Here is a 40,503-nt window from a genome sequence, read left to right as displayed (position 1 = left end):
CAATTTCTGCAAATGCTGGCAGTCAAGGCTGAAAGAGCTGGGCTGAGGGCGATTGCAGTGAATCCCAACGGCAGCAGTCAAAACTGCTCTCGGTGTGGTCAAAGAGTACCGAAAGCGATTCAAGACAGGTGGCATTCTTGTTCCCATTGTGGGCTAGAACTAGAGCGCGACCACCATGCGGCCATCCACATCAAGCACAGGGCGGTGGGGCATCCCGTTCTTTTCGCGTCAGCGGGACGTAGTCCTTAAAGCGCAGGAAACGTCCTTTTCGCGCTAGCGGCGCGGAGCGCTAACCGGAGTCACTGTTCGCGTCAGCGGGACGGAGTCCTTGAAGCCTGCACTCTCTCGCTTTGGCGGCGCGGAGCGCTTTGCGTCAGCATGAGTGCGGGAGTATGTCACAACAGCTCAAGTTGGAATAGAACTGTTTCGTCGCGGTATCCATAGCACCCCTCTCCTTTTGGAAGAAGGGCTGGGAGTGAGGGAGAAAGGCTCAAGTCAAAGGCTGCCAATGGCCCGTTTCAGTTGTACCAGGGCGCGATTGTAGGCGATTACAGCATTGGAAAGGTTGCCACGGGCAGTGGTGAGGGCAGCTTCAGCATTGATCACCTCCGTTTGGGTGCCCACCCCCGCTTGCAGGCGCAGCCGGGCCAAGCGCAGGCTCTCTTCTGCTGAGGCAATTGCCACTTTGGCCGAGTCGATCTGTTCGCGGCTGGAGCTGAGGGTCAGGAAGGCTTCTTCCACCCCCCGCTGGATTTCATTGCGGGTGCCGACGAAGTTGCTCACGGCCACCTGTCCATCGATCTGGGCTTGGCGGGCTTGGGCAGCCGCTTCTCCTCCATCGAACCAAGTCAAGCTGAAATTGGCTCCCACCGAATAGCCAACATCAAAACTGTTGCGGCTGGCGTTGAAATCGTTAACGGCATCGAGGCTGGCGAACAAGCCAATTCGGGGGCCATTGCGGGCTTGTGCCAGGCGCAGGCGGCTTTGGGCCTGCTCCAATTCTCGGCGCCGGCGCTCCAATTCCTGTCGTTGGGCAAAGGCAGCAATGATGGTCTCTTCCAGGCTGAGATCCCACTCCCCCATCGGCTCAATGCGGTCGCTGGCCAACACGTCGGTGGGGCTGGGGAAATTCAGCAGTTCGGCCAGGCGGCGGCGATTCAGTTGTTGGGTGTTTTGAGCCGCCAGCAAGGTTTGTCGATTGTTGGCCAATTCCGTCTCTGCCTGGAGAATCTCAAAGCGGGTACCCAGCCCGGCCCGTTCTCGGGCTTGAGCATCCCGCAGGGTGGCTTCGGAACTTTCGACGGCAGCTTGGCTGATGGCAACCCTGGCATCTGCGCTTTGCAGATCGTAGTAGGCATTGGCCACAGCTTGTTTGACCGTCTGCAGCGTTTGCTCCAGCTGCAGTTGGGCGATGCGCAGCGCTTCTTGGGCCAGCTTCAGGTTTTGCTCCCTAAGGCCACTGTCAAAGGCGGTATACTCCACCCGCACCACACTGGCCGAGAGGGTGTGGGATTCGCGCCTTGGCCCACCACCAGGAGAGGGAGCCTCACTGTACTGGTAGTTGGCACGGCTGGAGAGGGTGGGAGCAAAGGCAGCTTGAGCTAGAGCTACCCCGGCCTCGGCCCGCTCGACAGTCAGTCTGGCCTGCTGCACAGCCGGGTTCTGGGCAACGGCGATCTCCAGAGCTTCTTCCAAAGACAAGCCCTCCCTTCGCTCGATGCGCACCTGCAAGGGGGATTGGGGCACCACCAATTCTTCAGCCGTCAAAGCCCCCTTTAGAGTCAGGTCAGCCGCAGGGGTGGAGTCAGCAGGGTTGGAGGGAATCGATAGGGTGGGGGGGGGTGGGGGGGTGAGGATTTCGCGGCTGTTGGGCAGAGCAAAGGCAGCAGAGCTGGGAGCTTCTGGCTGAGCAAGAGCAGGGACAGCCCAGAGCAGGCTCAACAGTAGGCCACAGGGGGCAGAACAGGCAAGGTTCAACTGGGATCCCGCCGAGCCCGTCTGCTGTTGAGGAAGTTGAAGCGGATCCCTGGCTCCATTTTGCATCGCCATCGTGCGGTCATTCTCAACATCACCCCTAGCAGTATCGCAAAATGAAGGACAAAGATAAGACGGTTTTCCGCAGGCTCGCTGGCTGCCCTGTTCGGGCCAGTGGAAGCGAGTCCTCGCATTTGCCCCTGCAACGATGAGGCCGACCTGCGTCTGCCAGGAGCTCCGAGCACGGGCGGGACTCCTCTACACTCAGCAGAGACGCTTGGATTGAGACCGAGTCGGTTTAGATTTAGACTCAGTTTAGAATGGTGGGGCCATCTGTCTGTGATGGCGGGGGTGGGTGTTGTGGGCGATGAAAGGGGGCAAGGTGGCAGACTCTCAGAGCACGCCCAAGCAAGGGGAGACCTCTTCCGGTCGGGATCGGGCCTCGCGGCCGAAAGAAAGTAAGCCAAGCCCTTCTGCCCAGTCCGGGGATTTGGGAACCTCAGAAGCAAGAGCGCGGCCAAAACAGGCCGATAGCACTCCGCGCCGTGCGGAGCAGCAGGAGATTTTACAAGATCACCCTTCTGGCTTGAACCCGCCCAAAAATCTCTCTATACTGCAGGGAACTTTATCATTTGCTCCCGCTTCTTCATCTCTCCTTCAATCTATGCGTGCTCCCTCTTCAGATGACTCGGATCCCATCCTTTCAGAGACTCATGCGGGCTGTTCAGCATCCGAACCGGATCCCAGCACGGAGCGCCATTTGGCCCTGAGGCAGCAACAGCCCTTGGAGAGCCGTCTGCTCAAAGCCGAAGCCGAGCTCCAAGAGCGGCGAGTTCTTCAGGAACAACTGCAGGCTTTGCACCAGAAGGTGGCCGAACAAGAGAAGGCGCTGCAGGAGCGGGAGCATCTCTTGCAACAGTTGCAGCAGACTTTGGCGGCTCAGAAAGTCCAGATCTCGGATCAGGAAGCTCAGCTTGCTGCTCGGCAACGCTTAAATGAACGGCAGCGGCAGGATATCGAGGCCCTGCAGGAGCAGATTGAGCAGCTACGCTTGGCCCACGCTCAGGAGCGCCGTCAATGGGAACAGCGCCAGCAGGAGCTGCAGGCCTCTCTGCTGGAAGCCCAGGATGTGGCGGAAAAGCGGGTGGAAATGCTGCAACGCTTTAAGGCAGAGCTTTCTCTGGCCCGCACTCAAATTGCCGAAACTCAGGCGGAGCTGAGCAGCCTGCGGGCTTTGTACAGCGACCAACAGGCAGCCTGGCAGGAGCAACGGGAACACCTCGAGGCCCGTTTGGCGGGCTATGCCGAGACGGAAGCCGAGGCCGAGCAGCGCTGGCGGGAACAACGGCAAGAGCTAGAAGCAGCCCTGGCCGAAGCCCAAGCTCAATTGGCGGCTTTGCAAGCTCAGCAGGAGCATCTGCGCCAGGGATCCCTGGCGCAGCAACAGCTTCAACAGCAGTGGCAGGCCCAGGCCGAAGCGCTGCAAGTGGCCCTCTCTCAAGCCCAGGCGGAAGTTACCCGTTGGCAGCAAGAGCACCGCCATCTCCAGGAACAGTACGCCCAAGCCCAGCAGCATCTCTCCGCCATGGAGCGGCAGTTGCAGGCTGCCTTGGAGCAGTTGGCCGCCCAACCCGACTGGCAGCCACAGTTGCGCTCTGCGCAGGCAACCATTCTCCATCTGCAAGAAGAAATTGCAACCTTGTCCACGCAACTGGAGAAGCAAGCAGAGCAGATCAAAGCCCTGCAAGGGGAGCGTGCTGCCCTGTGGGAAGAAAACCGCTCTCTCCGAGAAAAATACGAGCAGCAGCAGATGCATGTGCTGAGCTTGAAGGCGGCTTTGGAACGCAAAGGCTTGGATGTCCCACCTCGGGCCGATACCTCCAGCGCCCTCACGCGAACAGAGTCCCTTGGCCAGGCTCTGTCTCCAACCCCTGCTGCCAAGCCTACAATTCAGCCCCTGGCCCAACCTCTACCGTCTCGGGCAAGCAAGCGGGCGGTCGATCTGCCGAGGTTTCTGCCCCGTCCGTGAGGGATCCCGTGTTGCAGCCTGTTCCTCCCCGCTGGCTGGAAGTGTGGGTGGATCATCCCCATTTGGGGGGTTGCTTTACCTATCGTGTGCCAGAGGGATCCGCGCCAGAAGCGGGCGACCTGCTCAGCGTACCCTTTGGTCAGCAAATGGCGGGGGCAGTGGCCTTGGGTTGGCGCTCCGAGCTGCCGGCAGGGGTGGATCCGCAGTCGGTGCGGGAGATCGAGGCGGTGGTGGCCAAAGGGATCCTGCCCAAAGAATTCTGGCCCCTGCTGCAGCGGGTGGCCGACTATTACCTCACCCCTCTGGCCCAGGTGGTGCGCACGGTATTGCCCCCCGGCTTGCTCAGCCGTTCTCAGCGGCGTGTCCGCTTGCTCAGGCTCCCTGCCGAAGGGGAGGAATGTTCGCCGGCTGCCCAAACCCTGCTGCAGCTGCTTCAGGCCAAAGGGGGAGAGCTGTCTTGGCGCTATGTGCAACAGCAGGTGCCCACTGCCGCCCTCGCCCTGCGGGAACTGCAGCGACGGGGTTGGGTGGAGAGCTTTTGGCAGGAGCAACAGGGGGGCAGGGTGAAAACCCAGCTGGCCGCCAGTCTGGCCGACGACTCCCCAGAGGGGCTGAGCCTCCCTCAGCAGAAGGCGCTGCAGATCCTCAAGCAGAAGGGGGGAGAGCTGCTGCTCGCCGAGTGGGAGCGCCTGGCAGGAGTGAGCCGAGCGGTTCTGCAGGGGTTGGCCCGCAAAGGCCGTGTCCACCTCTACGAGCGCCCACTGCTGCGGCTGGGAGATGCCAGCCTGCCGGGGTGGCGGGATCCGCCCAGGCCCTTGACGGCCGCCCAGGCCCAGGCGGTAGAGGCGATCCGGCAAGCTTTGGGCCGGTTCCAGCGGTTTTTACTGCACGGGGTCACCGGTTCTGGGAAAACGGAAGTGTACCTGCAGGTGATCGCCCAGGTGCTGCAGCAAGGACGGTCGGCGCTGGTGCTGGTGCCCGAGATCGGCCTTACCCCGCAACTGATGGATCGGTTTCGGGCGCGGCTGGGATCCCAGGTGTGGGCCTACCACAGCGGCCTCTCGGAAGGCGAGCGCTACGACACCTGGCGGCAGATGCTGTCCTCCACCCCCCAAGTGGTGATCGGCACCCGCTCGGCGGTGTTTGCCCCCTTGTCCAAGCTGGGCCTGATCGTCTTGGACGAAGAGCACGACGACAGCTTCAAGCAGGATCAGCCCCAGCCCTGCTACCACGCCCGTCAGGTGGCCGAGTGGCGGGCCGAGCTGGCCGGTTGTCCCCTGGTCCTGGGCAGTGCAACCCCAGCGGTGGAAACCTATGCCGCCCATCTGCAGGATCCGCAGCGGTGGATCCGGCTGGCCCTGCCGCAGCGCATCCCCCAAGCTGGGATCCCGGCCACCCTGCCCCAACTGGAGCTGGTGGACATGCGCCAGGAACTCCAAGCCGGCAACCGCAGCATCCTCAGCCGCCGTCTGCACCAGGCCCTGCAGCGGACGCTGGACAGAGGGGAACAGGCCATTCTCTTTGTCCCCCGCCGCGGCCACAGCACCTTCGTCTTGTGCCGGAGCTGCGGGTTTGTCCTCACCTGCGAGCATTGTGATGTTTCTCTCACCTTTCACCTGGCCCATCTTGGCGGACAAGAACTGCGCTGCCACTACTGCGGCGCCCGCCAACCCCATCCGCAGCGCTGCCCCGCCTGTGGATCCCCCTACCTGAAGCACTTCGGCACCGGCACCCAAAAAGTGGTGGAAGTGTTGCACCAGCATTGGCCCCAGCTCTCAATTTTGCGCTACGACAGCGACGCCACCCGCCGCAAGGGATCCCATCGCGATTTGCTGGAGCAGTTTCGCAGCGGCAAGGCCCAGGTGCTGGTGGGCACGCAAATGCTCACCAAAGGGCTGGACATACCCCAGGTAACCTTGGTGGGCGTGATGGCCGCCGATGGGCTGTTGCACCAAGCCGACTATCGCGCCGGCGAGCGCAGCTTTCAACTGCTCACCCAGGTGGCAGGGCGCTCGGGCCGGGGATCCCTGCCAGGACAGGCGATTATCCAGACCTATCTGCCGGAGCACCCAATTTTGAGGGCGGTGCTGGCCCAAGATTACGAGGGCTTCTTGCGGGCAGAACTGCAACAACGGCAAGAGGGGGGCTATCCTCCCCATCGAGCCTTGATTTTGATCCGCTTGAGCAGCACCCGCCTGGAAGCCCTGGAGCGCTACTGCCATCGGGTGGCCGAACGCCTACAGGGGATCCCAGCAGAGGTGTTGGGGCCGGGGCCAGCTCAGGTGGAGCGGGTTGCCGGACGCTACCGCTGGCAGATCCTGCTGAAGCAACTGCCCGACCAAGATTGGGATCGCCCGAAGCTGGCTGCCCAGATTCAGGCCGCCATTGGCCATCTCCCCCAAGGGATCCGCGTCAGCATAGATGTGGATCCCCTGCGGATTCTCTAGGGGCGGTCGGCGAAAGCAGAGAGCCCAGAGATCTAGAGAGATCTTGAGGTAGTCTAGTTTCGGGGCCACCCGTATCCAACTCAACTCTGGCAAAGCATGGCTGAAAACCGGACTGGTGCGTTTATCGGTGGGCTGTTGCTGGGAACTGCTGTGGGCACCGCCATCGGCCTGCTCTTGGCTCCCCGCAGCGGACGGGAAACGCGGCGACTACTGAAGAAATCGGCAGAGGCCCTGCCAGAGGTAGCAGAAGATGTGACCAGCAGTCTGCAATATCAATCGGAAAAGTTGTTCGACGCTGCCCAACGCAGTTTGGATGAGGCTCTGCTGCGGCTGCAGCAGGCAGTGGCGGTGGGCAAAGAAGCCATGTTGCAGAAGCGAAGGGAGCTGCTCCAAGCCCAGAACTCGCGTCCCTTTGGCGGGGAAGAAGCTGACCTAGAAGCTCGGGATGGGGAGGAGGCGGCGGGATGAACGACCCGGTCTTTTGGCTCGGCCTCTCGGTAGGCCTGGTAGCAGTGGGCATTTTGGCAGTGATCCTGACCCTGCTGCCTGCCGTCATTCAACTGGGTCGAGCTGCCCAGAGCGTGGAGCGCTTTTTCGATACCCTGCTGCGGGAATTGCCGCCCACGCTGGAGGCCCTGCGCCTGACCAGCCTGGAAGTGAGCGAGATTGCCGACAGCCTCGACGAAGGGGTGAAAGGGGCTGGGCAAGTGGTGAAGCAGGTCAACCGCTCCATCGAAGGAGCACGCACCCAAGCCCGTGGCGCCCAGGTCAATATCCGCAGCCTTTGGGCAGGGGTACGGGCAGCTTGGCAGACGCTGTCCGGCGAAGTGCCCCCCCCTGCTGGCGCGATTCATAACCCGCGGCTGCGCCCATCCGACCCGTCCAACCGTTCTTTCTCCGCTGCTTCATCAACACTTCCCCTGGGAGGTGACCGCCCTTTTGCCGGCGGAGCCTCACCAGAGGGATCCCAAGCCGCTGCCCAATCTTCCCGACCGGACATCGCCAATCCCTAGGCGTTCCTCAGGATCTTCTGAAAGACAGGCGTAGGAGGCTGGGGCTCTTGCCCGGGGGGAAGCCGGCCCCAAGTCGCATCGGGATCCCAGCGCAGTTGCAGGGTGTCGGCGAGGGAGAACCCCAGTTGCTGCAGGATCTTGAGGCTGAGAGCGGGAATGAGGGGCGAGAGCAGCACTGCCACCCAGCGCACGCTTTCCAGAACGGCATAGAGGATCTGGGCCACCCGTTCCCCCTGCCCTTGCTTGTGCAGCGTCCAAGGAGCCTGCTCATCAAGGTATTTGTTGCTGGCCTGGGCTAAGCTGAGGGCTTTGCGGGCAGCAGAGCTGGGATCCATCCCCTCGTAGGCCGCGGCCACCAGAGGGGCAAGGGTCTCGGCCAAGGTTTTGAGGGGGTGATCTGCAGGGATCCCGACGGCGGGAATGCGGTAGTCCGGTTGATATTTCTTGAGCATGGTGAGGGTGCGGTTGAGCAAGTTGCCCAGGTCGTTGGCCAGATCGGCGTTGAGCACGTCAATAAAGCGGCCCTCGCTAAAATCGCCATCCTTGCCCAGCTCGATTTCCGTCAGGAAGTAGTAGCGCACGGCATCGGCGCCGTACTGGCGCACCAGCTCAAAGGGATCCACCGTGTTCCCCAAGCTTTTGCTCATCTTGAGGCCATCTTTGGTGAGAAAGCCGTGGCCAAAGATTTGTTTGGGCAGAGGCAGACCGGCCGACATGAGCATAGCCGGCCAGTAGATGGCATGAAAGCGGACGATGTCCTTGCCCACCAGGTGGACATCCGCAGGCCAGTAGCGGCGTAGGGCATTTGCCAAGGTGGGCTCGTCGTCAGGATCCAGAGCGGCACTGATGTAGTTGATGAGGGCGTCAAACCAGACGTAGAGGGTTTGGCCGGGATCCGCCGGAAAAGGGATCCCCCAGGAGACACTGGGGCGAGAGATGGAAAAATCCCGCAGGCCCTGCTTGACAAAGTTGATCACCTCATTGCGGCGGCTTTCCGGCTGGATAAACTCCGGGTGCTCCGCATACAGGGCCTCCAGCTTTTCTTGGTAGCGGGAGAGGCGAAAGAAGTAGTTTTCCTCGTCTTTCCACTCCACCTTCTTGGTGGGGTGCAGGGGGCAAAATCCTCCCTCCAGCAGCTCCGCCTCGTCTTTGAACTCTTCGCAGGCCACACAGTACCAACCCTGCTGCCGGCCAATGAAAATATCTCCCTGATCCCAAACCCGCTGAAAAAACTCCCGCACAATGGCTTTGTGGCGAGGGTTGGTGGTGCGGATAAAGCGGTCGTAGCGGATGTCTAGCAACTGCCAAAGCTGGGCAAACTGAGCCGCAATCTCGTCACAGTGCTGCTGAGGGGGAATGCCCCGTTCTTCGGCGGTGCGCTGGATCTTCTGGCCGTGCTCGTCAGTTCCCGTCACCATCAGCACATCCTTGCCCCGCAGGCGGTGGTAACGGGCGATGGCATCCGCCACCAGGGTGGTGTAGGCGCTGCCGATGTGGGGAGCGGCGTTGACGTAGTAGATGGGGGTGGTGATGACAAAGGTGGAATCCGGCATGAGCATCCCCAAGGCTTTCTCCCATGATAGAGGTTGCCGGAAAGTCCAAAAGGCCAAGCTGTAGCGTGGGTGTGGAGAGGTCATTCGATGAAACTTCAGGTCAACCTTCTGGGGTGGAGCGGTGTGGCGTTGGGAGTAGGGATCCTCGGGGCGGGAGCGGGCCTGGCCCAGCCCTTGCCGGAAACCCGCATCCCCTGTGAGATCTTCATTGCCGGGGGTGGGCTGGGGGGGGTGGCGGCGGCCTATGACGCGCTGCAACTGGGCCGGCAGGTGTGCATGACGGAGATCACCGATTGGATCGGGGGGCAGGTGAGCGCCCAGGGAGTCTCCGCTTTGGACGAGCGACCCCTGCAACGAGAAAATGACATCTTCCCCAAAGGCTACAGCGAGTTTCGCCGGCGGGTACGGGAAAAATACGGCGGGGATCCCAATCCGGGCAAATGCTGGGTGAGCGTGCTCTGCTTTTCCCCTCAGGTGGGCCACCAGGTGATTCGGGAGATGTTGGATCCCTATCTGCAGTCGGGGCAGTTGCGGCTGTTCACCGAGACGGTAGTGAAGGATTTGGAGATCAAAGACTCTCAGATCCGCAGTGTGCAGGCCATTCGCAACATCCCCAAACACGCCGGCGTCCAGCCAGAGAATCGAGGGGATCTCTCCAGCTACTTTCTGGATTTTTATCGTCTAGAACCCACCGAGGACTGGGACAAGGAGATCCTGCGCTTTGAGCCGCCGCCAGAACGCCAGGGGAAAACCCTGCCCTGGGTGGTGATCGACGCTACTGAAACCGGCGAGCTGCTGCCCCTGGCGCGGGTGCCCTACCGCCTGGGAACCGATGGCCAAAGCCGCTGGGAACCCAGCTCCAAGCCCTACGTGGATCCCTACTGTACCCAGGGCTTCACCTACACCTTTGTCATGGAGCGCTTCCCCGTGCCGCAGGTGCCGGTCAAGCCGGAGTTCTACAACGATCCCCTGCACGGCCCCTACTACAGTTACGAACACCCTCGCTTCAACTTTGCGCTGATCTTCACCTACCGCCGCATCCGGGGGCAGGTGTTCGGCTTTGGGGAAGAGGCCATCCGGGTGGGGGATCAATCCATGCAGAACTGGACTTGGGGCAACGACTGGCGCATCACAGGGCCGGATAAGAATTTCATCCTCACCCACGAGCAGTTGCAGGCTTCAGGCCAACTGCAGCCGGGCGGCTGGATGGGGGGCCTGCGGGTGGAAGCCCTGCGGCGAGCTGAGCAGCATGCTAAGGGCTTTTTCTACTGGCTGGTGGCGGGAAGGACGGATTTTCTCCTGCAACAGGAGGATCCCAACTTTCAAAAAGACTTCTACTTGCGCTATGCCTACCTACGGGGGCCCAATACCCCCATGGGAACTGCCAGCGGCCTCTCCAAGTACCCTTATATCCGCGAGTCGCGGCGCATCATTGGTCGGCCCAGCCTCTCCTACCCAGAAGGATTTACCATCTACGAGTCGGACATCACCACACGGGAATCGGAGCTAAACCGCGGGCGGCCCTTCATCTTCTACGACTCGGTGGGGGTGGGCCAGTACCCCATCGACTTTCACGACTGCCTGCTGCCGGGTTTTTCCCTGCCCCCCAGCAACAACAAAGACGCGCAGGCCCCCAGCTACCCTTACCAGATCCCCCTGCGGGCTCTGATCCCCCAGCGCATTGACAATCTGCTAGCCGGCAACAAAAATATCGCCACCAGTCGCATTGCCAGTGCCTCCTACCGGGTGCATCCGGTGGAATGGGCCATTGGCACCGCCGCCGGCCACACGGCCCACTTTGCCCTAGAACGGGATCTGATCCCGGCGGCGATCGTGGAGGAGCCGCTTTTGGATTTGCGGCTGTTGCCAGCTCTCCAGGCCCAAATCCAGAGCTTGGGCAACCCCATTCAATTTCCTGGCACCACCATTACCGCCACCGATTGGGCCCAATCCCGCTAGCCTAGAAAGGCAGGGTTGGGAGTTGACCGGTGGATCCCGTTGGGGTTGGACTTGTGGGCTGGGAGATGCTTCGCCCCTCTTTATGGGCCGCCACGGCTCTGTGGGGCTTAGGGCTAATGTGGGGGTTTTCGCCGCTGCATCAAAAGCTGCAGGAGAGCTGGGAAAAGCAATTGCTATGGGATCCCAGTGGAGCTTTGGCTTCCTTGCTGAGCACCCTTCCCTTTTTGCTGGCAGCAGGCTTGGTGGTAGCCCTGACGGAGATCTCCTTGGGCAAAAGCTGGGCCGTCTCCTGCGGCCTGATCGCCTGCGTCGGCGGAGGCCTCTATGAACTGGGCCGGCGGGACAATGCCAGGTAACTCAAGCGCTCCGTGTTGTTAACGCAACTACCCCCAGTCTCCTCCCCTAGGGAGCGGATAAGCAACGCCAAGTTAGAGCGGCTTCAAGCGATGACCCCCCTCCAAGAAGCAGCAGAAGCAGCGGCCAAGCTGCTGGTATTCCGGGACATCTGCACCCACCCCCTAGCCCTAGCCTGGCAGGAGCTAATCCAGCAGTTGATGAGTGGGGATCCCCTGCCGTGCTGGAGGGCCTACGGGCGCTGGTTTGAGCTTTTGGCCCGGCAGGGCCTGAGCTGGCGGCAATGGCTGATCCGGGAGATCCGCTGGGCCGATAACCCCTTTGCCCGTGCAGCGCTGCAGCCCCAAGGGATCCCAGGGCCTCTGATGCAGGCTGCCCGCCACGACCTGCGCTGTCTGCAAACCCTAGCGGACAGTCAGGAGACCATTGCCGAGCAGATGCAGGCGTTGGGGTTGGGGATCCCCTGGCCCGATGGGGAAACCGATAGCGCTGGCTGGGATCCCCGCTCTTTTGCCGATTGGGGCCAGAGCTTGGAGACCTTAATTGCCCACTACCGCCAAAGGGGGGTAGGGCTCTGTGGTCGCTACTGGGCCTTTCGCTGGGGGCCAGCAGGGCTAGAAGGGATCCCTGCTCCCGATCTGTCTGACTGGGAGGAGATCTACGGCTACGAACGGCAGAAACAGCAGTTGGCGGCCAACACCGAAGCCCTGCTGCGGGGGGATCCGGCTTTGCATGTGTTGCTCTACGGGGCGCGGGGTACGGGCAAGTCTTCCCTGGTGAAGGCCTTGTTGCGCCGCTACGGCCTGCAGGGGCTGCGCCTATTGGAGCTGAGGCGAACAGACTTGATTCAGTTGCCGGAGATTTTGGCAGAGCTGCGGGCGCAGGTGTTGCCTTTCATCTTGTTTGTGGACGATCTCTCCTTTGAGGCAGAGGAAACCGAGTTCAAGCAGCTCAAGGTGCTCCTGGAGGGGGATCTCGTTGCGCCGCCCCCCAACGTGCGTCTTTATGCCACCAGCAACCGCCGCCATCTCATCCGCGAGTTTTTCGGCGACCGACCCAATCCCCAAGATCAAGAAGTTCACGCCTGGGATACGGTCCAGGAAAAGCTGTCGCTGCGGGATCGCTTCGGCCTCACCCTCACCTTCACTCCCTTCACCCAAGGCGATTACCTGGCAACCGTAGAACACCTGGCGCAGCGGCTAGGTTTCACCCAATCTTTGGATGTCCTGCGCCGCCAGGCCCTGATCTGGGCACAACAGCAAAACGGCTTTTCCGGTCGCACTGCCCGCCAGTTCTTGGATGCCGTTCGGGCAGGGCTGGTGAAAGGCAACGATGGACTTCCGAGCTAGAGGTGGTGACTATTCCAAACTCCAAAAAAGACAGAAGTTGCTGAGCTACACTCGCTACACGAAGGGGCGCCGGTCAGCCTGTCTCTGCCGTTACAAAAGCCAGGCGTCATAGCCATAGTCCGACCAAGGGCTGGCCCCAGAAGAAGGCAAAAGAAATGCACGATGGAAGCCATGGTCGCATCAGCGTTGGGTAGCAACCTCGATCCGGCCAATCTGGATCAGACGGAAGCAAGCCGCAGCTTGGCCCGCCTGGGGATCGATGTGGGGGGCACCTTTACTGATCTGGTGCTCTTGCAGGATGGCCAGATGCAGACGGCGAAGGTGCTGTCTACCCCCAGCCCTGAGGAGGGAGTCTTTGCGGCGCTGGACAAGCTGGGGGCGCTCCAAGGAGAGCTCCGGGTTGACCTGTTCTGCCATGGCATGACGGTGGCCACCAACGCGCTGCTGGAGCGCAAGGGATCCCCCACCCTGTTTCTAACCACGGCGGGCTTTCGGGATGTGCTGGCCATTGCCCGTCAAAACCGCCCCTCTCTGTATGACCTGACACAGCCCAAGCCGGAGCCAGTGGTGCCCCGCCACCATTGCCTGGAGGTGAAGGAGCGCTGCAGCGTGGGCGGAGTGTTGGAGCCGCTCACCGATGCCGAAATCCGGCGGGTGGTGCAGGAGGTGGGGGAACGAGTGCAGCGGGATGGGATCCGCGCTATTGGGGTGGGGTTTTTGTTTTCTTTTCTCTACCCGGAGCACGAACAGCGGCTGGGAATGGCCTTGCGACAGGCTTTCCCGGAGCTACACCTTTCCCTGTCTTGCGAGGTGGCGCCGGAGTTCCGCGAATACGAGCGCTTCAGCACCACCGCCATCGATGCCTACCTCAGCCCGGCACTGGCGGGCTACCTGCACCGCTTGGCCCAAGGATGTCGGGAGCGAGGGATCCCCCAGCCCTTGATCATGCAGTCTTCCGGCGGGGTGACCTCCATCCCTCAGGCGGCGGCCCATGCTTCGGTGGCTTTGCTCTCGGGGCCGGCAGGCGGGGTTTATGGGGCGGCCTATCTGGGTCGCCTGAGTGGCTACCCCCACTTGCTCAGCTTCGACATGGGGGGAACCAGCACGGATGTGGCCTTGATCCAAGATGGGATCCCCCAGGTTACTCCTGCAGCAGTGGTGTGTGGCTTGCCCGTGCAACAGCCCCAAATTGATATCCACACCGTCAGTGCCGGCGGCGGATCCCTGGCCCATTTGCTGCCCGGCGGTGGGCTTCAGGTGGGGCCAGAGAGTGCCGGATCCAACCCCGGGCCGGCCTGCTACGGTCGGGGGGGAACAGCTCCGACGGTTACCGATGCCAACCTCTGGCTGGGGTACCTGCCGGATGGCGGTCGGCTGGGCGACTCGGTGCAGCTACGGCGGGGGCTAGCGGAACAGGCTATTGCCACGCTGGCGGATCCCTTGGGCTTGAGCTTGCAGGAAACTGCCGTTGGCATTCGCACCTTGGCGAATGTCGCCATGTCGCGGGCCTTGCGGGTGATCAGCGTGGAGCGGGGTTTGGATCCCGCCGATTTTGCCCTGTTGGCCTTCGGCGGAGCCGGGCCCATGCATGCCTGTGCTTTGGCAGAAGAGCTGGGCATCCGCACGATCTTGATCCCGGCTGCCTGTGGGGTGCTCTCGGCGCTGGGAATGGCTTTGGCAGATCTGCGGCGAGACTATCGGCGGGCCATCCTCCAACCTCTGCGGCAGCTCACGTCCGCTTCAGGGGGATCCCTGCTGGCCCAATGGGCAGAACCCCTGATCCGCCAGGCCCAAGCCGATCTGCAGGAGCCGGCGTTGCACTTCAGCTTGGACTTGCGCTATCGCGGCCAGTCTTTTGAGTTGGAGATCCCGGTGCAGTTGTCAGATCCGATTCCTCATCTGGAGCAACAGTTTCACCAGGCCCACCAACAACGCTATGGATGGCAAGATTCAGCCCAGCCGGTGGAGGCAATTCAGTTGCGTCTCCAGGCGGTGCAGGCCCTACCCACCGTGCCTTTGACCGCACCCCCCCCCTTGCCAGGGGATCCCCTCAAGGGTCGGCGAGAGGCATGGTTTGGGGGCAGGATGTGCTCGGTGCCGGTCTACGATCGGCAGCGCATGGATGTGGGGTTTCAACTGCGCGGGCCGGCAATTGTCGAGATGCCGGAGGCAACGGCGGTGATCGAAGCCGGTTGGACAGGTGTCATTGACGAAGTGGGAACCCTAATCTTGAGCTGTGTTCGCGATAGCGGGACAAAGTCCTGGTAAACCACCCGACACCCGCGCTATGCGCAGGGTGCGGGCTTTATCCCAATCCCTAGCGGCCCCAGAGGACAGCTAAGTTTCGGAATTTCAGGCGAGTTTACAGTCGCCCCAAGGAGAGAGATCACTTGAGCAGCGTTATGGTCAGCATCCCCTTCCCATCCACAATGCCCACACTTGAACAACTTGCCGCTGCGGTAGGACTTACTCCGCTCAGGGTGGATGTGCAGGCATTTGTGGCAGGTCTGGCTGGTGTAGGCAGGTGGCACCAGTACCACAGGCACTCCAGCAATAGCAGCCTTGTAGGCTACAAACATCCTGAGCTGGTAGAACGCCCAGTTGTTAGTCCTGCGCCGCTCAGTCTTGCTCCGAGGCTTCTGATTCAGGCGCTCTCGAATGCCTGTCAAGTCTTCAAAAGCCAGTGCCGCACCAATAGCCTGGGCATCCCTGACCAAGGTTTTGCTGATGTTATGGTTCAGCCATGTCTGGTAGCGCCGTTCTCTCCCAGAGAGCCTTCTCAGCAGCCTCCTAGAGCTGCGAGTGCGTTTGGATTGAACCTTGGCGCGTACACGGCTGAACCGGTCACGGACGGCCTGGATGTGTTCTCCACTCCAAGAGCGTCCGTTGCTAGCGGTGGCGATATCCCGCCTGCCCAAGTCAACTCCGATTACCTTTGGAGTTTTGCCAGTCGGGGGAGTGTCCAGCTCAACAGCGATGTTGATGTAGTAGTCCCCTTGCTTGGTCTTGGACAGAGTAGCGCTGGTGGGCGTTTGCCCCCGCAGCAAAGCGATTTGATAACCGCCAATCTTGAGCTTGAGCCAAACCCGTCCGCTCATCAGGGTCACGCCCACGGCCTGGTCGGACTCTCGGTACTTAAAAGTACGAGCGTCCAAAGTCAGACTGGTGGGGCGGAACTTGTGGACTTGCTTCACCGCCTTGGCATTGCTAATCACCCGACGGAGCGCCTGACAGACGTGGTTGGCCTTCAGCCCCGTTGCTGCCCTTACCGGCCGATAGACCAAGTGGTGCAGCTTGGCGGTGTTCCAGCAGTTCTTTTGTTTGGCGGTGTCGAGAATCTGGTTGCAAGCATTCGCAAAGCCCTGCAAAGTGCGGTCAATTTCTTGACGCAACTCTACAGGGACTATCAGCTTGCAACGTACCGATATAGTCTGGCTCATGGGCCTATCGTAGCTCATCCAGGCTTTGACTAGCAGGCGGGCTTTCCTCCCGACACCAAGCCTGCGGCTATGGTGCGGGCCTCCAGCCCGAAAATTTGGTGAGTCCATCCGCAAGCAGAGCGTCATGGTCATTTCGATTCAAACTAGGATACTGTGCCCACACCCAAAACGTTGCTCGCGTCGGCGTTGCGGAGCAATAATGCAGGGGGCCAGAAGCTCACCCTAACCTGAAAGACCACAGCAGAGCTTGTTTTGAGAGGGAGAGGCAGGTGCTCCAGATCACCTTGACGAATACCTTCACGATTTTTGCGTCCAGATAGGGTGTTGTCTGTTTTCGTTTGTCAGGGTCTAGATAGATGGACTGGCCTCTGCAGCCCTTGCCCTGACTGGATTTTCGCGATTTCCCTCAAGGGCGGACGATGGGACTCGAACCCACGAATGGAGGATCCACAATCCTCTGCCTTAACCGCTTGGCTACGCCCGCCGTGATTCCGGCTATCTAGCTTAGCATGGGAAAAACGGGACTGAACCACAGAGGTCGAAGCACCCCAAATGCTACCCAGAGCCGATTTGTTGCGAGGGGCAGAGCATCGAGAAACCTTGGCACGGGTCTTGGATTTGGGAGAGCAAGCTCTCAAAACCTGGCAAGTGGTCTGGAGCGACTTCCTTTCCCCACCCGAAATAGCGGAGGTGCAAGCTCGGCTGCGCAACTTGACCGAACTACAAGTGGGGGCCTGGGGAGGGTACCCCCAAGCAGAACGCCAACGCATAGCCCTGGCCCGCTCTGAGGTGGGCCTAGATGTCCGGGATCCCAAGCCCGACCAAGAAGGGATCCCATTGGCCGCCATTCAGATTCAGGGCAACTTTCTGTTCGACCCGGCCACCCACCGCGATTTTCTGGGAGCCCTGTTGGCGTCCGGCATCGCCCGCGAGAAAGTGGGAGACATCCTTGTGTTGGGGGACTCAGGCGCCCAGGCCATCGTTGTGCCCGAAATGGTGGACTACCTCGCCCTAAACCTGACGCAGGTGCGCACAGTGCCTGTCAAAGTGAGCCGGATCCCCCTGAGCCAGTTGAACATTCAGCCCCCCCGCGTCAAATCCATCACCAGCATAGAAGCCTCTTTGCGCCTGGATGCGGTAGCCTCAGCTGGGTTTGGCATCTCCCGCAGCAAGATGGTGGAAGAAATCCAACGGGGGGAAGTGCGGGTCAACTGGAAGCCCATTACCCAAGCCAGCTACACCGTTGGCCCTCAGGATTGGATTGCCATTCGAGGTCGGGGTCGGCTGCAAATTGAAGAGGTAGCCGAAACGAAAAAAGGCCGCTTTCGAGTGCAAATGACGCGGTATCTCTAGGTTTTTCTTGCCTGAGTTTTGGGAGATCGTTATGCTCATTTTGGTTCAAACTAGGATACTGTGCCCACACCCGAAACGTTGGTCGCGTCAGTGTTGTAGAGCAATAATGCATAGGGCCAGAAGTCTTTTCAAGGACTCCGTCCCGCTGGCGCGATCAGTAGCTCAGGTGTCCACCCTAATTTGAAGCGACTGCAGCTTCAAGAAATGCTCTAGAAAAAAGAGAAAAAGGCCCAAGGGTAAAGCAAATACTCCAAGTAAAACAACTTCCAGATCAGTTGATAATAGCCAACAATCGCCTCCCGACGGCTGAGATCCAGATGAACACCATAGCCCAAGAGGATCCCCAGCCCCAACACATGGCCCACCAACAGCCAGAGGCCGTTGCCCGCAAGGAGAAAAGAGATCCCCACCCCGATAAATCCCAGATAGCACAAGGCCAAAATGCTAATGCAAAACCTTGAGATCCGCTCTGGCCCAAAGCGCAGCGAGAAGGTGGCAATGGCAAACTGGCGATCCCCTTCCATGTCGGGAATATCTTTGAAAAGGGCGATCACCAGCCCAAAAATCGACATAAACCCCGTCAGCCAAACAATCGCAGCCGAAAGCTCGACCCTTCCCTGCATCACCTGCTGAAAATGGCTGTAAAGGCCCAAATTGACGATCAAACCCCGCACGCTGTAGATGCAAGCCGAGGCTGCCAGCGGAAAACGCTTCAACCGCAAGGGGGGCAGCGAATAGGCCGTGCCGATCCCATTGCTCAAAAGCACCGTCAGCAGCAGGTAGGGGATCCCGGCCATGGCCAGTAGGACGGACGCCGCTCCACAACCCACGACGATCCCCACCCCCTGTCGCCAACCCAGGGATCCAGCAGCTAAGGGCAAATGGGGCTTGTTGATGCGGTCGATTTCAACATCCGTCAGTTGATTCAAGCCGACGATGTAGACATTGGCCGCCAAACAGGCTGCCCAAGCCCAGACCAGGTGGGGTAGTGCGGAGAGAACCGGTTGCAGGGATCCGGCAGCCACAAACCCCGCCAACAGGTAGAGGCCCACCACGCTGGCGCTGGTGCCGTAGACGGTGTGGGGTCGAGCAAAACGCCAGAGAACTTGTGGGCGCAACATCAAAAAAGCTAGGGAGAGTCTTCCAGGAGAGAAGCTAGGGCTGCCCAGCGGGGATCCGCCGTTGGTGCTGTAGCTTCCACCGCAATGCCCGGACAATCGGGACGGCAGGGCAACTGGCGGGGCATCTCCAAATGCAGGTGCTGGTACATCCAGTCTTCGACATCCAGCTCACCATTGGGGGGCAGGCTCTCCAGCAGATCTTCTTCGTCTTGCAATTCCAGCTCCAAGGGGAGAGGTTCGGGATCCCGAATCAAAATGATCTCCTCAACTTCCAGGTGCAGCCGGTGGTTGAACTGCTGTAGGCAGCGGTGGCAGGTGAGGGTGACAATGGTACGAGCTTCAGCACTCACTTCGAGAAAATGGCCCCGATGGCTGACTTCCAGGGATCCCTCCACAGGGGTCAAACTCTCAAAGCCCGAAAAAAACTGCCTAAACTGCAATTCTTGGGTTTGACCGGGCATCTGCCGCAGATCCGATAGACGAATTGGCCTCAGCATGGCACCCCCCTTCACGCGTTTTGGGTAGCAGGGATCCCTGTCGTCACCGTAGCAAGAGGGCCAACTTGTTCCCAGCCCTCTGCCCACTCTCAAGATGGGGAAGCTGCCCGACGGATAACCAAGCGCCGGTTAGGCTCTTTGCCACGGCTGAAAGTTTCCAGATCGGCATAGGCAGGGTCATTCAAGAGAGTATGAATTTGCCGACGCTCGGCAGCCGAGAGATCTGGAAACTCGTATTCCCGACCAGTGGCCCTCACCTTTTCCACAGCAGCGGCAACCAAAACCTTCAGCTCCTGCAAACGCCGCTGCCGATAGCCGTCCAAATCCAAAATGTAGGGCTGCTGCTGGTCTTCCGGCTGGTTCAGGTTGAGAAGGGTGTTGGCCAGGTACTGCAACGCATCCAGCACCACGGGGGAGCGATCCTCCTCTTGAGGGGAATCTCTGGAAGATGGAGAGGGCAAGGGGGGGGCTTTCGCCAACAGCAGCCGCTTCTGAGCTGGGGTCAAAGAGTCTGCCTCAATTTCCAGCACCTCCCCCACCACCCGCACCGCCGCTGGGATCCCCATAGCCGCCAGCACCTGCTGTAACCACTGCCTGGCTCGCTCTTGATTGGCCGCAAAGGTGGACTTGTTTGGCGAAGGGGCAACGGTTCCCTCAGATTTCTTAGCAGCAGATCCCGTAGAAGACTTAGGACGGCTCATCCTGGGCAGCTTCCAACTTTGAAGAGCATGACTCTAGTCAATAATAAGCTCAACTATACTGAAAATAATGTATAATATGTTCAGTACGGATTACTACCAGTTGATCTTTCTGTTTACTTTCGAGTCTGCCAACATGGTAGCCAAAGCAAAGCAGAAAATTGGTAGTAAGACGACACGGAAACTGCGCTTTGGGTATTCTACTCAAAGCTTTGCGGGATACCGCCATTCTGGTTGGAAACAAACAGAATGCTATCGCTGCATAGTTGAACAGTGATGTTCAGCAGTGTTCAGCGTAAATGTATCAGGTATCAACACTCCACCACAAGTCCACCCCAACAGCGAGGATCCCCTAGGGCTCAAAGGGCAAGGATTCGCGTCCCTCCTTGGCTGGTCTGGGCTTGGTCGATTTCTCCACTTCCTTGGCCTCCACCGTGATCGCCTGGGCAGCCCGACGGCGCTCCTCTTCCACCAATTGCTGTAAGTTCTCCGGCAACGGCTCCCGCGAGAGCAGGAAAGTCTGCACCGTTTGGAAGATATTAGAGACAAGGATGTAGAGCAAAACCCCTGCCGGCAGAGGGAAGAACAGGAACATCGCCGAGAACAGCACAGGGGTGATCCGAGCCATGGAACTTTGGCTGGGATCCTCTTTGCCGGTATCCTGTCCGGCATTGGTTAGGTACTGGTTCAGGTAAATGGACACCCCAAAGATGACGATCATGGCGATGATATCCCAGTGGATGGTGCCATCCTCGTCGAAGGCTCCCACACGGCCCAACTTGTCGATGAACAGAAAGCCAGTCTCAGAGGCCAAACCGGGAATAGACACCTGCACGGTCACATCCCCCGGCTGCAGAGCCAGCAAGGTGCCATCCGGCTTGATCTGGGCACGATCTTCTCCTTTGGTGATCTTCCAGGTGGGCTGTAACAGATTGGGATCCCCACCCGCTTCGGCCACCAACTGCTCAAAAGGCTTGCCCCCCGGCCCTTGAAGCAAAAATTGCACCTCTTCCCCGACGGCAATCTTGGTGCCTTTGGGTTCCACCAGCACCACCGGCTTGTGAAGAGAGTCGGTGACAAAAATGTTCTTGCTGGGGCTGACGTAGGGGGCAGGCACCACCTCAGCCGCCATTTCCGCCGGCAGGATCTGCAAGTTGACATCGTAGGTCACCGCTGCAAAGGGGGAGCCCCGCAGGGTGGCAAACAGGGCAAACAGCACTGGCATTTGAATGAGCAGTGGCAGGCAGCCCCCCAAGGGATTGGCCCCCAGCTCGCTGTAAAGCTTGGCCTGGGCTTCGCGAAGCTTTTGCGGGTCGTCTCGGTATTTCTCCTGGAGTTCTCGCATCCGCCGCTGCATCACCGGGCTGATCACCTTCATGCGCCGCATGTTGCGGATGGATCCCACATTGAGCGGGTAGAGGGCAAAGCGGATCACCAACGTCAGGAAGATAATGGCCAGTCCATAGCTGGGCACGATCCCATAGAAAAAATCCAGGATCGGCAGCATGACGTTGTTGGAGAGAAATCCGACTCCGAAGTCCATGAGGGGCGCTGGCAAACGTCCGTAACCATTGTAATGGCTTCCGTTCGGTTGACGAGGGCGTTTTCAGGGTTTGTCCCCTGGATCCGTCAGATAGACCTGAGAAAGGCGAGCAATTGAGCAAAATCAAGCCCGCTCCACTGAACAGGGATCCCAAGGCCAAACCAGAACCCCTCATCGGCAGTTGCCTAGCAGTCCTTTTTTCCCCTATGATGAGAAACGCTTGATCCTCGGTAGCTCAGCGGTAGAGCGGTCGGCTGTTAACCGATTGGTCGCAAGTTCGAATCTTGCCCGGGGAGTATGTCTGAGCCAATCAAGGAAGCCGGATCCGGAACCCTATCCTTCCAGGCGGCTCTGGGCCTGCTGAGGGAAAGGGGGAGAGAAAACCCAGTCTCCCATCTCGTCGAGGAAGATGCGACGCTAAGCCAGACGTGGAGAAAATAATGTGAAGCAATGTGAAGGCGGCTAAGGGTTTCGTCCCGCCTGTTCCCGGCAAGTGTCAAGAGTCTCTGTCCTTTGGGGCAAGGAGTATGTCAGAATACCCTCTGGCTGTCTATTCCCAATCCGAGGGTGCTTGCTGTGATCGACCTGTCGCGGATCCCTGCCCAACCCAAGCCCGGCTTGCTCAACCTCTTGATTGAGATTCCCGGCGGCAGCAAAAACAAGTATGAGTTCGACAAAGACATGGGAGCAATGGCGCTGGATCGGGTGCTCTACTCCTCGGTGCAGTACCCTTACGACTACGGCTTTGTGCCCAATACGCTGGCCGGGGATGGGGATCCCTTGGATGGCTTGGTGATCATGGATCAGCCCACTTTCCCAGGGTGTGTGGTCACGGTGCGCCCCTTGGGCATGTTGCAGATGATCGATGGCGGGGATCCGGATGAGAAGCTGCTGTGTGTGCCTGCCAAGGATCCCCGCTATGCTTCGGTGACCAAGCTGGAAGACATCGCCCAGCACCGCCTGGATGAGATCGCGGAGTTTTTCGCCACCTACAAGCGCCTGGAAAAGAAAGAAACCCAGATCTTGGGCTGGAAAGGTTTGGCCGAAACCGAGGCGGTCATTGCCAGCAGCATTGCGGCCTGCAAACAACCCCAATAGACATCTCTAAGGGATGCGAACAGAAAGAGCTTCCTGGCGATGTTGCAACAGTCGCTCTGGGGTGAGGGGCCCTTCGATGTGTTGCCAAGGCAAGGGATCCGCTGGATCCCAGTGGCTGTGCACGTAGTAGTCTAGGGGCGGCAGTTGCCCTTTAAGCTCTTTGAAAGCGCGCCGGTAGCTCCCCAAAGATTCGCCAAAGTCCCGCGCCAACTGCAAGACTTTTCCCACCCGCCGATCCCCTCGCGAGATGAGGGCTTGGATCACCGACCAGCTATAGCTTTCCGGGCGCAACTCCACCCCCAAGGGACGCAGGTGTTTCTGGAAAAACTGCAGTTTTTTCTCGGCTTTGGGATCCACTCCGTACCACTGAAAAGGAGTGTGGGCTTTGGGCACAAAGGTGCTGCACCCCAGCGTTAGGCGCAGGCCGGGAGCCGCTTTTTTGAGCTCTTGGAAAAGGGCTACTGTGGCCTCCAGATCTGCCTGGGTTTCCGCCGGGAGCCCTACCATGCCGTAGAACTTAATGCCCTTCAGACCTCCAGCCTGGGCGTGGGCTGCTGCTGCCAAGATTTCCGGGTTGCTTAACTTCTTGTTGATGATCTGGCGCAGTTGTTCTGAGCCACTTTCGATGGCCACCGTAATGGACTGGCTGCCCCGGCGGGAGAGTACCTGCGCCAGACGTGGAGTTACGGTAGCCGTGCGCACCGAGGCCAAACTGAGACGCACCTGCTCGAAGCGATCCTGGGCCAAGTGCTCCAGCAACTGCTCAAATTGGGGGTGTTGGGTTACCGAAGCCCCCAGCAACCCAATCCGCTGGGTAACCTGCAGCCCCCGCTCTACCGCCGGGATCAAATGCCCCTCCACATCCGCCACCCGGAAGGGCAACGTTAGGTAGCTGGCCAGGCAAAACCGACACATCTCCGGGCAGCTGCGCACCACCTCCACCATGTAGATGCTCTCCCAGGCCGCTTTGGGGGTGACTACTGTGGAAACCGAGAGGGTGTTGCCGCGGAAGGTGTGTTTGCGAATGGAGCTAGGGATCCCGGCCACTTTGGGGAGCACCTTCTCCACCGGGCCGTCGGGCTCCCGGTATTGGGGTTCATACAAGCCGGGCACATAGATCCCCGGCACCTGCGCTAGCGCCTGCAATTTCTCAGCCCGGGATCCCTGGCGCACCTGCCGATAGACCTCAATCATCTTCTCCAGAAGACCTTCCCCATCCCCCAACAAGATCAGGTCAAAGAACTCGGCAAAGGGCTCAGGGTTGGCCGTCAGTACCGGGCCGCCGCCAAAGACCAAGGGGTGGGCTTCTTCCCGCTCCTCAGATCTGGGAGGGATCCCGTGCCGTTCCAGCAGAGCCAGGATATGGACATAATCCAGCTCCCAGGATAGGGAAAAGCCGAACAGCTCCGGCTCCCGGGGCAGGGGCTCAGCCAAGTCTGTAAAGAGGCGGGAGACGGCCACATCCCGGCGGCTGGCCAGCAGACTCCAGATGACTTGATAGCCCAGGCTGGTGATCCCCACTGCGTAGGTGTTGGGAAAGGCATAGATCACCCGCACCGCGTCGGGGTCGGGCGTAGCCGGGGCAAAGAGCAACTGCTCCAGGGCAAACTCTGAACTAGCCAAGGGATCCCGCTGTGTTGGATTGAGGTTTGGGTTCTGGCTCGGAAGAGTTTTGATTTGCCTGCCGAACTTTTTTGGCTCCTGCATGCTAACAAAAGCTAGCATCTTTCACCAATGCAGATTGCCGGAACAGGGCAGTTCTGCCCAAGCAGGCAGGAAAACCCCACATGCGCCATTGCGGTCTCGGTGCAACCGCGATCCCCTGCAGCAAAACTCATTCCAAAGCCCAGACTTCCGGCAGAAGCCGCCCTCTACGAGCAAAGTGTACGGGCAAAGTGAGGGTAGAGCGTATATCATTACCCCTTCGGCTGGGCAATGTCGAACTCGGCGTCGTAGTCGAAGTCCTCCTCTTCGTCAGCCCAGTCTTCTTCCAGCCTATCGTCCCCCGCCAGCTCCTCTTCCTCCAGGCGGCGCTTTTCTTCGTATTCCTCATCCTCTAGGCCCAAAGCAGCCCGCTCTGCCCGCCGCTGGAAGCGCTCCAGTGCCGCTGGAGTGATGAAGGGATAGGGCAACCCTTGCGCTTGGGCCTCCTCCAGCGCTGCGCGGTAGCTCTCCACTTCCTTGATGTCGATTTTCCAACCGGTGAGGCGGGCTGCCAGGCGCACATTTTGCCCCTCTTTGCCAATGGCCAAACTGAGCTGGTCGCTGTTGACCAACACATGAGCTTGCTGGATTTCCGGATCCACTAGCCGCACCTCCACCACCTTGGCCGGGCTGAGGGCGTTGGCAATGTAGGTGGCAGGATCCGGCGACCAGCGGATGACATCGATTTTCTCGTTGCGCAGCTCCGCTACCACCGCCTGAATCCGGGATCCCCTCGCGCCAATACAGGCCCCCACTGGATCCACGTCCCGCTCCACCGTATCGACCGCAATCTTGGTACGTGGCCCCACATTTCGGGAAGGGGGGTTGGCCTCCCGCGCCACTGCCACAATCCGCACGATATCCTCTTCAATTTCTGGCACCTCGTTGGCAAACAGGTTCACCACCAAGCCAGCATCGGCCCGGGAAACCAAAAGCTGTGGCCCCCGCCGGGATCCCTCATAGACTTTCTTGAGATAGACCTTCATCACCGCGTTGGGAGTGTAGCGATCGCTGGCCAGCTGTTCCTTCTTGGGCAGTTCTGCTTCCACCTCAGGTTGTCCGAAACCGCTGGATACCGACATGATCACCGTCTGCCGCTCGGTGCGCAGCACCCGTGCCTGCAGTACGGTTTTTTCCAGATCGCGGAACTCTTCCTGAATCAGACGGCGCTGCTGATCCCGTAACTTTTGCGCCAGCACCTGCTTGGTTTGGATGGCCGCCATGCGGCCAAATTCCGCCTGTTGTGGGGTGACATCATCTGTGACTTCCCAGCCTACTTCGGCTTCTGGGTAATCCTGCTGCACATCGTACAGAGAGATCTCATGGTCGGGGTTTTGCACCTGCTCAACGATGGCTTTGGTGGCCAAAACGCGAAAGCCTCCTGCCTCCACATCCAACTCCACATCGAAATTGCGGAAGTGGTCTTCTGCAAAGACCACATCTCGCTGGATGGTTTTGCGGTAGCGTTCGTAGCCCTTGAGCAGCGCCTCTCGCAGGGCATCGGTGACCACATGGCGGGGCAAGTTGCGCTCCCGCGAGATCATCTCCACCATTTCCGCCAAACCCGGCAGAGGCACCATCGCCATAACCACTGTCCTCCTGCACAAACTTCGTGAAACTTGCTGTTGCTATTGCTCCACAGCGGGAACTGAACCCGCATCTCTGATGCGAAGGGAGGGCCGCACCACCTGCGGTCAAACGCTCTCTCTATCTCCGGTCTCCTAGTCAGTTTCCGATGAGAGGGCAACCCGCTGCACCGAAGCGCGGGGCAACTGAACTCGCCGCCCCTTGAGGGATAAGGCAACCCTCTCCTCATCCCGACCCAGCAGGTGTCCTGACCAAACGGCTTTGCCCTTGTAGGGTGGATCCAAGGTCACCTCCACCGCAAACCCTTTGAAAACCACAAAGTCGCGATCGCTGGTGAGAAGGTTGCTGATGCCAGGGCTGGACACCTCCAACACATACTGGCCTGGGATCAGATCCACCCGATCCAGCTCGACTTCTAAGGCTTGGCTCATGGCTTCGCAATCGGCATGGCTGGTTTCTCGGTCGGGATCCAGTGGGCGGATATCCACCCGCAGAACTGGCGGATGCTGGTTGGTGTGGAAAACCATCTGCACCAACTGGTATCCCAGTTGAGCGGCCACGGGACGGGCCAAGCTCTCCAACTGTGGAATAAGAGGGTGAACCATAACCAACTTGTCACCAACCGGGTGTTGCCGCCAGAGCCAAACCCCTTTGAGCCGGAGCTGGCAAAGGGGACAGTAAGCCCCCTCAAAAAGCAAAGAAGTGGGTACCACCCACTCCCCGTTGCTATCGCGGAGCTCCTTGAGGCTCGCCCAGAATCAGTACAGACTTCGAGCGCATCCCCCCTACCTCCTAATTTTAGAAGATCTCCTCCGGTTTTGTCATGGGGATCCCCAAAAGCCAACATCTATAATGTGGACAACTGCGGATTTGCCCAGATATCCAGCCGCGTTTTGTGGGGTTTCCTATGACTGTTGCCTTTTCCTACCCGATCTTCGGCCCCAGCATTCAGTGCCCCCACTGTCGGCAAACGATTGCGGCCCTCACCCTGACCGATACCTACCTCTGCCCTCGCCACGGTGCGTTTGAGGCGGATGCCGAACAAGAGGAGCTGGTACACCTGCAATCCGGACGGCGCTGGCGCTTTTGGGAAGGTCGCTGGTTTCGTCAGCACACCCACGCCGATGGGATCCGTTTTGAGATTCATGAAGAATTGGATCGGCTGCGCATGCAAGGAATGCGAGCCACTCAGGTGATCGTGGCCGAGCGCTACCGCCAGCTGCTCACCCCTTATCTGGAGCAGGGATCCCACCGTCGTCCTGGCCCACCTCGCCTCTATGGCTTGCCCGTCAGCTTCAGCTCCCAAATCCCAGAGGATAGGGGTGGATCCCCTCAGCGCTGGCGGGTGATCAACTTTGAGCTGACCTACGAGATCGACCCGGCCATGCGGCAGCCGCAATCCCGTCTGCAACTGTGTGATTAGACTGTGTGATTAGAAAGGCGAACAGGTAGAGAGCTGTTGGAAAATTGGTGGCTGCTCAAGTCTTCTAGAACTGGAAGTTTCCTTCCGCGGCGGGAAGCGCTATGCCTTGATAGGTGTAGCCAATGAATCTCGGCTGGTCAGGCATATAAAACCGCTCCAGTTGCTCAAACCGAAACCCCGCTCCCTGGATCAACCGAGCCATATCTCGGTTTAGGTTGCAGCCATCTGCGATTACCTTTTGTATAGGGTTAAGACAATTTTGCCATCTTTGCACCTGGGGATCCTCACTGAGGCCGTGTTCGAGAAAAAACAGCTTGCCCCCCGCTCGCAACACCCGCCGGATTTCCCCTAAAGCCTTGGCCACATTAGGAATGCTGCACAATGTCCAGGTGCTAACCACGCTATCAAAACTCTGGCTTGGAAAAGGCAGTTTCTGGGCATCCGCCACCTGCCAATCAACGGCGATGGGAGAAGAGGCAATGCGCCGACGAGCCAGGGATCCCATGCCGGGATTGGGATCTACCCCTGTGATCTTTCGAATGTGCTCTGGGTAGCAGGATAGGTTGAGGCCGGTGCCAAAACCAATCTCCAGAACGGATCCCTGCACATGAGCCAGAAGCTGCCGCCGATAGCGCTCCATCCCTTCCCCCGAGAGAGCTAAATCCAACAGCCGCGGGAAGATTATTCGGCGATAGAGGTTCATTCGACCATCCCAAATGAATGTTCAGACCTGAGCAGCTTAAACAGTCTGGGCAGGTTGCGGTTGAGCAGTCACCTTCAGGGAGTGAAGGGCATAGCAGGCCAGCAACCAATTGAGCAGGCGGGCCACCACGCGAGCAGTTTGCCGTGTTGCGGATCCCACCGCCACCCCTCCCAGCGAAAGGCCAACCACAGGACGAGCAGCAAAGATGGCCTCACAGGTCTGCAACAGTTGCAACCAACTCACCCCCCCTGGCTCTGGGTGATGCACGGCGGGCGCTAAGGAAGGATCCAGCACACTGCAGTCCACGACCAAAAACACCGGTTGATCCGGCAAAGAGGCCACCACCTGCTGGGGATCCCAGCCATCTTGGGCCCAGAATATTGGGCTGTGGTGGGCTTTCAGCCATGCGTAGGCCCGCGCACTGCCGCTGCGCAATCCCACATGGATCACCGGCAGCTTGTGCTGATAGAGCAACTCCACCCAGGCAGCACTGCCATAGCTCGTATCTTGATCCGGCTGGGTCATCTCTGGGGGCGGCATCAGATTGGCATGGGCGCTGCAATGCACCACACTCAGAGTTGGGTAGTGCTTCCAAAGGGCACGAATGGCCCCCCAACTGGCAGCCAAGACTGAGGGCAACAGCACCGGCCATTGTTGTCGTCTCCAAGCTTGAGCCACCGCCGCCTCACACATGCCGTAGGGAGGCTCATCCACCAGCCCCGGCAACTGCGCCACCGCCAGCTTATCCACATCGATCCCCAACCTCGGCTCGAAGGCACACAGCTCCGAACCGGCATTGAGAATGGCCATCGGAGCCTGAGTATCGTGGCCAAAGGCGGTGGGAATGAGAATGACCCTGGCATTGGATTGCGAGCTGGGATGGAGGGACCACTGGGCCATGGGCGCTGTTCCTTTTCCAGAAAGCTGTGGGTCTTCGGCTTGTTCTATGGTGGCCTACAGGGTGCCCAGGGATCCGTCTGAGGGCCAGCCAGTCTGCTACGAAAGATTACAGTTCCCAGGCGGAACTGGGGCCAAAAATCGAGTCAGTGGTAGATTCAAAGTGCTTCGCGCCGCAAACCGCGGTTTGGACAAGGCAAACCACCGCAAACCACAACGAGTTGAGAAAGGTAGACTATGGCTGTGATGGAAGGCGATCCTCGTCAGGGAGCAAAGCTGCCTCTATTTGGGGGATCCACCGGGGGGCTGTTGAGCGCAGCCGAAACCGAAGAAAAATACGTCATCACCTGGACGGGCAAGCCGGGGCAGGTGTTTGAAATGCCCACTGGCGGCGCTGCCGAAATGGTGGAAGGCAAAAACTTTCTCACCTTTGCCCGCAAAGAGCAGTGTTTGGCGCTGGGTGCCCAGTTGAGATCCGACTACAAGATCAACGACTACCAGATCTTCCGCATTCCGGCGGGTGGAGAGCCTGTGTTGGTGCATCCCAAAGATGGCGTCTTTCCCGAGAAGGTCAACGAAGGCCGTGAGCCCGTCGGCAAAGTGGATCGCAACATCGGCAAAAACAAGGAGCCGATTACCTACAAGTTCACCGGCGGGAAACCCTGGGACTAAGTCCAGCGGCCCTTGTCTTGTCGGATCCCCTGGTCAATTCAGGGGATCTTTATTTGTTCGCGGGCACCTGGTTCTGGAGCGGTTGCCGACGGCCCTCACCCCCAGCCCCTCTGCTGTTGCTTGTCCCTTTTGGGAAGAGTCGGGCTGCCCCTGGCGAAGAAAAGCCCCAGCCCACCCGGGGCTGGAGCCATACCCGAAAAAGCCCGGGATCCCTGAGGCAGGATCTGGGCCAGACTACTTGGCAATCGCCGCGAAGAACTCCTTGGATTTCACTGGGTCGGGGTGCATGGTTTTCTGGCCGGGCTGCCAGTTGGCCGGGCAAACTTCATCGGGGTGAGATTGCACGTATTGGATGGCTTGCAGGGTGCGCAAGGTTTCATCCACACTGCGGCCAAAGGCCAGGTTGTTAATGGTGGCGTGCTGGATGATCCCTTCTTTGTCGATGATGAACAGGCCGCGCAGCGCCACACCCGCTTCCGGATCCAGGACATTGTAGGCAGCGCTGATCTCCTTTTTCAGGTCAGAGACCAGAGGATACCTCAGCTCACCCACCCCTCCAGCCTTGCGGTCGGTTTGAATCCAGGCCAGGTGAGAGTATTCGCTATCCACTGAAACACCCAGGATCTCGGTATCCAGCTTGGCAAAGTCGTCATAGCGGTCGCTGAAGGCCGTGATCTCCGTTGGGCAGACAAAGGTGAAGTCCAAGGGGTAGAAAAACAACACCACATACTTCTTACCCCTGTAGTCGGAGAGCTTCACCGTCTTGAATTCCATGTCATAGACGGCGGTGGCGGAAAAATCGGGAGCGGGCTGCCCCACTCGCAGGCATCCTTCCTGAGACATAAATCAACGCTCCTTGCGGTAAAGTGCAAATGTAAACCAAACCTAACATACCATACTCATAATGACTCTGCCTTAACTCGATAGATAGCGACGGATCCCAACTGCCGGGATCCGGATAATGCCCATTTTTCCATGCTGATCGGCTCAGCTCTGCAAGGGATCCTGTTGTCATGAGGGTGGCGCTGGAGTTCCTCTATCACTTCTGTTGTGATCGCTGTCGGCGGTGGTGGAGCCAGGCCGATGTGGAGCCGCAACCTGGGGATCGCCTGTATTGCCCCTATTGCGGCCATCAAAATTGTGTGGAGCGCATCGATACCTTTCGCGACGCTGCGCGGGGCAGTTGCCTGACCCGTCCCCCCGATGCCCCTTCTCCAGATCCGCATCCGCCCTCTGAAAAATCCGGGGATCGGCCTCAGGAGAAGCGATCCCCAATCTAGTTATCCTGGGCAAACCCAGTCCTCTTGCCCCTATGGGGCAGCCAGCCGCTAGAGCCTGTCAACCATTCAACGCATCCGCCAGAGTTCCCCGTTGCGAAGATGACCACAGGTAGAGGTCAACCTCAGGCGAGGAAGAATCCACCAGATAGCGACAGAGGCGGCGCTCTTCCAGGATGGCGGTGGAGCAGCAGCAACTGTAAACTTCCAGATAGTCGTCCGGCTCCGCCTCAAAAATCGCCTGCTGGCCGGGAAAGAGGGTGCGCTCCCAGTGGCCGGGGATCGTGCGGATCACCTGAACCTGTCCGGAACGGTTGACAAAAGCGTATCTTTTCATTGCGTTTTTTTAATGGTGTTAAGAAAAACTTATTGCCCTTAAAATAGGCTACCATCCCTGATCCCCAAGCGGCAATAGTAAGCCGCCAAGACGGGGATCGCTCTTCCTGACTGGCTTTGGGAGATTTGTTCTCTCAGCTTATTGGGGTTGAGAGAATGGGATCCCGAGGAGAAGCCTGCCCTGGTAAACTGAGGGGAAGAGTCTGAAGATATCCTTAAGTTGGCCTTCACCATTCCGAGATCAGCAAGGGGGCACATCGTGGACAACAAGTTGGGGCTAGAGATCATCGAAGTCGTGGAGCAGGCTGCCATTGCCGCCGCCCGCTGGATGGGCAAAGGGGACAACAAGACCGCCGACCAGGTGGCTGTAGAGGCCATGCGGGAGAAACTCAACCAGATCCCTATGCGCGGTCGCATCGTCATCGGGGAAGGAACCCGCGATGAGGCCCCCATGCTCTACATCGGCGAAGAAGTGGGCATCTGTACCCGCCCGGATGCTGAGCAGTTCTGCCGTGTGGAAGAGCTGGTGGAGATCGATATTGCTGTGGATCCCTGCGAGGGCACCAACCTGGTGGCCAAAGGCCAAAATGGCTCCATGGCCGTGCTGGCCATCTCTGAGAAAGGTGGCCTTCTCCATGCCCCGGACATCTACATGCAGAAGCTGGCAGCTCCGCCCCAGGCTAAGGGCAAGGTGCACATCGACTATCCGCCAGAGAAAAATCTCAAGATCATCGCCGAAAGCCTGGATCGGGAGGTATCGGATCTGACGGTGGTGGTCATGGATCGCAAGCGCCACCTCGATCTGATTCGCCAAATTCGAGAGGCGGGGGCACGGGTGAAGCTGATCACCGATGGCGACATCTCGGCGGCTCTCTCGGCGGGCTTCAACGGCACCGGCATTCATGCTCTGATGGGGATCGGGGCTGCTCCTGAGGGGGTGATCTCGGCAGCTGCTCTGCGGTGCTTGGGCGCCCACTTCCAAGGTCGGCTGATCTACGATCCCGAAGTAGTTCAGGCGGGCACTTACCTGCCGCCTGTGGAGGAAACGCGACGGGAACTCAAAGAAAAAGGCATTGAGGATCCCGACAAGGTGTGGGAGTGTGAGGAGCTGGCCAGTGGCAAGGAAGTGCTCTTTGCTGCCACCGGGATCACCGATGGTGACTTGATGCGCGGGGTACGTTTCTTTGGGGGTGGGGCCCGCACCGAGACCTTGGTGATCTCCAGCCAATCCCGCACGGTGCGCTTTGTGGATACCATCCACATGAAAGACGGCCAACAGCCCCGCGGCCTGCAGCTGCGCTAAGGGATCCCTATCTAACATCCTCGCAGATCGGGGCGGCTTTCCCCTGGTGAAGGTCGCCCTTGCCTTTTTGGGAAAGTTACGAAATCTATCAAGCCCCAACCCGTGAAAACGTAATAACTCTTCAGCAAAATCCGGCAAAACCGGTTCGATACTGGTCTTAGGGTTTAGGTAGGCTGAGAAAAGTTACCTAAGCTTGCTGGAACCGAGTCAAGGGATCCCCTCGTATCGGTCACAGCTATTGCTTTCTCTCTGAAACAATATTTGCTTTTGTTCAGAGTTTTTGTTTTTAATAACTTTTGCTGTTGCTGTACAGACGACGGAGAGGCATGTTTATCGCGGTTGTCGGTCTTAGCCATCGCACAGCTCCCGTAGAGATTCGGGAGCGCCTCAGCATCGCGGAGTCGGAGGTGGGAGAGACGATCCAGCAGCTTCGCACCCACCCCCACATTGAGGAGGCTGCGATCCTCAGCACCTGTAACCGGCTGGAGGTCTACATCGTCACCTCGGAAATGGAGAGTGGTGTCCGGCAGACGATGCAGTTCTTGGCTGAGCTGAAAGGGATCCCCTTGCCCCAACTGCGTCCGCACCTGTTTACCCTTCTCTACCAAGATGCCGTAACCCACCTGATGCGGGTGGCTGCCGGTCTGGACAGCTTGGTGCTGGGAGAAGGGCAGATCCTCTCGCAGGTGAAAAAAGCCCAGCAACTGGGCCAAGCCTGCAACGGCATGGATCGCATCCTCAATCGCCTTTTTAAGGCAGCCATTACCGCCGGCAAGCGCGTCCGTACCGAAACGGAGATCGGCACCGGCGCCATGTCCATCAGCTCGGCAGCGGTGGAGTTGGCTCTGCAAGAGCAGGGATCCCTCTCTCAGGGCAAAGTTACCGTGGTGGGGGCGGGGAGAATGGCCCGTCTGCTGGTGCAGCACCTGTTGGCCAAAGGGGCAGTCGATATCACGGTGGTCAACCGCTCCCTGGAGCGGGCCGAAGCCCTGGCCAAGCAATTCGAGCAGCCGATCCAGGTGCTGCCTTGGGAGTCGCTGCTGAACAGTGTGGCCGAGTCCAACTTGGTCTTCACCAGCACCGGTGCCACCCAGCCGATCCTGAACTACCAGCAACTGGCAGGGGTGCTGCAGCCGGATCAGCCGCTGTTGTTGGTGGATATCTCTGTGCCCCGCAACATCGATCCCGATGTGGAAAAGCTGAAGGGGGTACAGGTGTTCAATGTGGATCACCTCTCCCGCATCGTGGAAGAAAACCGCGCCCAACGGCAAAAGCTGGCTCTGGCTGCCGAAGCCCTGGTGGAAGAAGAGGTAGATCAATTCATGGAGTGGTGGCGTTCTCTGGAGACGGTGCCCACCATTTCCAGCCTGCGCCACAAGGTGGAGTCTATCCGCGAACAGGAGATGGAAAAAGCTCTCTCCCGCCTGGGCAAAGACTTCGCCGAAAAGCATCTGGAGGTGATCGACGCCTTGACCCGCGGCATCGTCAACAAGATCCTGCACGACCCGATGGTGCAACTGCGGGCCAAACGGGATATTGAGGCGCGGCGGGCAGCCATGCGGATCTTGCAGGAACTGTTCAACCTGGATCCGGTGGTGTTTCAAGCCCAGCAGGAGCGCTAGGGATCCCTTGGCGAAGAGCGCATGACTTGAAGAATTGTAACAGCTCTCCCATCTGGGGTGGAGGGCACCCCTTAGGATACAAAGCGTAAGCCACAGGATCTGGGATTATGTTCGGACAATACGAAGTTTTTGTGCAGTTGGCCCTGCTGGCCTTGATTGTCTTGGCAGGCCCGGCGGTCATCCTGCTGCTCTATCTGCGCGGCGCCGATATGTAGGGGATCCCTCTGGATATTGAGGCAGTCGGGATAACCCTTTGGGAGTGCTGGGGCTAAGCCCAAAGCCAGGAGTGTTTAGCAACGTAACGCTCCTTTGCGTTAGAGTTGTAAAGAAATCCCTAAGGCACTCCTGCTTGTAGGGCGACATCCTGCTGGTCAATGGTTAATATGTCACTCCCCATCCGCAACGTTGCCATCATCGCCCACGTCGACCACGGCAAAACTACCCTTGTGGATGCCCTGTTACGCCAGGCGGGCATCTTTCGGGAGGGGGAAGACATTCCCACCTGTGTGATGGACTCCAACACGCTGGAGCGGGAGCGGGGCATTACCATCTTGGCCAAAAACACAGCCGTCCGCTACGGCGAAACCTTGATCAACATCGTCGACACCCCTGGCCACGCCGATTTCGGGGGCGAGGTGGAGCGGGTGCTGGGGATGGTGGAGGGCTGCTTGTTGATCGTGGATGCCAACGAAGGCCCGATGCCGCAAACCCGCTTTGTGCTGCGCAAAGCCTTGGAGAAGGGCCTGCGCCCAATTGTGGTGGTCAACAAGATTGATCGGCCTCGCGCCGAGCCCTACAAAGCCGTCGACAAGGTGCTGGATTTGTTCTTGGAGCTGGGGGCAGACGAAGACCAGTGCGACTTCCCCTATCTATTTGCCTCTGGGTTGCGCGGCTTTGCCCTGGAAGAAGCCGATCTCAAAGCCTTTCTGGAAGGGAAGTACAGCGGATCCCTGGATATGAAGCCTCTTTTCGAGGCCATTCTCAAGCATGTCCCACCTCCCATTGGGGATCCCGGCAAGCCCCTGCAGCTGCAGGTCACCACGCTGGAGTATTCGGAATACCTGGGCCGGATTGTGATCGGCAAGATCCACAACGGCACCATCCGCCTGGGGGATCCATTGGCAGTGGTGAAAGAGGATGGATCCATTGCCAAGGGCAAAGTAACCAAGCTGTTCGGCTTTCAGGGCCTGCAGCGCATCGAGCTGACGGAAGCTACCGCCGGCCACATTGTCGCCGTGGCGGGGTTTGCCGAGGCCAACATCGGCCATACCCTCACCTCTCCCGAGAATCCCCAGGCTCTGCCGCTCATCAAAGTGGACGAGCCCACATTGCAGGTGATGATCTGCGTCAACGACTCCCCCTTCGCCGGGCAAGAGGGTACTTTTGTAACTTCGCGGCAACTGCGGGAGCGCCTGATGCGGGAGCTGGAAACCAACGTGGCGCTGCGGGTGGAAGAAACCGACTCGCCGGATCGCTTTTTGGTGTCGGGGCGAGGCGAGCTGCACCTGGGCATCCTGCTAGAAACCATGCGGCGGGAAGGCTATGAGTTTCAGGTGGGGCAACCGAAGGTAATTTTCCGCGAGGTCAACGGCCAGCCCTATGAGCCCTACGAGTGTTTGGTGCTGGATGTGCCGGAAGCGACGGTGGGGGCCTGCATCGAGCGGCTGGGGCAACGGCGGGGAGAAATGCAGAACATGATGGTGGGATCCGATGGTCGGGCTCAGCTGGAGTTTGTCATTCCGGCGCGAGGGCTGATCGGCTTTCGGGGGGAGTTTATCCGCATCACCCGCGGCGAGGGGATCATGAGCCACAGCTTTTTGGAATACCGTCCCCTGACTTCTGAGATGGAAATGCGCCGCAACGGGGTGCTGATTGCTTTTGAAGAAGGGGTGGCCACTACCTATGCCCTCAAGAATGCGGAAGATCGAGGTGTATTCTTTATTACGCCAGGTACCCGCGTTTACAAAGGGATGATCGTGGGCGAGCACAACCGTCCCCAAGACTTGGAGCTGAACGTCTGCAAGACCAAGCAACTGACCAACCACCGGGCTGCGGGCGGGGAGGAGCTGGTGCACTTGCAAGCGCCGGTGGAGATGACCCTGGAGCGGGCTTTGGAATACATCGGCGAGGATGAGCTGGTGGAGATCACCCCCCAGTCGGTGCGCCTGCGCAAGGCACAGTTAACGCCCTCTCGCCGCTAGTTTTCTCAGCCAACTGGAAGAGAACCCGGCTCACCACCGCCGCAGGTAAGAGGCCAAGTTGGGGAAATAGAACGCCCCCCAAATCCCCAGCAGGATGACTCCCAAGCCGAACACAACCAGCCAAAGGCGCGGTCGGCTGTGCAGCTTATTGGATCCCACCTGGACGTAGGCCAGATCCACCCAAGCAGTATTGCCGCGGCGGAACCAGCCCACCACTTTGACGCGCCGGCCCACCAGGGCGCGGATCTGCTTCAGGCCGGAAAAGACATTGCCCACCGGGCCCAGAGGGGAGGTGAAGCGCACCGGGATCAGCCCTGTGGCCTCTTGCAGCTTCAGCTCTGCCCCCAGTTGATAGCCGGAGCGGCCCAGTCCCACCAATTCCCCCTCCAGCTCCACCCATTGTCCGCGGCGGGGATCCGCGTCGGGATCCGCCAGCAAGCTGAGCACATCCGTCGGCCTTGCCGGCAGGGATCCCCCGTACATCAACCCCGCTTTGGCCCACAAGCCCACCCCGTAGCCCACCACCGCTGCTGCCGCGATCACCTTGGGATCGAGACGGTTTTGCAGCAGCAGGTAGAGGATCAGCCCCACCAGCCAGCCAATGAGGATCCCGACCACTTCGGCTGCGTAGATGGCCAGATCCAGCCAAAACCGGCTTTGCAGGCGGGCCACATCCAATTTGGACCCGGATCCCAGGCTCAGCTCCGGCAGGAGGCGCAGCCGCTCTCCATATCCCGCCAAGACCTTGAAGCGGTGCCCCGGCAGCGGATGGCTGGAATTGACCTGCATCCAGCGAGCCCAAGGGTTGATTTGATCCCAAAGAAAGACTTGGCCAGCTTGGGAGGGATCCTGGAGGCGGGCGGCAGCACTGGCAGCGGCGATGGTTTTGAAGTCCAAAAAGCTGAACAGGCGGGTGCAGTGCAACAGCGAGGAAGGTCGGCGGTCATTTTTGTGGGCCTCTTGTAAGCCAGCAGCCGATTTGAGCAGAGCAGCGATCAGCCCGTTCGGGTTGCCGGTTGCCTGTACGGCAAAATGGTCGGCATGGTAGGTGCCCAGGCGGGAGAGGAAAAACAGCGGGTAGGAGAGCACCGTGTAGATCAAGTAGAGCAGCGGGGCCACATGCCCGATGAGATCCCGCCGTTTGCTTCCCAGTTGGCTCACCTGCTCTAGGGCCAGGTAAACCAGTTGAATCGGGGATCCCAGCAGGGTCATGACCAGGATATCTCCATTAACAATTCGCCCCAGGGCCTGGGCGTAGACGGCGGCAATCTCATCCTCAGAAAGCTGCTGCAACAGGGCTTGGGTGACCACAATGCGGCAGCCATCAGAAAAAGTGCCGTAAACAAAGGCCAGCGGCCCAGCATCCGGGATCACCCCCAGTCGGGGCTGTTTTAGCTGGTTTTGGGCACAGATGCGCTGCAGCAGGCGCGCCGTTTCGGGGCTGTGGCGTTCGATTTCGCCAAGCCTGGCCCAACGCAACTTGTGCAGCCGTTGGTGGAGCTGATCCATCAGCCAGGGGGCAAAAAAGAGAAGGCCTACTCCAAAGTTGACCGCCAGGCTGCCGGCCACCAACCACCGCAGGCCATTGCGCAGCCAGGGCAGCAACCCCTGCAAAAACCAAAGCTGCCGCGGAAAACTCAGCCGGCCAAAATCCAGATGGCTGCCTACCAACACAAAGCTCAGCCACCAAAGGAAGACAATGCCCACCCCCAGGGATCCCCACTTGGCCCAATGCAGGGGGCCGGCCCGCTCCGGCAGGGGGATCTTCATACCCAGTTGGGCGGCCCGTTGACGGGTGGACAGGGATCCCGCTCCAGGAGACGGCTCCTCTGGGGGAGCAGAACGCGGTTCGACAGGTTTGGCGGACGGAGCAGCCAGGGACTCTGTTGCAGTGGGCAGGCGAAGCAAGATCTTCTTGGCCCAGCCTTGCGCCTGGGGGTTGGGGTGTTGCAGCAGCTCTAGGCAGAGGGACCGTGCCTTCTCCGTCTGGCCCAACTGGTGGTAGGCCCGCACCAGGTTCATTTGGGCTTCCAGGGCTTCGCCGTCAGATGAGTCTGCCGGGATCCCTAATGCTTTGTCCTGCTGACGGGATTGGGCCAGGTAGCCTTCAAAAAGTTGGATGGCCTCTTGAAGGCGGCCCTGCCGCAGGGCTTCCTTGCCCGCCTGGACGGCATCGGGGATCATCGGCTTGCTCCTTGCCTGGTAGGGTCTGCTTCTGGAGATCGGTTGGATCCATCTGCTCCCCCAGCTTACTCAGGGATCCAACCCCGAGAGACTGGATCCCCCCTAAAGGGGGTAGCAGAGCAAGCGCCGCCGCAAGCGATCCAGAGCCGTCTGGGCGCTCCACCAACGCACCCCCTCTCTGCCGCGCAGGCTGCCAAACCGGTACTCGTGTACTTCCACCTTCCCTTGCGGATCCGCCAAGCCCAGATACACAAGACCGACTGGCTTGGTGGCGGTGCCTCCCTCTGGCCCGGCAATGCCGGTGATGCTCAAGGCCCAGTTGGAGCCCAGGACTTGCTTGGCCCCCAGCGCCATTTGGGCGGCCACCGCCTCGCTCACGGCCCCGTGCTGTCGCAGGGTTTCCGGATTCACCTGTAAAAGCTGCTCCTTGATGCGGTTGTCGTAGGCCACGATCCCCCCCACAAAATAGCGGGAGCTGCCCGGGATCCCGGTCACCAACTGCCCCAGCAGCCCGCCGGTGCAGGATTCTGCCACCGCCAGAGTTTGACCCCGTTGCAGCAACAGCTCTCCCACCACACCGGCCAAGGTGGCGTCATCGCTGCCGAAGTAGTCTTCTCCAGAAATCTGTAAAATCTGCTCCACCACCGGGGCGATCAAGGCTTGGGCCTCTTCACGACTGGGAGCACGTCCGGTAACCCGCAGGCGTACCTCCCCCTGGCTGGCGTAGGGAGCCACCGTAGGGTTTTCCCCCGCCAACAGGGATCCCAGCCGTTCGGCCAGCGTCGATTCGGGAATGCCCCAATAGCGCAGTACCCGGCTGTAGAACACCTCTTTTCCCCAGCCGATGGAGCGCAGATAAGGCACGGCGGTCTCCCGCCACATGTGTTGCATCTCCCGCGGCACCCCAGGGAAGGTGAGAATGTGCAGGTCGGGCCGGGGCTGCCAGATGAGGCCACAGGCGCTGCCAAGCGGGTTGGGCAACACCCTCGCTCCCCGGGGCAGAAAAGCCTGCTTGCGATTGCTCGGCGAGGGCACAAGGCCCCGCTGCCCGTACTTTTGCAGGATCTCTTCCCACACTTGGGGGTGCTCCACCATCTCCGCCCCAAAAAAGGAAGCCAGCGCCTCATGGGTGAGATCGTCCGGCGTCGGCCCCAAACCCCCGGTGATCAGAATCAAGCTGGAACGACCACAGGCCACCTCCAGCGCGTGGTGAATGCGGGCCTCGTTATCCCCCACCACCGTTTGGTAATAGTGGGGGATCCCCAGTTGCGCCAACTCGGCTGCCAAGTACTGGGCATTGGTATTGGTGATCTCTCCCAAAAGCAATTCTGTGCCGATGCAGAGGATCTCAGCCCCTTGGGGAATAGCAGTTTGCGGTGGGATCATGCTTGGCCTCGAGCTCAGCTCAGCCGCAAGAGAAGTATACAAGCAGGGAGGTCTCGGCCTCCCTGCGCGCCCCCAGATTTTGGGCTTGCAGTTGGCCATTCCAAATGGCGGTGAGACAACCGGCAAGTTTCCATCTCCGGCGCCGGCAAAAAGATTGGGGGACGAGATGTATCCGACAGCACAACAGCGACAGACGCTGCAGCAGTGGTTGGGAACAGCTCGGTTTGTTTATAACCGCACCCTAGGAAGTCTTTAGAAGGCGAGCGTCCACCTGGATGCAAGTAGCTACTCACCACATCTTGCCTTCTCTACCAGATTGGGCGAAGGCAGTCCCGTACCAAACCAGAAAGTGGCAGTCATTGTTTGCGTTGGCCCATTCAAGACTTGCGGGATGAGCGCCAAGGCGGCCAGGTTCTGGGTGGACAACTTTGACATTTATTCTTTGACATTTTCTTTGACATTATTTGACATTGTTTATTGTCTTGGTTTATTGTCTCGCTGCTCAAGTTTCAGACCTCCAAGATAGCGGTCAGAAAGCAGCGCCAGCTACATGCCAAGACGGTGCGCTTGCTACTGGTGGGCGCGTAGTGCGTTCCAGGAACGGCCAGAGGCTGTGGCTGAGCAGTACGGGAAACAAGCATTGACATCCTCCCCGGCCTTTAGGCCGGAGATTCCTACCACGCTACGCATGGATGGCTCCTTGCGCAGTCGTCTCGGCGGGTTCCTGCTTCCGACCGCCCGTGCAGTTCGATCCACAGGCCATCCGGGCTGACACGGGTG

General features: G+C 59.5%; 35 protein-coding genes, 2 tRNA genes and 1 pseudogene. 21 read left to right on the top strand and 17 right to left on the bottom strand.

What is annotated here, in order from left to right:
- Window positions 1-12: 12 nt before the first annotated feature.
- Window positions 13-249, top strand: a complete 237-nt coding sequence (locus ACVWXZ_RS10245; RefSeq protein WP_457482483.1) for a zinc ribbon domain-containing protein — start codon at window positions 13-15, stop codon at window positions 247-249.
- Between the two features lie 246 nt (window positions 250-495).
- Here the strand turns inward: ACVWXZ_RS10245 and ACVWXZ_RS10240 are convergent, their stop codons facing one another.
- A complete protein-coding gene (locus ACVWXZ_RS10240; protein ID WP_457407218.1) occupies window positions 496-2,049 on the bottom strand; it encodes a TolC family protein in 1,554 nt (517 codons plus the stop codon).
- Between the two features lie 589 nt (window positions 2,050-2,638).
- On the opposite strand from ACVWXZ_RS10240, the gene ACVWXZ_RS10235 reads away from it, so the two are divergent.
- From ACVWXZ_RS10235 to ACVWXZ_RS10220, 4 genes are all read left to right on the top strand, one after another.
- Entirely contained in the window at window positions 2,639-4,003 is a 1,365-nt protein-coding gene (locus ACVWXZ_RS10235) for a hypothetical protein (protein ID WP_457440632.1), read from the top strand.
- Window positions 4,004-4,011: 8 nt separating this feature from the next.
- Window positions 4,012-6,450 carry a primosomal protein N' gene (gene priA / locus ACVWXZ_RS10230; RefSeq protein ID WP_457482481.1) on the top strand — a complete coding sequence of 813 codons (2,439 nt, stop codon included), beginning with the start codon at window positions 4,012-4,014 and terminating at the stop codon, window positions 6,448-6,450.
- Between the two features lie 96 nt (window positions 6,451-6,546).
- Complete coding sequence (locus tag ACVWXZ_RS10225) at window positions 6,547-6,918, top strand: YtxH domain-containing protein (protein WP_011433806.1); 372 nt, start codon at window positions 6,547-6,549, stop codon at window positions 6,916-6,918.
- The gene (locus ACVWXZ_RS10220) at window positions 6,915-7,463 is read left to right on the top strand and encodes a hypothetical protein (protein ID WP_457482480.1); all 549 of its coding nucleotides are present in this window, start codon (window positions 6,915-6,917) and stop codon (window positions 7,461-7,463) included. The genes ACVWXZ_RS10225 and ACVWXZ_RS10220 overlap by 4 nt, the downstream gene beginning before the upstream one ends.
- On the opposite strand, the gene metG is transcribed toward ACVWXZ_RS10220, so the two are convergent.
- Entirely contained in the window at window positions 7,460-9,016 is a 1,557-nt protein-coding gene (metG, locus tag ACVWXZ_RS10215; protein WP_457482482.1) for a methionine--tRNA ligase, read from the bottom strand. The two genes, ACVWXZ_RS10220 and metG, sit on opposite strands and share 4 nt — an antisense overlap.
- An 87-nt stretch (window positions 9,017-9,103) precedes the next feature.
- On the opposite strand from metG, the gene ACVWXZ_RS10210 reads away from it, so the two are divergent.
- The 4 genes from ACVWXZ_RS10210 to ACVWXZ_RS10195 all read left to right on the top strand — a co-directional run bounded on the left by ACVWXZ_RS10210 (window position 9,104) and on the right by ACVWXZ_RS10195 (window position 14,946).
- On the top strand, window positions 9,104-10,975 hold the full coding sequence (locus ACVWXZ_RS10210) for an FAD-dependent oxidoreductase (RefSeq protein ID WP_457482479.1): 1,872 nt from the start codon (window positions 9,104-9,106) through the stop codon (window positions 10,973-10,975).
- A gap of 65 nt (window positions 10,976-11,040) precedes the next feature.
- A complete protein-coding gene (locus ACVWXZ_RS10205) occupies window positions 11,041-11,331 on the top strand; it encodes a hypothetical protein (protein ID WP_011433810.1) in 291 nt (96 codons plus the stop codon).
- A gap of 90 nt (window positions 11,332-11,421) precedes the next feature.
- Window positions 11,422-12,678, top strand: coding sequence for an ATP-binding protein (locus ACVWXZ_RS10200; protein ID WP_457482478.1), 1,257 nt, complete (start codon window positions 11,422-11,424; stop codon window positions 12,676-12,678).
- A 171-nt stretch (window positions 12,679-12,849) separates the two neighbouring features.
- A complete protein-coding gene (locus ACVWXZ_RS10195; RefSeq protein ID WP_457482477.1) occupies window positions 12,850-14,946 on the top strand; it encodes a hydantoinase/oxoprolinase family protein in 2,097 nt (698 codons plus the stop codon).
- A 17-nt stretch (window positions 14,947-14,963) separates the two neighbouring features.
- Here ACVWXZ_RS10195 and ACVWXZ_RS10190 read toward each other — a convergent pair whose 3' ends face one another.
- The gene (locus ACVWXZ_RS10190) at window positions 14,964-16,118 is read right to left on the bottom strand and encodes an RNA-guided endonuclease InsQ/TnpB family protein (protein WP_457482476.1); all 1,155 of its coding nucleotides are present in this window, start codon (window positions 16,116-16,118) and stop codon (window positions 14,964-14,966) included.
- 411 nt (window positions 16,119-16,529) lie between these two features.
- Window positions 16,530-16,602: transfer RNA gene (locus tag ACVWXZ_RS10185), tRNA-His, on the bottom strand.
- 68 nt (window positions 16,603-16,670) lie between these two features.
- Between ACVWXZ_RS10185 and ACVWXZ_RS10180 the strand changes: the two genes are divergently transcribed.
- Window positions 16,671-17,471, top strand: a complete 801-nt coding sequence (locus ACVWXZ_RS10180) for a photosystem II S4 domain protein (RefSeq protein WP_457482475.1) — start codon at window positions 16,671-16,673, stop codon at window positions 17,469-17,471.
- Window positions 17,472-17,680: 209 nt separating this feature from the next.
- Here the strand turns inward: ACVWXZ_RS10180 and ACVWXZ_RS10175 are convergent, their stop codons facing one another.
- The 3 genes from ACVWXZ_RS10175 to ACVWXZ_RS10165 all read right to left on the bottom strand — a co-directional run bounded on the left by ACVWXZ_RS10175 (window position 17,681) and on the right by ACVWXZ_RS10165 (window position 19,790).
- A complete protein-coding gene (locus ACVWXZ_RS10175) occupies window positions 17,681-18,592 on the bottom strand; it encodes a homogentisate phytyltransferase (RefSeq protein ID WP_457482474.1) in 912 nt (303 codons plus the stop codon).
- Between the two features lie 8 nt (window positions 18,593-18,600).
- Window positions 18,601-19,089: a YceD family protein gene (locus ACVWXZ_RS10170; RefSeq protein ID WP_414381600.1), complete on the bottom strand. Its 489-nt coding sequence runs from the start codon at window positions 19,087-19,089 to the stop codon at window positions 18,601-18,603.
- Between the two features lie 89 nt (window positions 19,090-19,178).
- A complete protein-coding gene (locus tag ACVWXZ_RS10165) occupies window positions 19,179-19,790 on the bottom strand; it encodes a Jag family protein (protein WP_457482473.1) in 612 nt (203 codons plus the stop codon).
- A 79-nt stretch (window positions 19,791-19,869) separates the two neighbouring features.
- On the opposite strand from ACVWXZ_RS10165, the pseudogene ACVWXZ_RS10160 reads away from it, so the two are divergent.
- A pseudogene (locus tag ACVWXZ_RS10160) lies at window positions 19,870-20,053 on the top strand (hypothetical protein); the annotation flags it as partial.
- 86 nt (window positions 20,054-20,139) lie between these two features.
- Here the strand turns inward: ACVWXZ_RS10160 and yidC are convergent.
- Entirely contained in the window at window positions 20,140-21,330 is a 1,191-nt protein-coding gene (yidC, locus tag ACVWXZ_RS10155; RefSeq protein WP_457482472.1) for a membrane protein insertase YidC, read from the bottom strand.
- A 224-nt stretch (window positions 21,331-21,554) separates the two neighbouring features.
- Here yidC and ACVWXZ_RS10150 point away from each other — a divergent pair.
- Together ACVWXZ_RS10150 and ACVWXZ_RS10145 are read left to right on the top strand one after the other, a co-directional pair.
- Window positions 21,555-21,626, top strand: a tRNA-Asn gene (locus ACVWXZ_RS10150).
- Window positions 21,627-21,909: 283 nt separating this feature from the next.
- Entirely contained in the window at window positions 21,910-22,428 is a 519-nt protein-coding gene (locus ACVWXZ_RS10145; RefSeq protein WP_414409161.1) for an inorganic diphosphatase, read from the top strand.
- A 6-nt stretch (window positions 22,429-22,434) separates the two neighbouring features.
- Here the strand turns inward: ACVWXZ_RS10145 and ACVWXZ_RS10140 are convergent, their stop codons facing one another.
- The 3 genes from ACVWXZ_RS10140 to rimP all read right to left on the bottom strand — a co-directional run bounded on the left by ACVWXZ_RS10140 (window position 22,435) and on the right by rimP (window position 26,324).
- The gene (locus ACVWXZ_RS10140; RefSeq protein ID WP_457482471.1) at window positions 22,435-24,051 is read right to left on the bottom strand and encodes a B12-binding domain-containing radical SAM protein; all 1,617 of its coding nucleotides are present in this window, start codon (window positions 24,049-24,051) and stop codon (window positions 22,435-22,437) included.
- 293 nt (window positions 24,052-24,344) lie between these two features.
- Entirely contained in the window at window positions 24,345-25,718 is a 1,374-nt protein-coding gene (gene nusA / locus ACVWXZ_RS10135) for a transcription termination factor NusA (RefSeq protein ID WP_011433821.1), read from the bottom strand.
- A gap of 135 nt (window positions 25,719-25,853) precedes the next feature.
- Window positions 25,854-26,324 carry a ribosome maturation factor RimP gene (gene rimP / locus ACVWXZ_RS10130; protein WP_414381586.1) on the bottom strand — a complete coding sequence of 157 codons (471 nt, stop codon included), beginning with the start codon at window positions 26,322-26,324 and terminating at the stop codon, window positions 25,854-25,856.
- Between the two features lie 302 nt (window positions 26,325-26,626).
- Here rimP and ACVWXZ_RS10125 point away from each other — a divergent pair, with 302 nt between their 5' ends.
- Entirely contained in the window at window positions 26,627-27,142 is a 516-nt protein-coding gene (locus ACVWXZ_RS10125) for a TIGR02652 family protein (protein ID WP_011433824.1), read from the top strand.
- Between the two features lie 64 nt (window positions 27,143-27,206).
- On the opposite strand, the gene ACVWXZ_RS10120 is transcribed toward ACVWXZ_RS10125, so the two are convergent.
- A complete protein-coding gene (locus ACVWXZ_RS10120; protein WP_457482470.1) occupies window positions 27,207-27,845 on the bottom strand; it encodes a class I SAM-dependent methyltransferase in 639 nt (212 codons plus the stop codon).
- A gap of 36 nt (window positions 27,846-27,881) precedes the next feature.
- Complete coding sequence (locus ACVWXZ_RS10115; protein ID WP_414424091.1) at window positions 27,882-28,745, bottom strand: arginase family protein; 864 nt, start codon at window positions 28,743-28,745, stop codon at window positions 27,882-27,884.
- Window positions 28,746-28,988: 243 nt separating this feature from the next.
- On the opposite strand from ACVWXZ_RS10115, the gene ACVWXZ_RS10110 reads away from it, so the two are divergent.
- Window positions 28,989-29,414: a photosystem I reaction center subunit II PsaD gene (locus ACVWXZ_RS10110; protein ID WP_011433827.1), complete on the top strand. Its 426-nt coding sequence runs from the start codon at window positions 28,989-28,991 to the stop codon at window positions 29,412-29,414.
- Between the two features lie 234 nt (window positions 29,415-29,648).
- Here the strand turns inward: ACVWXZ_RS10110 and ACVWXZ_RS10105 are convergent, their stop codons facing one another.
- Window positions 29,649-30,257, bottom strand: coding sequence for a peroxiredoxin (locus tag ACVWXZ_RS10105; protein ID WP_011433828.1), 609 nt, complete (start codon window positions 30,255-30,257; stop codon window positions 29,649-29,651).
- A gap of 170 nt (window positions 30,258-30,427) precedes the next feature.
- Here ACVWXZ_RS10105 and ACVWXZ_RS10100 point away from each other — a divergent pair, with 170 nt between their 5' ends.
- Complete coding sequence (locus ACVWXZ_RS10100; protein ID WP_457482469.1) at window positions 30,428-30,694, top strand: hypothetical protein; 267 nt, start codon at window positions 30,428-30,430, stop codon at window positions 30,692-30,694.
- Window positions 30,695-30,752: 58 nt separating this feature from the next.
- Here the strand turns inward: ACVWXZ_RS10100 and ACVWXZ_RS10095 are convergent, their stop codons facing one another.
- Window positions 30,753-31,028, bottom strand: a complete 276-nt coding sequence (locus tag ACVWXZ_RS10095; protein WP_011433830.1) for a DUF1830 domain-containing protein — start codon at window positions 31,026-31,028, stop codon at window positions 30,753-30,755.
- A gap of 258 nt (window positions 31,029-31,286) precedes the next feature.
- Here ACVWXZ_RS10095 and glpX point away from each other — a divergent pair, with 258 nt between their 5' ends.
- The 4 genes from glpX (at window position 31,287) to typA (ending at window position 36,153) form a co-directional block, all read left to right on the top strand.
- Window positions 31,287-32,330, top strand: coding sequence for a class II fructose-bisphosphatase (gene glpX, locus ACVWXZ_RS10090; RefSeq protein WP_414342167.1), 1,044 nt, complete (start codon window positions 31,287-31,289; stop codon window positions 32,328-32,330).
- A 326-nt stretch (window positions 32,331-32,656) separates the two neighbouring features.
- Window positions 32,657-33,952, top strand: coding sequence for a glutamyl-tRNA reductase (locus ACVWXZ_RS10085; protein ID WP_457482468.1), 1,296 nt, complete (start codon window positions 32,657-32,659; stop codon window positions 33,950-33,952).
- A 107-nt stretch (window positions 33,953-34,059) separates the two neighbouring features.
- Window positions 34,060-34,167: a photosystem II reaction center protein Ycf12/Psb30 gene (psb30, locus tag ACVWXZ_RS10080; RefSeq protein ID WP_011433833.1), complete on the top strand. Its 108-nt coding sequence runs from the start codon at window positions 34,060-34,062 to the stop codon at window positions 34,165-34,167.
- A 168-nt stretch (window positions 34,168-34,335) separates the two neighbouring features.
- A complete protein-coding gene (typA, locus tag ACVWXZ_RS10075; RefSeq protein ID WP_457465816.1) occupies window positions 34,336-36,153 on the top strand; it encodes a translational GTPase TypA in 1,818 nt (605 codons plus the stop codon).
- A 30-nt stretch (window positions 36,154-36,183) separates the two neighbouring features.
- Here typA and ACVWXZ_RS10070 read toward each other — a convergent pair whose 3' ends face one another.
- Window positions 36,184-38,337, bottom strand: coding sequence for a M48 family metalloprotease (locus ACVWXZ_RS10070; RefSeq protein ID WP_414415703.1), 2,154 nt, complete (start codon window positions 38,335-38,337; stop codon window positions 36,184-36,186).
- A 102-nt stretch (window positions 38,338-38,439) separates the two neighbouring features.
- Window positions 38,440-39,723 (bottom strand): competence/damage-inducible protein A, encoded by a 1,284-nt coding sequence (locus ACVWXZ_RS10065; RefSeq protein WP_414331859.1) that lies wholly within the window; start codon window positions 39,721-39,723, stop codon window positions 38,440-38,442.
- Here ACVWXZ_RS10065 and ACVWXZ_RS10060 point away from each other — a divergent pair.
- Window positions 39,674-39,979 (top strand): helix-turn-helix domain-containing protein, encoded by a 306-nt coding sequence (locus tag ACVWXZ_RS10060; RefSeq protein WP_457403737.1) that lies wholly within the window; start codon window positions 39,674-39,676, stop codon window positions 39,977-39,979. The two genes, ACVWXZ_RS10065 and ACVWXZ_RS10060, sit on opposite strands and share 50 nt — an antisense overlap.
- Window positions 39,980-40,503 lie beyond the last annotated feature (524 nt).

This window comes from Thermostichus sp. MS-CIW-38 (assembly GCF_054058415.1).
Note: the sequence above shows the minus strand (reverse complement) of the source record. Positions and strands in the feature narration are given on the sequence as shown.

Bases quoted from the DNA above. Each gene is read 5' to 3' on its own strand.
- ACVWXZ_RS10170 (WP_414381600.1), bottom strand. From the start codon at position 19,089: ATGCTGAGGCCAATTCGTCTATCGGATCTGCGGCAGATGCCCGGTCAA.
- ACVWXZ_RS10115 (WP_414424091.1), bottom strand. From the start codon at position 28,745: ATGGCCCAGTGGTCCCTCCATCCCAGCTCGCAATCCAATGCCAGGGTC.
- ACVWXZ_RS10210 (WP_457482479.1), top strand. From the start codon at position 9,104: ATGAAACTTCAGGTCAACCTTCTGGGGTGGAGCGGTGTGGCGTTGGGA.
- nusA (WP_011433821.1), bottom strand. From the start codon at position 25,718: ATGGCGATGGTGCCTCTGCCGGGTTTGGCGGAAATGGTGGAGATGATC.
- ACVWXZ_RS10065 (WP_414331859.1), bottom strand. From the start codon at position 39,723: ATGATCCCACCGCAAACTGCTATTCCCCAAGGGGCTGAGATCCTCTGC.
- yidC (WP_457482472.1), bottom strand. From the start codon at position 21,330: ATGGACTTCGGAGTCGGATTTCTCTCCAACAACGTCATGCTGCCGATC.
- ACVWXZ_RS10120 (WP_457482470.1), bottom strand. From the start codon at position 27,845: ATGAACCTCTATCGCCGAATAATCTTCCCGCGGCTGTTGGATTTAGCT.
- ACVWXZ_RS10100 (WP_457482469.1), top strand. From the start codon at position 30,428: ATGAGGGTGGCGCTGGAGTTCCTCTATCACTTCTGTTGTGATCGCTGT.
- ACVWXZ_RS10205 (WP_011433810.1), top strand. From the start codon at position 11,041: ATGCTTCGCCCCTCTTTATGGGCCGCCACGGCTCTGTGGGGCTTAGGG.
- ACVWXZ_RS10105 (WP_011433828.1), bottom strand. From the start codon at position 30,257: ATGTCTCAGGAAGGATGCCTGCGAGTGGGGCAGCCCGCTCCCGATTTT.
- psb30 (WP_011433833.1), top strand. From the start codon at position 34,060: ATGTTCGGACAATACGAAGTTTTTGTGCAGTTGGCCCTGCTGGCCTTG.
- rimP (WP_414381586.1), bottom strand. From the start codon at position 26,324: ATGGTTCACCCTCTTATTCCACAGTTGGAGAGCTTGGCCCGTCCCGTG.
- ACVWXZ_RS10200 (WP_457482478.1), top strand. From the start codon at position 11,422: ATGACCCCCCTCCAAGAAGCAGCAGAAGCAGCGGCCAAGCTGCTGGTA.
- ACVWXZ_RS10070 (WP_414415703.1), bottom strand. From the start codon at position 38,337: ATGATCCCCGATGCCGTCCAGGCGGGCAAGGAAGCCCTGCGGCAGGGC.
- ACVWXZ_RS10085 (WP_457482468.1), top strand. From the start codon at position 32,657: ATGTTTATCGCGGTTGTCGGTCTTAGCCATCGCACAGCTCCCGTAGAG.
- ACVWXZ_RS10110 (WP_011433827.1), top strand. From the start codon at position 28,989: ATGGAAGGCGATCCTCGTCAGGGAGCAAAGCTGCCTCTATTTGGGGGA.
- ACVWXZ_RS10220 (WP_457482480.1), top strand. From the start codon at position 6,915: ATGAACGACCCGGTCTTTTGGCTCGGCCTCTCGGTAGGCCTGGTAGCA.
- ACVWXZ_RS10240 (WP_457407218.1), bottom strand. From the start codon at position 2,049: ATGGCGATGCAAAATGGAGCCAGGGATCCGCTTCAACTTCCTCAACAG.
- ACVWXZ_RS10245 (WP_457482483.1), top strand. From the start codon at position 13: ATGCTGGCAGTCAAGGCTGAAAGAGCTGGGCTGAGGGCGATTGCAGTG.
- ACVWXZ_RS10060 (WP_457403737.1), top strand. From the start codon at position 39,674: ATGCAGAGGATCTCAGCCCCTTGGGGAATAGCAGTTTGCGGTGGGATC.
- ACVWXZ_RS10195 (WP_457482477.1), top strand. From the start codon at position 12,850: ATGGTCGCATCAGCGTTGGGTAGCAACCTCGATCCGGCCAATCTGGAT.
- ACVWXZ_RS10165 (WP_457482473.1), bottom strand. From the start codon at position 19,790: ATGAGCCGTCCTAAGTCTTCTACGGGATCTGCTGCTAAGAAATCTGAG.
- ACVWXZ_RS10095 (WP_011433830.1), bottom strand. From the start codon at position 31,028: ATGAAAAGATACGCTTTTGTCAACCGTTCCGGACAGGTTCAGGTGATC.
- metG (WP_457482482.1), bottom strand. From the start codon at position 9,016: ATGCCGGATTCCACCTTTGTCATCACCACCCCCATCTACTACGTCAAC.
- ACVWXZ_RS10225 (WP_011433806.1), top strand. From the start codon at position 6,547: ATGGCTGAAAACCGGACTGGTGCGTTTATCGGTGGGCTGTTGCTGGGA.
- ACVWXZ_RS10180 (WP_457482475.1), top strand. From the start codon at position 16,671: ATGCTACCCAGAGCCGATTTGTTGCGAGGGGCAGAGCATCGAGAAACC.
- ACVWXZ_RS10125 (WP_011433824.1), top strand. From the start codon at position 26,627: ATGACTGTTGCCTTTTCCTACCCGATCTTCGGCCCCAGCATTCAGTGC.
- ACVWXZ_RS10175 (WP_457482474.1), bottom strand. From the start codon at position 18,592: ATGTTGCGCCCACAAGTTCTCTGGCGTTTTGCTCGACCCCACACCGTC.
- typA (WP_457465816.1), top strand. From the start codon at position 34,336: ATGTCACTCCCCATCCGCAACGTTGCCATCATCGCCCACGTCGACCAC.
- ACVWXZ_RS10190 (WP_457482476.1), bottom strand. From the start codon at position 16,118: ATGAGCCAGACTATATCGGTACGTTGCAAGCTGATAGTCCCTGTAGAG.
- ACVWXZ_RS10235 (WP_457440632.1), top strand. From the start codon at position 2,639: ATGCGTGCTCCCTCTTCAGATGACTCGGATCCCATCCTTTCAGAGACT.